The sequence below is a fragment of the Streptomyces sp. NPDC029138 genome (genome assembly GCF_055564375.1).
Window position 1 is genome coordinate 57672 of record NZ_JBVHWM010000025.1, and the last position, 50187, is coordinate 107858.

The window sequence follows — 50187 nt, forward strand, 5'->3', positions numbered from 1 at the left end:
AGATACCCAGGGCGTCCAAGAGGGCGGAAGGGTCCGGTTCCGGGGCGCCCTCCAGCGTCTGCTCCGCCCAGATGACCTTGCCCCGTGCCGCATAGCGCGTGCCCCAGATGTCCGCGAACTGGGAGACCAGGAAGAGACCGCGGCCGCCTTCGTCGGTGGTGGCGGCGCGCCGCAGCCGGGGTGAGGTGTTGCTGCCGTCCGCCACCTCGCACACCAGGGTGCGGCCCAGCAGCAGCCTGACCCGTACGGGCGGGGCTCCGTAGCGGATCGCGTTGGTGAGGAGTTCGCTGAGGATCAGTTCCGTGCCGAACGCCGTCTCCTCCAGCCCCCAGTCGGCGAGCCGCCGGCTCACTTCGCCGCGTACCCGGGGCACGGCCTCCGCGTCGAACGGGACGTCCCAGGTCGCCACGCACGCCGGGTCGAGCAGCCGGGTCCGGGCGACCAGCAGCGCCACATCGTCACTGGGGTGCCCGGGCAGCATCGTCTCGACGAGGGTGCGGCAGGTCTCCTCCGGTGTCCTGTCCGGTTCGGCGATGGCCGAGGAGAGCATCTCCAGGCCCTCGTCGATGTCCCGTCCGCGGTTCTCGATCAGCCCGTCGGTGAACAGGACGAGACGGCTGCCCTCGGGCAGCTCCAGCTCCCCGGCCTCGAAGGGGTGACCGCCCACACCCAGAGGCGGCGACAGCGGAAGGTCGGGAAAGGACACCCTGCCCTGCGGATCCACCACGGCGGGCGCGACGTGCCCGGCGCGGGAGAGGGTGCAGTGCCCGCCGACCGGGTCGTAGATGGCGTAGAGGAGGGTGGCACCGGTGAGCGGCACCTGGTCGTCGTCGGCGGCGGTCGCGGTCTGGGTGTCCAGCCGGGTCACCATCTCGTCGAGATGCCCGAGCAGTTCGTCCGGGGCCAGGTCCAGCGAGGAGAAGTTCAGCACGGCCGTGCGCAGCCGTCCCATGGTCACCGCGGCCTGGAGCCCGTGGCCCACGATGTCCCCGACGACCAGCGCCACCCGGAAGCCGGGCAGCGGGATGACGTCGAACCAGTCACCGCCCACCCCGGACTCCGCCGGCAGATAGCGTGAGGCGATCTCCAGCGCGTCCTGCTCCGGCAGGCCCAGCGGCAGCAGGTTGCGTTGCAGCGTCACCGCCAGCGCGTGCTCGCGGGAGTAGCGGCGCGCGTTGTCGATCGCGACGGCGGCCCGGGCCACCAGCTCCTCGGCCACGGCGACGTCCTCCTCGTCGAACCGGGAGGAGCCCGTGCCACGCCAGAAGTTGACCATGCCGAGGACAACGCCGCGCGCCCGGAGCGGCACCGTGATCAGCGAGTGGATGCCGTAGTCCAGGGCCCGCCGCGCCCCCTCGGGGTCCTGCGCCCGCCAGTCCTCGGCGGTGTGCAGGTCCTGGACCAGGACGGCCTTGCCCCGCCGCAGCGCCGCCGCCATCGGCGTGTCGGCCACCATGAAACGGATCACCTCACCCACCGCCTGCAAGGGGTATCCGTCCCGGGAGGCACGCAGCGCGGTACGGCGCATCTCGCGGACCGCGCTCGTGGGCTCCTCGCCGCGCAGCACGGAGTCGAGGAGTTCCACGGTGACGCAGTCGGCCATGCGGGGGACCGCCACCTCGGACAGCTCCTCCGCCGTACGCCGTACGTCGAGTGTCGTGCCGATCCGCACGCCCGCCTCGTACAGGAACGACAGCCTGCCCCGCGCCATTTCGGCCTGCCCGGAGAGCGCCCTCAGTTCCGTGGTGTCACGGAAGGTGGCGACCAGCCCCTGGGCGCCGCCGTACGGGGCGGTGGGCCGGGTGTTCACCGCCAGCAGCCGGTCCCCGGCCGGGACGACCTCGTCGGACGCGGTCTCGTCCGACAGCAGCAGCCGCGCCAGCCCCGGCCCCAGCCCCAGCTCCCGCACATGCCGTTGGTCGGCGTTCTCGGGCAGGTCCAGCAGCCGGTGGGCCTCGTCATTGGCGAGCAGGACGCGCCCGTCGCCGCCGACGATCAGCACCCCCTCGCGGACAGCGTGCAGCACGGCGTCGTGGTGCTCGTACATCCGGGTCATCTCGGCCGGGCCGAGTCCGTGGGTCTGCCGCAGCAGCCGGCGGCTGACCAGCGCCGCGCCGCCGGTCGCCAGCAGCAGCGCACCCCCCGCCATGCCGAACAGCATCGGCAGCTGCCGGTTCAGCAGCTGGCCCACGTTGCCGTACTGGATCCCGGCGGTGACCATCCCGACCACGCGCCTGCTGGAGTCCATCACCGGTACGACCGCCCGCACGGCGTCGGTGGGCGCGCCGTGGAACGCCTCGGTGAACGTCTCGCCCGCGGCGGCCCTGCCGACGCCCTCTGTCTTCGTGCCGATCAGGGCGGGGTCGGAGTCGGTGAGCCGGATTCCGCGCCGGTCGAGGACGCTGACGAAGTCGACGCCGGACCCCTTCTGCGTCTGCTCCGCCGCCGGCTGCAACCGGGCGGTCGGGTCCGGCGACCGCAGCGCGAGCGCCGTTCCGGGCGCGTGCGCGAACGCCTCCGCCACGGCAAGGGAACGCTGCTCGGCGCTGCGCTCGGCGTCGTACCGCCCCTGCACCACCAGGGCGGCGGCCCCCGCCGCGACCAGCATCAGCATGATCAGCGCTTGCAGCAGAAAGACCTGCGCGGCGAGCGTGCGGACGCTCAGGGACGGCGAAAAACGGCGTCCGCGTGGCGGCCAGAGCCTGCGGCGACGGGACGGATCGGATGACCCCCGTGCGCCGGGCGGCGGCGCCGCGCTCGCCCATGGCCAGCGGGAACGTCCGCTCATCTCCCTTTTCTAGCACTGCGGCCGCGTGATCGGCGACCGGTGTGTGCGCCGATGGGTGGAAGGGCGTGTCAGGCGGTGTGTGCGCCGATGGGTGGAGGTGGGGGCATGTCAGGGGCGGCGTCCGGCGCGGCGGCGGAGGTGCCGGCCAGTTTCACAGCCTGCCGGGCCTGGTCAGGCAGGTCCTGCGGACACCGGGGACTCGCGCGTCGGACGCCTCCCGTCTGCCGTGGACCGTCACCCGGCCCGTGTCACGTGACGCCGGGTGACGGCCAGGGCCGCGGCCATGATGCTCAGCTGGGGGTTCACCTCCGGACAGCTCGGCAGGACGGAGCCGTCGGCGATCAGGACGCCGTGTACGCCGCGCAACCGCCCCTCCGGGTCGGCCGGTGACCGCTCGGGGTCGGCGCCGGCCGCCGCCGTACCGGTGGGGTGGAACGCGGAGAGGTGCAGGTCGCGCGCGCTCACCGGGGCGAGCAGGGCCTCTAGCTGGGCACGGGTGCGGGCGCGCGGGGCCCGGGGGACGCCCGTCAGCACCTCCTCGGCGCCGGCGGCGAACAGCAGACGCCCCATGGCCCGTTGGGCCCGCAGCAACCGGCCCGCGTCGCGCGCCGCGAGGTCGTAGCGCGGCAGGGGGCGGTCGCGGCCGAGGACACGGCCCGAGGGACGGTCGGCGATCATGGCGCCGAGCGTGGCCAGCCGTTCCGTCTGTTCGAGTTCCTGTCGCAGTTCGCGGCCGATCCCCGGCAGCACGAAGGAACTCATGCCCGGGGGCGCCGCGGTCGCCTCGATCAGGATGCCGTCGGCCCGCAGCTGGTCCACGCCGACGCTCTGGAGGACGCCCTGCCAGGCGGTGACCGGATGGTCGAAGCGGCCCGCGACGCTGATCGCGGGGTGCACGCTGAGGTTGCGGCCCAGCCGGGGGTGCCCGCCCAGGCCGGAGCGGCGCAGCAGCGGCGGGGTGTGGAGGGCCCCGGCTGCGACCACGACCAAGGGGCTGAGGATCTCCAGCTCGCTGCCGTCGGGGCGGTGGACCAGCACCCCGGCGGCCCGTGGACCGTCCGGCCCGTCGCGGTCGGTGAGGATGCGCCGTACCCGCGCGCCCGTCACGATGCGGGCGCCGGCCGCGCACGCCTCGGGGAGCACGGACAGCTGGACGCTCTGCTTGGCACCGGTGGGGCAGCCGACGACACACTGGCAGGAGCCCCGGCAGCCCGGGGCGTTGCGCCGCAGGGGCGCGGCGGTCCAGCCGAGTTCCCCGGCCCCGGCCAGGGCGAGCCGCCCGTTGGCGCCGATGACGTCCAGCGGCTGCGGCGCCACGCGCAGAACGCGTTCGACCTCGTCCAGACGCGTGTCGAAGCCCTCGGCGGCGGCGAACCCGTGGTTGCTCAGCCAACGGGCGACGACCTGTTCCGGCGTGCGGTAGCACGTGCCGGAGTTGACGACGGTGGTACCGCCGACCGCCCGCCCCACGGGCAGGACCAGTGGCGGATTCCCCACGGCGACGGTCGCGCCGCCGTCCCGGTACAGGCTCATGAAGCGGTCGAGCGGCGCCCGCCGGCCGAACGACGCGGTGGAGTGGTGCTCGCCCTCTTCCAGGACGACCACGCGCATCCCGGCCGCGGCGAGCGTCCGCGCGGCCATCGCGCCGCCCGCGCCCGATCCCACGACGACCGCGTCGGCAGTGGACCGCGCGGGCCAGTCGGAGGAGGGCGTGCAGTCGAGCGGGGGGTCTTCGGGGGCGGATATTGAAGCTGTGGGGACGGTGGGCGTGGGGGGCGTGGGCGGAGGGTTCGAGGGCGTGGGCGTGGGGTCTGAAGCTGTGGGGCGCGTGGGCGTGGGGGCTGTGGGCGTGGGGTCTGAAGCTGTGGGGCGCGTGGGCGTGGGGGGCGTGGGCGTGGGGTCCGAAGGTGTGGGGCCGGAGGGTGCGGGGCCCGTGGGTGTGGGGTCCGAAGCCGTGGGGTCCGCGGGTGTGGGGCCAGAGGGCGTGGGACCCGAAGCCGTGGGGTCCGAGGGCGTTGGGCCAGAGGGCGTGGGACCCGAAGCCGTGGGACCCGAAGCCGTGGGACCCGAAGCCGTCGGGCCCGAAGGCGTGGGGACCGAGGGCCTGGGGCTCGAAGCCGTGGAGCCGCGCGGCGGTTCCTCGGGTGCGGGCACCGCAGGCGTGCCGCCGTGGTGCAGCATCCGTTCGGTGCCGGCGGCCAGCAGGAGCGGTACCTTGACCGCGTCCAGCAGCGGCAGCAGGGCCGGGCGTGCGGCGAGCGACGCGATGACGTGCTCTCGTTCCTCCGCGTCGAGCGCGGACAGCCGCCGGCCCGTGCGGGCGACGGCGTAGGCGTCGATCGCCAGGGCCGCGCCGCGCACCGCCGCACGTACCGGTGCCGGCATGACGTCGAGCAGGGCCGCGACGCGCCGGGGCACGGCCCTGGTCCACTCGGCCGTGCCGTCGTCGGCGAGAACCGCGGCCACGAGTCCCGTCAGAGCCGGAGAAGTTCCACTCATCGGCTCCCGACCTCCGCGTGCGCGGTGCCCGTCAGCCGCCATGCCGCCTCCGGCCGCCAGCGGCCCCACCAGCGCTCCACGCGCACCTCCGCGTCCGCCCGTTCGCTGTTGCGGCACAGCGCGGCGGAACCGTCCGGGTCGGTGTAGTCGAGGGCGAGCGTTGCCTCCGGCGGCTGGGTCACCGTCACCCGGATGCGCCGCAGGCCCGCTCGGCCCTCGACCCGCCAGCGCGGCAGACCGATGTCCGCGCGGAACCGGCCGATGCCCGCCCACCCCACGGCGGTCCGCTCGACCCGCCGGGGCCAGGTGCGGCCGTTCCGGTACAGGCGCAGGAACACGAGAGGCGGCAGCCGGTCGAGCCCGCGCCGCATCGACACGGCGGCGACGATCTCCAGGACGTCACCGCCTCCGAGGTCGGCGTGGAGCCAGGCCCAGCGGCGGGCGTTGCCGTGGCCGAAGATGCGGGCGCTCGCGCCGGGCGCGTCGGTGAGCCGTAGCTCGTGGGTGCCCCGGCGGACGGTTCCGCTGTAGCGGGCACGGGCGGCGGGCAGCAGGTGCGTGGCCGGCAGCCAGGGGTGCCGCCAGGACCAGCGCGGAAAGGTGTGCAGCGGCGGGCCCTCGAATTCCTCGGTGAGCGCCCAGGCGAACGGCCCGGCCGAGCCGGTAAGACGGCCGGGTACGGCACCGACGTCCCCGGCGGTGAATCCGTCCGCCCGGCCCGCCCAGTCGTCGTTCCACCCCGTCCGGCCGTCCGTCTGGCCCACCCGGCTGCCCTTCTGGCCCACCCGGCCGTCCCTCCGCCCCGTCCGACCGTCCTTCTCGCCCGTTCTGCCGTCCTTCCACCCCGTCCGGTCATCCCTCCGCCCCATCCGGTCATCCCTCCGCCCCGTCCAGGGCACCGGTCCGAAACGGGCGTGCTCCGCCGGGCCCTCCTTGGGGAACACGGCGACCCAGCCGTGGGCGTAGGCGGGGCCGCCGTCGCGTGGCGCGACGAGTTCGTGATGCAGCCAGACACCACTGCCGGTCGCCGGATCGGTCAGCGTCGTGTACCAGACCTCCGTCCGCCCCGGTGCGCCGTCCCAGCGCGGTTCCAGGTACCGGTCGGCGGCGGGCTCGGCCGCCCGGGGGAACCGGAAGCCGGCGAGGAAGGGCAGCAGACCGGTGGCGAGGGGGAAGCGCAGGGTGCCCTCGCCGACGCGTGCGCCGTCCTCGTAGAGCGTGTACGGCAGGACGGTCATCGAGGACAGGGGACGCCTGAACGAGACCGACTTCCAGCCGTCCAGCAGCAGCCGCCGGCCCTCCAGGTCGAAACCGAGCCGGTAGCGGATTCTGCGGCGCGCCAGCGGCGAGATCTCCAACTCGCCCTCGGCGGCCGGGTCGTCGGTCCGCCCCGCTATCCGGATCCGTCCGGTCAGCCGTGCCGGGGTCGTGCGGTGGGGCAGCATCAGGCTGTCGGCACGGGCCAGCAGGTCCAGCCGCACCGGGCGGTCGGCCGCGTCGTCGGCCAGGCGGACCCGGCCCAGCATCGTCTCCCGGAACGTCGTTCCGCGCGGGGTCACGAGGCATCCCCTCGGTGCCCGCCGGAGCGCGCGAGCCCTTCGAGCATGATGCGCTCCGTCGCCGACAGGTAGTGTCCGGCGGCGATGCGCGCCGCTTCCGGGTCGCCGGCCGCCACGGCGTCGACGACCGGCGCCAGGCGGTCGTGCGCGGCCCGCGCGTCCTCGAACGGTCCGGCCAGCGCGGCGCGCACCGGCAGGTACGCGTTGAACAGGGTGTTGGTCAGCAGCACGTACACGCGGTTGCCGGTGGCCCGGGCCAGTGCCCGGTGCACCTCGGCGTCCGCCAGCTGCGCCGGGTCGCCACCGCCCGCGTCCGCGACGGCCGCCAGCAGCCGGCGCAGCTCGGTGACGTCCGCCGCCGTGGCGCGGGCCCCGGCACGTTCCGCGATCAACGCGCCGATACTGCGGCGGACCTCGAAGATCTCACCGATCCAGTCGGAGTTGTGGCGCACGAGCATGGGCAGCAGATCGGCTCCGCCCAGGCGCAGGAAGTCCCGTACGCGCGTCCCCACCCCATGGCGCGTCTCCAGGAGCCCGGTCTGCACCAGCCGGCCGAAGGCGTGCTTGAGGGTGGTGCGGGTGACTCCGAACCCGTCGGCGAGTTCCCGCTCGGGCGGCAGATAGCTCCCGGCCGGGTGGCGCCCGGCGAGGATGTCCTCGCGCAGCTTCCTCTCCAGTACGTCGACGATCGTCTCGCGTGGCAGTGCTTCCACTCCGGCCTCCAACGACACAGTGGTGATGCGGTGAGTGGTTCAGTGGCTGAGCCACTGAACCAACGCATGCCCATGGAGTCAATCCCCCTGACGGAACATGCCGTTGAGTGGAGCAATCACGGCGCGCCGCGCCCCCGCGCACCAGGCTGGAAGTCTTGTCGAGTTCCTGTGACAGGAGTCCGTGTGCGCAGACCACGTATGCCGAAGGCTGGACATACCGGTCGGGAGCCGGAGGACGGAGCCGGTGCGCGGACGCGGTTGCCGGCCCCTCCGGCATGGATGCGATGGCTACCGGCCCTGTACGTCGCGGCCCTTCTGCTGCTGGAACCCGCGACACCGGTGGAGTGGCCGGTGAGCTTCGTACTGATCGCCCTGCCGCTCGTGGCGGCCTTCGCCCACGGCCCGGTCGTCGTCGGCGGCGCCACCGTGTTCGCCGTCGTGCTGGAAGGAGTGCTGGCCGGCACCCCGTGCTGCGCGGGCCGCGAGGTCGGCTACCTGTGGGACCGCCACTACGTGGCCTCCTACATCTGCACCGGCCTGGTCGGCGTCCTCGGCATGATCCTGGCCGCGCACCGCGTCCGCCGTGAACGCACGCTGGCCGACGTACGCTTCGTGGCCGACATCGCCCAGCGGGTCCTGCTCCGACCGGTTCCGCACCGGATCGGCAGCCTCCACCTGGAGAGTCTCTACCGGTCCGCCGCCGCGGAGGCACGCATCGGCGGCGATCTGTACGAGGCCGTCCCCACCCGGTACGGCGTCCGGCTGCTCATCGGCGACGTCCGGGGCAAGGGGCTGCTCGCGGTGGAGACCGCCGGGGCCCTGCTCGGCGCGTTCCGCGAGGCGGCACATGACGAACCCGCTCTGCCCGCGCTGGCCGACCGGGTGGAGACGAGCATGAACCGCAGGGCCGTGCTGCTGGGCGGCAGCGAGGTGGGCGAACGGTTCGTCACCGCCGTCTTCGCAGAGATCCCTCTCGGCGAGCCGCTGATCCGGGTCGTCAACTGCGGCCATCCGCCCCCGGTCCGCATCCGCTCCGGCGAGGTGTGCGAACTGGACCGGGGACGGTCGGCGCCGCCCCTGAACCTCGGTGTGCTGCTGGGGGAGCCGTACCACGTCGACGCCTACTCCTTCCGGCCCGGTGACCAGCTCCTGCTGTACACGGACGGCATCACGGAGACGCGCGACGGGGCCGGCTCCTTCTACCCCCTGCTCGAGCGCCTTCGTTCCTGGTCCTCCCTGCCGCCCCGGGAGCTTCTGGAACGGCTCCGCCACGACCTGCTGGCCTACAGCGGCGACCGTCTTCAGGACGACATCGCGGCGCTCGCCGTCTGTCTCCCGGCCGACGCACCGCTCGTAGCGCTTCCGTCACCGCCCGGATGAGTACGGCGCGCAGTGCCCCGCCCCGCCACCGGATCAGAAGGCCGTGTGCGCGGACCAGCGATCGAGGACCGTGACGTCTCCCGAGACGTCGAGGACGGGCTCCTGGTACGACCGCCGCCCGTAGAGCAGCAGCAGAAGGTCCGCCGCCTCCCCGCGCACCGCCACCGTGTCCGGCTCGGACTCCGCGTCGCCGCCGGTGAGCGGCAGCAGCCGGAAGCCGTCCGCGTCCAGCCGCACCCGCCACTCCTCGCCGGCCGCGCCGCCGGAGCCGGTGCACCGGAACGCGATGATCTCGCCGTCGCCGCGCAGCTTCGTGACACCGGGAGCGAAGAGCCCCGCGTAGGGCAGGTTGACGAGGAACTCGTCCACGCCGTCCGCCGCCAGCACGGGGTCGAGGTCCGGCTCCCGGCCGACGGCGCGTTCCGCGTCCACGCGGTGCACCAGCGTCTCGCAGAGCATCCGTCGGGCCCAGAACCGCGCGTGCTGGTCCTCGCCCCACGCCCACATCGGCGCGTCGGGGTCCGTGTCCCGCAGTACAGCCGCCACCTCGGGCACCCCGGCCGCCACCCAGTCGGCGTAGTCCCGCGGGTCCTCCGGCAGCCCCAGCTCCACGTCACGGCTGCGCGGAGGCTCCTGCACCCGCTGGGTCAACAGCGTGCCGAACCAGCGCTGCAACGCTCCCACGTGCCGGGTGAGATCGGCCAGCGTCCAGTCGGGGCAGGAGGGCACCGCGCTCGCGGGGTCGGCGCCCCGCACCGCCTCGGCGAACCGACGGGTCTCCCGCTCGATCGCCTCACGGTAGGTGTCGTACGGCAGGGGATGCCCCGTCCCGCGCGTCGTTGCCATCTGCTGCCGCCGTTCTTTCCTGGCACGGATGCCGGTCTTCTCGTCGCGATCAGTGTGGCGGCCGGAGCGCACTCGAAGGCAAATCGACGCGGCGGGGTGGCGCCGCCGGAGACGAAGCGGGGTTACGGAACGCGGGCCACCGCCGCGTAGATCCCGCTGCCCTCGGGCGCCGTGCCCGTAGCCGACACGCCCCACTCCGTGGCGGTCACCAGGCCGGGCGGCACGAGGTCCAGGCCGTCGAAGAAGCGCTCCACCTCCGGACGCGACCGGAAACCGAGCTGGATGCCGCCCTTGGCGTACTCGGCGGTGACCTGCGCGGCGAGTTCCGGGTAGAGGTCGGACGCGGCGTGCGACAGCACGAGGTAACTGCCCGAGGGCAGCGTGGCGACCAGGTTGCGGACGATTCCGTGGGCGTCCTGCTCATCGGTGACGAAGTGCATCAGCGCGATCAGCGACAGCGCGATCGGCCGGTCGAAGTCGAGGACACGGCGGGCGTGCAGGACGATGGAGTCCGGCTGGCGCACATCGGCCTGTATGTAGTCGGTGACGCCCTCGTCGCTGCTGATCAGCAGGGCCTCGGCGTGGCGCAGGACGATCGGGTCGTAGTCGGTGTAGACGACCTTCGCCGACGGCACGATCTCCTGGACGATCTGATGGAGGTTGGGCGGGGTGGGGATGCCCGTGCCGACGTCCAGGAACTGGTCGATCCCCTGCGCGGCGAGCCACGCGGCGGCTCGGTGCATGAACTGACGGTTCTGCCGTGCCGCGTCCCGCGCCTCCGCCGGCAGCCGCTCTCCCACGGCCTCGTCGACCGGGTAGTTGTCCTTGCCGCCCAACAGCCAGTCGTAGACCCGCGCGGGATGCGCCTTGCTGGTGTCGATCTCCAGGGGCGCCGGTGAGTCGGTCGTCATAGCAGCTCCGTTGCGCGGGTGAGCGGTTCAGGCCAGGTGTTCGATCATCCTACTCGGGCGCCTGACGTGCCTCGCGCCGGACGGAGAACGGCAGTTGGAGCGGACACCCGACACGGTCACGTGTCACGCCGACCGGCCTCCACGCGCCGCCCTCGCCCGCTGCGACTCCGGCGTCGTCAGATGCCGCACGGATGCCCCTGCCGCCCCGGTGCCGTGTGCGCGGCTGCGCGGCGGACCCGGCACCGGGGCGGCGGCTTCCGGCCAAGGGGGCAGGACCGGGCGGCCAGAAGGTCAAGGGGTCAGGGCTGGGCGGCGAGTTGGAAGCTCTGGGCGCCGGAGCCGTCACACGTCCGCTGCGTGAGCTGGACGCTGTCGGTTGCCGTGCTGGACGCGGTCAGGCACTTTCCGCTGTGCCGGGCGGTGAAGTGGTACCGCCCGGCGGCCTCTTTCACCGGCAGCCACTGCTGGTTGGTGCCGCCTCCGTAGGACCACAGCTGCAAGGGTGCGTTGTCGGCGGTGGAGCGGTCGACGACGTCGATGACCTGCTGCGGATTGCCGCGAGCGGCGATGCGTGTGTATCCGCTGTCGGTGGACCGGAACTGGAACTGCTGTGCCGTGGTGGAGTTGCAGGTGTACTGCTGAACGGCCGTCCCGTTGGCGGTGGCGGCGGCACGGGCGTCGACACACGTCCCGTTTCCGACGTTGCGCAGCGCGTACCAGGCGGTCTCGGAGATGCCGTCCGCGGGCGGCTGGGACGATGCCGCTCCGCCCAGCCACTTCAGCCCGTCCAGGACGAACTGGTTCTGCGTGGCGCTGGCGAAGGTGGAGGACAGGGCCGTGTTGGTGTCGTAGTTCATCGCGTTGTGGCCGAAGTTCGCGTACAGCATCTTGTACTTGGTGTTCGTCCACAGAATCGGGTAATAGCCGCTGTACCAGGTCTGGTTGGGATCGGTGCCGAGCGGGAAGCTGCTGGGGTCGACGGAGGCCAGGATCTTGATGTCGGGATTCTGGCGCAGGTCGTTGGACCAGCTGTACCACTCACTCACGGACGAGGTGAAGGTGGCGGGCAGGTTCTGCGTCGAGGGGTGCGTACGGTCCTCCACGCGCAGGACGGCCGTGGTCGGACCCCAGGTGTTCGAGCGGAAGTTCCCGCTGCCCAGGAACTGGTTGTGGTACCACGGCCAGCTCTGCGCGTCGGTGGTGAAGGCGGAGACGTGGAAGCCCATCCAGGCGCCGCCGTTGCGCATGTACTGCTCGAAGCCTGCCCGTTGGGCGGCCGACTGCGGCAGGTCGTCGAGGAAGAGGACCACCTGGTAGTTGTTGACGCCGCCGTTCGCGAGGAGATCCCAGTTGTTGCTGGCGGTGTAGGTGAAGCCGTTCGCGGCCGCCTGCTGGGGGAACCATTGGTTGGCTTCGCGGACGAAGCTGATGTGTGCGGCGTCCCACGTGCCGTTGTACAACGCGAGTACGCGGAACGGCTCCGCGGCTGCCGCGGCCTGGGCGGGTGGCTGCGCTGTCAGGCTGACCAGCGCCGCGAGGAGGAATGCCAGCCACATGGGGAGGCGCGCCGCGCCAGTTCTCACCTGTTGCATCCGATGCTCCCTTCTCGGCCGGGCCCGGGAAGGGCCGGGCATGAACGAAGGTGTTCATGTACGTGCATGCTGGTCGTATGCCTAGATGCTGCTGGCCGGTGAACCTAAAGGTCTGGACCAGTCCCGTCAAGAGGTGACGTCAAGAAAGTCCCTTACTGCCCCGGCGAGTTAAGCACTTGTAGGAACCGTCGCCGCGCAGGACTGGATAGGCTTCAGCAACTCCACTACAGGGGGGTCATGTGACGGAGCGTAAGGACCGCTCGGAGTCGATCGAATCGATGGAGCAGCTCGCCGTGGTCTGGCGCGCCATGGTGCTCGACCGCGCCACGGATGCCGATGTGCGGGACCTGCCGGGCATCGCCGTCCGCTGGGCGGACTGCCGGTTCTCCTTCTGGAACTGCGTCACCTTGACGGACGTGGACGCGGACACGGCACTGGTCGAGGAACGCCTGAGCCAGGCGGCGGACATCATGCGCGCGAAGCGGCAGCCCGGATTCCTGTGGCTCTTCGAGGACCTTCTCAGCGAGGAGGCGCGCGCGGGAGTGCGGACAGCGGCCGAGCGGGCGGGCCTCGAGTACGCCTTCCCCGGCACCGGAATGGCGGGCGACCTCCTCCCGATCCCCGAGCCCTCCCACCCGGACCTGACGTTCGTACGCGTGACCACCGACGCACACCTGGAGGCGTACGCGGACCTGAACTCACACGCGTACGGCTTCCCGCTGGAGGACGGCCGCGACGGGCTCCTCGGATCGGTGCTGTGGAAGAACCAGGTGTATGCCTACCTGGCGCTGCGGGACGGTGTCCCGGTGGCGTGCGCCGGAACGGTGGAAGCGGACGGCCGTCTGTTCGTCGTGCTCGTCGCCACCTCCCCGGACTGGCAGCGCAGAGGCTACGGAGAGGCGGTGACGCGCAAGGCCCTGTACGAGGCCTCCCGGGCCACCGGCCTGACCCGCGCCACCCTGCACGCGACCGCGGCGGGAGCCCCGGTGTATCCCCGCATCGGCTTCAAACCGAACTCGCCGATGCACTTCTACACGCTGAGGCGGTGACCGGCCGCCCGGCCCCGCACCCCATGTCAGTCGCCGGGCGTCAGGCGTCGGTCCAGCGCGTCGAGGGCTGTGATGATGTCGGTCGGCTCGGCGCGGGTGGTGTAGTCGGTGTTCACGAAGGCCCAGCGGATCGTGCCCGCCCGGTCGATCACATACGTCGCCGGCAGCGGCAGGGTGCGCGGGTGGCCGTCGTTGACGCGCTGGAGGTCGAAGCCGAGCCTGTCGTACACGGCGGCGAGATCGTCGGGAAGGTCGAAGGCGAGGCCGTACTGCTTCGCGGTGTCGGAGCCGATGTCGCTGAGGACGTCGAAGGCGAGGTCGTGCTTCTCGGCGAGGCTCAGGGACTCGTCGGGGATCTGCGGGGAGACGGCGACGAGCCGGGCGCCCCGGGCGGTGATGTCGGTGTGGTGCTGCTGGAGGGCGCGGAGGGCGATGTTGCAGTACGGGCACCAGGCGCCGCGGTAGAAGGTCAGGACCACGGGGCCCGTGGCGAGCAGTTCGTCCAGGGCCACCGTCCGGCCGGTCGCGGAGGGCAGACGGAAGCGAGGGGCCCGGTCGCCGACCGTCAGGGCACGGCCGGCCTGCCCGGAGTCGGCCAGCTCCTGGCTCGCCCGGCGCATGACCTCCCGTACCTCGGCGGGGATCTGCTGCTGGCGGGCCTCGTAGAAGGCGTGTAGTTCGACGTTGAGGCTGGTCATGGTGTGTCTTCCTCCCGTTGGACGGCCTGGGGCCGACGGCGGGCACAGGGCACGGCGCCCGGCCACATTTCTCGAAACGCTCGTTCCAAGATAGTGTCACCCTTGGAACGAGCGTTTCAAGATGGCGGGGTGAGACATGCCGGACGTCAAGCACTTCGATCCGGACGGGGCTTTGGACACGGTGGTGCGGCTGTTCTGGAAGCAGGGCGTGGCCACGACCGGGATCCAGGACATCGTGACCGCGACCGGTCTGAACCGCTCCAGCCTGTACGCCACCTTCGGCGGCAAGCAGGAGCTGTATCTCGCCGCGCTGCGCCGCTATCTGGAGCGGCGCTCCCGGCCCACGTTCCGTCGGCTCGCCCAGGACGACCGTGGACTGCCCGCCGTCGCGGACTTCTTCGACGGCCTGATCAAGGCGCGGTGTTCGGGCGAGTACGCCCGCTGGGGCTGCATGGTCTCCAACGCCCATGCCGGCGCCGAGAACGGCGACCCCGACGTCCGCGCCCTCCTCGACCGGCACCACCACGAGCTGCGGGACGCGATGCACGCGGCGCTCGTCACGGCCGAGGCCGAAGGGCAGCTCGCCGCAGGCGCCGATCCGGCAGCCGCGGCCGACCTGCTGGCCTTGCTCGCCTACGGCGTGAACCTGCGCTCCCGCGCGGGCGCCGACGCCCAGGCGCTGAAGAAGACGGTGACGGCGGCACTGGAGTCGATCGGCCGGCCACCCACGGCGTGAAGAAGGGCGCCGCAACTTCCGTTGGCCTACGGCGGTTCCGGGCGCGCGTCCAGACGGTGACCCGAATGGCGTACCGAGGAAATGATTCGGCAGGTGAATTCGGGAGGCAGCCGGCGTATCCGGCCGCCGCGATCCGTGACCATGGGCGCGTGCCCGACCGAGCGGCCCAGCCGTCCCGGGCGGCACACCTTCCGCCCTCCCGCATCCCACGAGGAGTTCGTCGTGCGTGTCCGTCGTCTGCTGACCAGTACCCTCGGTTCCTTCACCCTCGCGTTCGCCTTCCTGGGCGCCGGCACCGCCACCGCGACCCAGGCGGCCGCCGATCCGTGCGGCTTCTACGAGACCGGCTCCGACGCCTACTACAACCACTGCACCTCCGACGGCTCCCACGTGGTGATCAAGGTCGAGGTGGCCTTGGCGCCCGACTACGAGCGGTGCGTGGCCCCGGGCAGGACCTGGCTTGGCTCCGCCACCAAGATCCAGGGCGCCCACTACGTGGGCCGCACCTGCTGACCAGAGCGCATCACTCCCGCAGCCGACCGGGGCCGCCCCTTCGTTCGGGGTCGTCCCGGTTGTCCGCGCCGTCCCTGGATCGCGGTGCCCGGACGGCCTTCGACGCGTGCGACCCGGTGTTCTCCGAGTGCACCGGCATTGTGCTGTGAGTGCACTCCTGCGCGGGTACCGGCAGACGCGCCACAGCAAGAGCGGCAGCCCTTCTGTGCGCCCAGGGACCAGCGGCGGTGCGCTGTGAGGCAATCGCCCGGCGTTTTCCCGCCCCGGCGGGCCGCCGACGGGGTTGTCCGCCGCCGTACTACCTCGATCTGACAGGTTTTACGGCGTCCGGCAGGGCCGTCCGCACCTTGTCGAAGATTTGTACCGCCCCTTTCACGGCTTGTAGAAAGGCCGCGTCAGAGGGAGGGAGACGCCATGGCCGAGCGGCGACAGCGAGTGCGGGTGGGCAGTGACGCGCTGCAAGAACTGATCGAGGAACTCGCGGAACGGCTGCAACGCTCTGTGGTCGTCGACGACCCCCTGGTACGGCTGATCTGCTCCAGCCAGCACTTCGGCGACGAGGACCCGGTCCGCATACGCAGCCTGCTGCGGGGCCGGGCCGACGACGAGATCATCCGGTACGTCCTCGACCAGGGCGTGGCCGGCTGGCAGAAGCCCGGCTTCGTCGAGGGTCGGGACGATCTGGGGCTGCTCACCCGCTACTGCGTTCCGCTGCGCGAGCGCGGCGAACTGCTCGGCCTGCTGATGGTCGTCGCGCCGGAGGGAACGCTGACCCGCGAGGAGACCGGCACGATCGCGGGCGCGGTGCCGGCCCTCACCGCCCAGCTCCGCGCGGACCAACTCGCCGCCTCCGTAGGCGAGTCGGACCTGCACGAGACGCTGCGCTCCCTCTTCGGCACCGGTGAGGCGGCCCGCGCCGCGGCGCGTCGGCAGATCCTGGACAGCGGCGTACTGCCCGACGCCCCGCACGCGGTGGTGAGCGTCGTGCAGGTCTCGCGCTCGGTGGAGCCGCCGGGGCAGGTGGAGATCGCGCTGCGCGCGTCCCTGGAACAGTTCGTGCGCACCCGCGCGGCGGACGGCGTCATGGCCGCCACGCCGGACGGCGCGGCCCTCCTCCAGGTCTCGGCCCGGCCGCTGACGGCACAGGAACTGGGGGACCAGGCCACGGCCGTCCGGGAGGCCCTCGCCGCCTACCTGGACGCCTCCGCGGCCCCCGTACTCGGCATCGGCGGCACCCACGACGGTCTGGCCGACGCCTGGACCTCGCACGCGCAGGCCCTGGTCGCGGCCCGCGCCGCGCGCCGCCTGCCCCACCTCAAGGGCGTCGGCGCCTGGGAATCGCTGGGCGAACTCGCCGTACTCCTCCAGGTACCCGAGCACGCCCTGGCCCCGTCACTGCTGCCCACGCCGCTGCGCCTGTTGCTGGACAGCCCCGGCGGCCAGCGCCTGGAGGAGACACTGCGCTGTTTCCTCGAACACGCGGGTTCCATCCCGCGCACGGCGGAAGCCCTGCGCATCCACCGCACCTCGCTCTACTACCGGCTGCGTCAGATCCAGGAGATCACCGGCCTCGACCTGGACAGCGGCGGCGACCGTCTGGTCCTGCACCTGGGCCTGCGCACCCTTGAACTGCTTCAGTCGGAGACCGACGCCCAGCTCGCCGTATGACCGGGTCGCCGCCCGGCGCATGAGGGCGTGGGACGGCGGCGGTGCCGGTGGGCGGAATCGGGCCCGCCCTACAGAGTGACGAAATACGCGCCGGCCGATTACTACGCGGCGCCGGGGTGCGGCACCAGCCCCCTACAGAATGACGAAGATTTCGCCGGTCGATCACTACGGAGCGCGGTGGTGCGCGAGGTGTCGGGTGGCACAGAATTTCGGTATGCCGCAGCGGCGGAGTGCGAGGAGGAATCGACGTGGGGGCCGTGGGCCAGCTGACGACCAGCGACGGAGTACGTCTGGTGTACCGGGACAGCGGGGGAGAGGGATTCCCCCTTGTCATGCTGCACGGCTGGGGACAGACGCAGGAGATGTTCCGTCATCAGGTGACGGGGCTTTCGCCCACCCGCCGCGTCGTCACCCTGGATTTCCGGGGGCACGGGGTGTCCGACAAGCCGTACCAAGGTTATCGCATCGCGCGTTTCGCGGCCGATGTGACGAACCTCGTGGACCACTTGGGCTTCGACCGGTTCGACGCGCTGGGCTGGTCGATGGGGGCCTCGGTGTGGTGGAGCTTCATCGACCAGTACGGCACCGGTCGTATCCGGCGGCTCGTCGCCGTGGACCAGCCCGCGGCCGTCGCCGCGGTCCCGTGGATGTCGGTCGAGGAGCAACAGCAGTCGGGTGCCATCTTCGATGTGGCCGGTCTTGTCGCGCTCGGCGCGGAGCTTGCCGGTCCGGACGGTGAGCAGGCGCGATACGCGTTCGTTCGCGGCATGTTCTCCGGCGACCCCGACCCCGGGATTCTCTCCTTCGTGGCCGAGCAGATCAGCGCCACCCCCGCTCACGCGGGAGTGCCCCTGCTCTTCGACCACTGTGCCCAGGACTGGCGGGACGTGCTGCCCCGTATCGATGTGCCGACGCTGGTCATCGGATGCGACGGCAGCCATGTCCAGCCGCGGTCGCAGCAGTTCGTCGCCCAGCGGATCCCGGGCGCGCGGCTCCATGTCTTCCCGACCACGGTGGCCGCCTCGCACTTTCCCTTCCTGGAGAATCCGCCGGCCTTCAACGACGTCGTCGGCGCATTCCTCTCCGAGCAGCCGGATCCAGTGGATCACGCGGACGTGAACGTCTGAATCCGCCTTCTTCTCCGAAGAACTGAACAATGATAAGGAAACGACGGGAGCCCGATGTGACCCGGTCGATCACCCCTGCCATGCCCGAAACCCCCGAGAAAGAGCCGTCCAGTGCGGCTCCGGGAAATGATTCAGGCCCTTTCATCAACCTGCCCTGGCCGACCGTCGGCGACGACGACCACCTTTATCTGGCCGTCAACGTCTCCGACGAGACGGTGTTGTTCCACCACGATTCCCTTCTGCGGTTGGAGCCCGGTGACCTCGTCATCGGCGCCGCCTTCCGCCCCGACCTCCTTTCCCACGGCGAGAACCTGGCCCTCTTCCGGATTCCCCTGTGCCTGCTGGACGCGTCGGCGGCCGACCTGCGCGGGGTCTCGCACACCCGTCTCAGCGGCCAGAGCGGTCTGGCGTCGCTGGTGTCGCAGTTCCTGACCGCCCTGGCCAGAACGCCACGCCACCAGCGCCTGACCGGCGGCCGGCGCCTCGCACTCAACACGGCCGATCTCGTGGCCCTCCTCGTCGGGGAGGTCCTTCAGACGCACGGGCCCCGCTCGGCCCCCGCGAGCCACGACATGCTGACGCGGATTCAGCGGCACATCCAGGACAACCTCATGGACCCGGACCTGGCACCCGAGTCGATCGCCCGGGCACATCACATCTCGGTGCGCTACCTGCACAAGCTCTTCCAGTCCGGCGGCACCACCGTGAGCGCCTGGATACGGCAGCGCAGACTCGACGCCTGCCGTGCCGAGCTGCGCGGGCGGCGCCGTACCGTGGCAGCCGTCGCCCACAGCTGGGGCTTCGCGAGCCCCTCCCACTTCAGCCGCCTCTTCCGGCAGACCTACGGCATCACGCCCAAGGAGTGGCAGGCCACCGCGTCCTCCGACGCCTGAGCGCCCCGGAAGCCGACCACTGCCCCGAGGCCACCCGTGCGAAGCCGTCGAGGCCGCCGGGCACACCAGCGCCCGCCCCCCTCGCCGACACACCCGTGAACCGGGAAGGAACCCCCCCGCCATGCCCACCCCCACCGTCGTCCTGGTCCACGGAGCGTTCACTGACACGGCGATCTGGTTCGGCGTGGTAGCCGAGCTGCACAGCCACGGCATCCCGGTCGTCGCTCCGCCGAACCCGCTGCGCGGCCTCACCGCCGACGCCGCGCACATCGCGTCGGTGGCGGCGCAGATCGACGGCCCTGTCGTTCTGGTCGGGCATTCCTACGGCGGCGCTGTGATCACCGTGGCCGGCACCACCGACAACGTCGTCGCCCTGGTCTACGTCGCCGCCTACGTGCTGGAGGAGGGGGAGAGCCTGGGCGAGTTGCAGGGCCGTTTCCCGGCCACCGGACCGGCGGGCGACCTCCGGCGCCGGAGCTACCCCGCCCCCGGTGGCGGTGAGGCCGTCGAGGTCACCCTCAGCGCAGAGGCGTTCGTGACGGTGTTCGCCGCCGATGTCTCCGCCCCGGTCGCCCAGGTGCTCGCCTCCTGTCAACATCCGCTGGCCGTCACCGCGTTCGAGGAGAAGGCCACCGCCGCCGCGTGGCGGACCAAGCCCTCGTGGGCCTTGGTGGCCGGTGCGGACCGGGTGATCGCACCGGATGCGGAGCGCTTCGGCGCCGCGCGGGCCGGGGCGCGGGTGGTCGAGATCGACGGCGCCTCGCACGCCGTCACCCTCTCGCGGCCCACGGCCGTGGCCCGGCTCATCCGCGACGCCGTCCACGCGGTGAGCTGACCCCCGCAAGAACCCCGGGCACGGCCTACCCGAACGAATCCGCACGGACGAATCCGCACGCACGAATCCGGCCCCCACGAACCTGCCGCACGCCCCCCCCGCATGAGACCGCAGCCGAAAGGAAGGACCAGCCGATGACGACGCAACTCAAGCCGCTTCTGCGGACGTGGGAATGGCAGGCCGAGGCCGCCTGCCGGGGCATGGACAGCTCGGTGTTCTTCTCACCGCCCGGTGAGCGGGGCTCCGCGCGGCGGCGGCGCGAGCAGAAAGCGCAGGAGATCTGCCGGTACTGCCCGGTGCGCGTTCCGTGCGCCGGCTTCGCCGCCGCGTCCGACCAGCGGTACGGCGTGTGGGGCGGCCGCACGGAGGCCGAACGCCGCACCGCCCCCGGGACCTCGAATGCCCCGAACTCCTGAACCTCTCAGCCTCAGGCGCGAGTCGTCAGGATCATGTACGGCGCGATCCGCGTCTCCGCCGGGGCCTCTTCGGAGGGGCCGTCGAAAGGCACCGTGGGCAGGTCCACGGTGGGGGAGGGAAAACCGGCACCGGTGAGCAAGGACCGGTACCCGTCGAGGCAGCGGTAGTACGTCGTGCTGGTCATCACGCTGCCGTCGCGCAGGCGCAGCAGGGTGGGGACGGTGTCGCCGTCGCCGTACACGGCTCCCGGCTCGCCGTGGCGCAGGGTGGAGAAGGCCGCGCCGGTCGCCGCCGGGTTGAGGTCGGCCAGGAGATAGGGGGCGCCGGGGCGCAGGACGCGCCGGACCTCCGCGGTGAGGCCGGCCAGCCGGCTGTCGTCGGGATCGGTGCAGTACACCAGGCAGCACACGGCGGCGTCCACGCTGTCGTCGGCGAGCCAGTCGAGGCTGCGGCCGTCGAACTGCCGGTAGGAGATACGAGGGTGTGGGCGGTCGGCCCGGGCGATGGCCAGCATGTCCGCCGAGGGGTCGAGCCCCTGGACCGCCCACTCGCCGGCATCCGCGAGCCGCGCGGCGACCGCGCCGGTGCCGCAGCCGATGTCCAGGGCCAGCCCGCCGGGGCGTGCTCTGCCGGCGAGCCGCCGCAGCACGGCGGGAAAGACCAGTTCCTCGGCCAGCCGCATGTCACGGTCCCGGTAGGCGCCGGCCGCGGCCATCGTGTCCCAGCCGAGAGGGCCTTCGTCGCCGATCAAGATCGCTGCCTCCCGCGCTGAAGCCGGCTCGGACGAAACGAGGGCATGCGCCCACGCGGCAGCCTGGCACACGGTACGACCCGTCAGGGTCCCCGCAGCCAGAAGATCCCCCGACAGCGCACCCGCGCCTGCGGACGGTTGACGGTGGAGGCGGACCCGCGCCGCCTGCGCCGGTGTCCCGGAGGGCGTACGCCGCGCCTCGGGACTGGCGCGACCGGGGTGCCCAGAACGCCCGGGCACCCCAGCCGTGGGTCACGTCACCGGACGACGACCTCGGTGCCACCCGTGACACCGCCGGCGGTCACCGAGACGGTGACGGTGCCGGGGCGGTGGGCGGTCAGGGCGCCGGTGGCGGGATCCACCGTGGCGACCTTGGGATCGCTCGACGTCCAGACATGGGAGGCCGGGTCCGCGATCGGGATCGTGAGCGGTGCGATGTTGTCGCCTCCGACCTGCTCGCCCGTCGCGGTCAGGGCGATGTGGTCGCCCTTGGCGACAGGGTCCTTAGGGCCATGGACCGTGATCGAGGCGAGCGCGGGCTCGACGGTGTACTGAAGGTCACCGTCGTCACCGATGCGGATCAGACCGAAGTGGTAGATGCCGCCCTGGTCGGCCGGGGCGTAGGCCGGCATGCCGAGGTCGGCGAAGGTGAACTGCGGGATGCCGCCCTCGGCGGTGGTCACGCTCCGGCCCTCGGGATCGAGGATCTGCTCGGCGAAGCCCCGGGCGTGACCGTACATCGTGATCACGTGCTGCTCGGGGTGCGTCTGCTGGTAGCGCTGCACCAGCCGCAGATACATGCGGGCCTCCCAGCGGTCCGTGAACTGGCTGTTCGCGGCCGGGTGCGGGTCGTAGGCGGGCATGTGCGTGATGACCAGGACGTCCTTGGCGGTGGTGTCCGTCAACTGCCGTACCAGCCACGGGTACTGGGCACCCTCCGGGTCCTGGAACGGGTCCGAGGACTCGAGGCTTCCGTGCGAGTTGTCGGTGACGATCAGCCGCGCCGCGCCCTGCGTGTAGGCGTAGTGGGTGTCGCCGAAGGTGTCACTGTAGTTGCCGTTCTCGGCGTCGGCGCCCTGGGTGATCTCGTGGTTGCCGACGATGTCACGCTCGGGAATGCCGAGGGCGTCCATCTTGGCCTTGGCGAACCGCAGGTCCGCGAGCTTGCCGTCGTCGGCCATGTCGCCGAGGAACTGGGCGGCGTCCGGCCGGGCCTGCGGGGTGAGCGTGGGCAGCCGCTTGGCGATGGAGTCCATCACGTTGCTGCTCACCGATCCGGGGTCGGCGGCGAGCAGGTGGGCGTCGTCGCCGGTGAGGAGGGTGGTGCCGCGTCTCGCGAAGTCCGCGGAGTCCTCCTCGAACGACAGCCACTCGGGGTTCTTCGGAACGGCGTGGTAGGCGGGCGCTGTGGCGGGCCGCGGCGAGTACAGCGCCTGGAGGCCCGCGACGTTGAGCGAGCCGCTGTAGGGGGTGCTCGGGCTGATCGCCAGGAAGTCGATGAAGCTGATGGTCAGCGGGAACTGCATACCGGCGGGGAGCTGAGCGACCGCCAGGTGCCAGTCCTTCCAGGTGACATACGTCGGGTACAGCGTGGTCGAGGAACCGTTGACGCCGATGTACTTCTCGGCGAGTTCGATGCCGTTGCCGTCACCCTTGATCCACACACCGATGCCGGTGGGGACCTGGCCGTTGTTCGTGTCGGTCTTCAGGGTGGTCTTGGGGGAGAGCACCAGCTGCTTGACGCCGGACCCGGCCGGCATCGAGTAGTCCAGCCTCAGCGATCCCGACTCGCCGGAGCCCGGCGGGACGACTCCCGGGTCGGCGGCCAGGGTGGCCGGCTTGCCGGTGGTGTTGTTGCTGAGCCGCCAGACGTCCAGGCTGGTCATCGGATCGATGACCTTGCGGACGCTGCCGACGGCGATCGACGCGGTGCCGGTGGCGCCCGCGACCGTCGCGGTCACCTCGGCGAGCCCACCATTGTCGGCGTCGGCGGTGAACAGGCCGTGGGAGTCGACGCCGCCGAGGCCCGCCGGGCTCACCTTCCAGGTGGCCGCCTCGGCGGGGATGCGTACCTGGTCGCCGTCCTTGTCGGTGGCCGACAGAGTCAGCTGCTGGGTGGCGCCGTTGTCGAGGTCGGCCTTGCCGGGCGAGACGGTGAGGGTCTTGAGCTTGCCGACGACCTCCAGCTTCTCGGAGGTGGAGGCCGTACCGTCGGAGGCGATGATCCGGCCCGTGCCGGTGCGACGCGGGGTCAGCTCGCCGTCCTCGTACGTGGCGAGATCGGAGGGCTCGACGCGGACCCGGACGTGGCCGGCCGCCGGGTTGGCGAACCGGTCGACGGCGTACACCGGCAGCGGGACGGCGCCTCCGGCGACGGTGGTGAGCGTCTTCCCGCCGTTGACGACGACCTTGGCGGCCGGTCCGGGGTCCTTGGCGGTGGAGTAGAAGAAGATGCCGTTGGCGACCGGGCGTTCGGTGTTGCCGGGCAGGTCGGACGGCGTGTTGACGACGTCGGCCCGGTCGGCGCCGGGAGCACGGCTGACCATGGTGGTGGAGCCGCCGCCGTCGAACAGCATCGCGGTCCAGGCGCCGTGGGCGACCATGTAGCCGGCCACCTGATCGCGCGTCACGCCGAAGGCCGTGTCGGCGCCGCCGTGGCCGTCGACGGCGACGACGACGGTGTGCTTGCCGTCCTTGGTGATGCCGACGGCCGTCTCCGGGTTGGCGCCGCTCGGTGGGGTGCCGGTCGGGTCCTGGTAGACCTTGCCGTCCTTGACCAGGGTGTCGACACCGCTGATCAGCTGGGTGACATCGTTGTCGGGGGAGAGGCGGGTGGCGATGCCCACCGTGTCCCCGGTGTGCAGGCTGTCGACGAGCCACTGCCCGCCGTCGCCGGCGCCGAGGAGGCCGAGCCGGCCGGCGGTCAGCCTGGGCACGGTGGTCACGCCGGTCTGCACACTGTCGACGACGAAGCCGCCGTCCGTGGCCCGGCCGAGCACCAGCGTGGACGGCTTGGCCAGGCCCGGGGTCTCGCCGAGATCGGGAGTGACCTCGGTGATACCGCCGGTCGTCACGTCGTTCACCGTGTTCACCGAGGTGAGCGAGCGGGTCGCGGAGCCGGCGGTGAGGGTGCCGGAGAACGTCTCCGGGCCCATCACCATGGCCCCGTCGGGCTTGACGCCCAGCTGGGAGGCGAAGCCCGGCTTGGGGCTCTTCAGCAGGTGCCCGTTGGAGACGATGCCGCCGAGCGGGCGTCCACTGGCGTGGATCTCGAAGTAGTCGCCGTTGACCCCGGCCACCGCGCCGGTGCGACGGGCCATCGAGGACGGCGTCTCGTCCGCCGGATCGGTGAGGGTGTCGCCGGCCTCCACCATGCCGACCCGGAGGTTCGGATCGGTCAGGTCCGCCGTGAGCACCTGCATGTGCTGGCGACCGCCGACGGTGTCATAGGTCTCGCTGTAGTGCCGCAGACCACGGGTGACCGTCTCGGCCGGCGTACGGGTGTGGTCCACCACCACCGGCCAGTTCTGCGGTGTGTCCGGCAGCCAGTCGCGGTGCGCCGTGTGCCCGGCCGTGGCCGTGGCCGGGCCGTCGGCGGAGCCGAAGGCGGTTCCCGCTCCGCTCACGGCACCGGTGAGCGCCAGCGCCACCGCCATCGCCACCGCGGCACGGCGTGAGCCGGCCGCCAGGGGTCTCTTGTTACGAAGTGTCATCACGTGTTCCTCGAAGACGTGCGCGCCGATGGTCACCGACGCGCACGACCACCGCACACCGGCTCGGCGGAGCACAGGTGTCCGGCCCCGGTGGCGAAGATGACCATCAGGAGAGCGTCTACGGGGGCACCGGTCACGCGGCGTTCACCATCAACGTGCGACCGGCGCCGGCCGACGCGCGGGGGCCGTCACCACTTCGGCCACGGCAGCCGACGGCAATCCCCGATCGCCTCCCGGCCGCGGGCCGTGATCAGGCACCCGGACGGGAAGCGGCACAGGAAGCCCCGCTCGACGGCCCGGCGTGCTCTGCGTGCTCTGGAGAGCGGTCTCCACCGACTGGCGCACCGACGCCGCCGCCAACCGCCCCGCCGGCATACTCAGCGCTCCCCGGTACGGTGCCGGTCTGCGCTGCGGCGGCCCAGATCGGCGGCGGCCCAGATCGGTCTGCCTCCCGCTGAGAGCGCGAGCCAGGCCCACCGGAACGCGGCGGCCCAGATCGGTCTGCCTCCCGCTGAGCGCGCGGGCCAGGCCCACCGGAACGCTCAGTCGCGCCCCCCAGCGGCGAGCCGCCCCAGATGCGCAACGCGGTCCGCACCGGAAGGATCGCTTGTGAGGCGTGTGTGCCCTGCGATGCCGAGTGGCGCGCGCTCACACGTCACCGGTTGCTCGGCATCCGCCCGAGCTGGGGAAACGCCCGTTTCGGCGCTCCGACCGGAGCATTGCCATGCTGATCAAACGCATCCTGAACCGTTCTCCTCATTCCACACAACCGGGGGCGCAGCCCAGCGCCACGGCGCCCACGGCGACCGCCACCGGGCCGATGGTGACCGCGGCCGACTGCGGCCTGCTGATCCTCCGGCTGACCTTCGGCCTGTTCATGGCCGCGCACGGCGCACAGAAAGTCTTCGGTCTCTTCGGAGGCGGTGGCCTTAACGCGACCGGCAAGGCCTTCGAATCTCTGGGCTATCGCCCGGGAAAGCTGTTCGCCGTGATCGGGGGCCTGTCGGAGTTGCTCGGCGGTCTCGGCCTGGCCCTGGGACTCCTGACGCCGCTCGCGGCTGCCGCGCTGATCGGCGTCATGATCAATGCGATGGTCACGGTCACCGCCGCGCACGGCCTGTGGGACGCGGACGGCGGTGTGGAGTACAACGTAGCGATCGCCGTGGCGGCCCTGGCCGTCGCTGCCATCGGCCCGGGCCGACTGGCCGCTGACCGCTTCTTCCGCTGGGGCAGGGGCGGCTGGGCTGAGGCCGCCATCGCTCTTGGCCTGGGTGGGGTGGGCGCTGCGATCTCACTCAGCGTCTAGTACTCCAGTGCGACTTCGTGATCTATCCGGTTGAGGGGCTGGCGAGTCGCCGCCGGTAGTGGCTGCGGCGGGCCGCGGCCTGGTGGCGTCTGCGCCAGTTTGACCAGTGCAGCAGCCTGCGTGGGGAGATGTTCGTCGGGTTCAGCAGGGCGCCGAGCAGGTGGCGGATCTCCGGGACGGTCAGGTCGATCGGGTCGGTGCTGCGGGCGGGTCGGTCCGGCTGTGCGGTTTTCACCGGCGCCGCGTCGGCGACTGGCGCCGCGTCGGCGGCGAGGGCGGCCAGAAAGGCCAGCGCGAGCATGGCCAGGGTGATGTGGCGGTGCCAGGCGGTCCAGTGGCGGACCTGGTGGTGATCCAGTCCGACCTGGCCTTTCGCGGCCTGGAAACACTCCTCAATGCACCACCTGGTCCCGGCCACCCGGACCAGCTCGGAAAGTGGCACCCGGCTCGGGGACCAGCACAGCTAGAAGGCGAGCTCGCCGCTGCTCGGGTTGGGGCGATCCGCAGGTACCGGTGGCCGTCTTCACCGATCTCGATCCAGGACCAGTCGTAGTAGCGCGGCCCCTTCGCCCCGGCTCCGGCGCTCTGCCGGTGCCAGGCCGAGGCGGGCAGGCTGCCGGCCACGGCATCCGCGCGGGCAGCGGTCCGCCCCTGGTTGATCCGCACCCGCGTGCTGCAGGCAACGGCCAGGACGTAGCCGATCCCGCGGGACTCCAACAGGGCGCGCAGGACGGGATCTTGGCCGTAGGCCTCGTCGCCGGTCGCCCAAGATGCGCCGATCCCGGCGTCCAGTGCCGCGGCGATCATCTGCCCGGCCAGCGTGGGCTTGGTCGCAAACTGGGCCTGATCAGGCACCCCGGTGCGGGTTCGACGCTGTCCTGGCACCACGAGGCGTCGGGCAGGTAGAGCCGGCGGTCGATCAACGCCCGCCCTCTGCCGGAGGCGTAGGCGAGGAAGACGCCGACCTGAGAGTTCTCGATCCGGCCGGCGGTGCCGGTGTACTGCCGCTGCACCCCCGCCGAGGCGGCGCCCTTCTTAAGGCAGCCTGTCTCGTCCACGATCAGGACGCCGTCATCGGCACCGAGGTGTTCGAGGACGTAGGCCCAAACATCGTCGCGGACCGCGTCGGCGTCCCAGCGGGTGCTTCGCAGCAGCCGCTGCATCGGCCCGGGGCGGAGGTGGCCGGCCTGCTCAGTCAACCGCCAGCAGTTCTTCCGGTCGACGCTGGACAGCAGTCCGAACAGGTAGGCGCGGGCCGTGGCCCGCGGCTCAACCCGCTTGAACCGGACCGCGATCCGGGCCATGGCCTGGTCGAACATCTCCCGCCAACGGGCGGCGTCTATGCTGTGACCCGCGGCCACCACACGATCTTCAGGAGTCCACACAACCCTTGATGATCACGCGGCGGCCGTTGCCGCTCTCACCGCCGAAGTCGACGTCGCCTTCCAGTGGCTGGACGCATAATGCGCCCTCACAGCCAGCCTGTTCGAAAATCTCTTGAATGTCGTCCGTCATAGCGTCGATTTTGTCAGCACCGAGGCGCAAGATCACGAAGTCGCACTGGAGTACTAGGCGGAACGCGCCTACCTGGGCAGTCCCTGCCGGGGATGAGCGAGCAGGCCCTGTCGGCGTGGAGGGGTCCTCATTGCGGTCCCTTTTCCGGTCCCGTTTCCGGTCCCGATCCGGGCAAGGCAAACCCGGACCGGCAGCCGGACGCCCCGAGGGCCAGGGCGCCCAAGGCCGCCGTGCGTCCCTGCACTGCCGTGCAACAGCTCAACGGGGCCACGCCTCGGCGAAGCCGCTTTCCGTGACCCGGAGCGCATCCAGCCGGCCACCATCACGGTGACCAACAGGCAGACCCGTGGCCGCACGTATCCTGCGGACGTGACGACGACATACGTGCTGGAAGGCACGCAGATCACGACGCTGGAGGACTTCTGGCGGGTCATCGGCGAGGCGATCAACGGCCAAGGCGGCTACTTCGGTCGGAATCTCGATGCCTTCGCCGACTGCCTCAGCGGCGGTTTCGGGACACCCGACGATGACGACTGGACCGTGGTGTGGCAGAACCACGAGACATCCCGCAAGCACCTGGGCCATGCGGAGACCGCTCGCCAACTGGAGATCCGCCTCTCCCGCTGCCACCCCACGAACCGTCCGTCCGTCAGCGCGGACCTGGCCGCGGCCCGGGAAGGCCGGGGGACAACCGTCTTCGACTGGCTGCTTGAGATCTTCGAGGACCGAGCACCCGGCACCCTGCGGCTCCAGTAACGGCCGACGCCCGGCGGCCCCATACCGCATCCGTCCCAGGATGCCCGGCACAGCAGGTGCTGCATCGCGTGCGGGGTGGCATCCCCGGCCCACTCAGCAATCGTCCAGCAGTTCTCGCGCGGCAGGTCGGCCAGTAGACCGAGCACCAACTTCCCTCTCCGGCACCGGGGTTCGACCCGGGCGAAGCGGCCCGCGATCCGGCCCATCAAGGCCTCGAACATGTCGCGTCAAGGGGCGGCCCAACTACTCCAGCCACGCTCCCTCGCGCATGAGGACCCTACCGCGCAGTTCCGGCTCGCCGCGCCAGGCGAGCACAGTCTTCGGCACCACGCGTATATACAGAAAGGGGCCTTCCTCCGCACGTGGGTCCCACCCGAATTTTTCGGCGAACGCATCCGCGGCGTCCTCCGGCACGCCCAGGTCCGAGAAGCATTCCGCCTCCCCTTGCAGGAGCACCACATCGAAGGTGTCCGGCAGTGCCAGGCGCACACGGGGCTGCCTTCGCACATTACGCGCAGTCGCGGAGGTCTCGCCGGTGCACATCCACACGGCCTGCCCGTCCCACCAGAACCACAGCGGCACTTGATGAGGGCCGTGATCCGGATGAGCCGTCGATACCCATATATCCCGTTCTCCAGCGAGCCGTTCAAGAGTGTCGCGCCTGCGCTCCGGCACGTCACGACGAGCGATTTCCGCGGTTTCCATGAACGCCGACACTAACCAGCGATTCCGAAGCGCGCATGAGGCGTCGGTCCTACTCCCAGCGACCGACAGGCCACTCAGCCCGCATCTCGAGGGACTCGCCGCGGAGGGTCGCACACCAGCAGTTCAGGAAAGCCGGCAGGGAAATGGGGACTGTTGGCTTGCCATTGTGGTGCCCCGGCGGCTCCTGAGGGGCAGCAGCAATGTAAGCTCGCACAAGTGGCGGGGAAGATCGAAAACTTGTGGACACCGGCGCATCAAGCCGTTGAGGACGGCGACGGCTACGCTCTCGCTCGACTGCTCGATTCGGGGATAAATCCGAATGAAGTGTGCTGCGGGCTGACATTGTTGGCCCATGCGGTTGATTACGAAGCTGATGTTGCGGTACAGAGCGGCGCCGAAATGGGTGTCGCGAGCATTGCAATCCTTCTCGCCTATGAGGCGTCGCCGAACGCGCGAGGCCAACTAGGGAAAAGTGCACTCGATCTGGCGCGGGAGTACGGTCACTCCCTAGCTCAACGACTACTTCAATGCTTCGGCTGAGCCCGTTTCTCTTAGCGCCGTTGCTGCCGCCGTTCGTTCCGGGCCGTCGAGGCGGCGGCAGTGCTCCGTTGGACGATCGGGCGGTGCTCACGGCGGTGGTATATGTGCCGGCCAGGGTGTCACGCTTCTTTGCGCATCGTGTACGCGAATGCGACGCGCAGGGGTCGTTGGGGCGCCCGGTCGCCAGCATTCGGGCGACATAGGCGCCGGATTCGGCCTGCCAGCGGCTCTCGTCGCGTCCCATCTCGCGGCGGATCGCGCCGGTGACGTAGGCGCTCACCGCCTCGGCGGCCCGTGCCACGGCGTCCATGTCGGGCAGGCCTGCGGACAGGGCGGCGAGGGTGGCCTCCATGCGGGCGAGCGCGTGCGGCCCGAGGTGGGGTCGGCCGCCGAGCAGGTCGGCGAACCACGGGTGGTGGAGCGCCGCGGCCCGGGTGCCCCGCGCGGATGTCCTCGATGGTGGCCCGCCAGTCCGGTCAGGCCGCGATGGGGATCTCGCCGTGCACCTCGTCGACCATCAGGTCGAGCAGTTCGTCCTTGGTGGCTAGGAGGTCGCGCGGGTAGGCACGGTGGGGCACCGATACAGAGAGGCCAGCACGGGGTTCCGGTGATCACGGGTTGTGACGCCACGTGATCATAGATGTGAGTGTTCTTGTGGGCACCTCCTCACTCGGCGGCCACCGTCGCCTGCCACGCGCCCGGGCGTTTGCCTGTGGCCTTGTGGAAGAACACCGAGAAGTTGGATGCGTCGGGGAAGCCGAGTATGTCGGCGCAGCGGGCGGCGGTGAGGCGGTCGTGTGCGAGGAGCCGTTTGGCTTCCAGGGTGATCCGTTCGACGATGTACGCCTTCGCGGTGCGGCCGGTGGCCTGCTGCACCGCTCGTGAGAGGGTGCGGGGCGCGTATCCCAGCGCACGGGCGTAGTAGCCGGCGTCGTGGTGTTGCCGGAAGTGCGCTTCGACGCTGGAGCGGAACAACCGGAACACCGGATGGGTGAGCCGTGCTTCGGCGTGCGGCGGGTGCAGCCGGGTGATGAGCGCGGAGAGCAGGATTTCGGGCAGCTCCGTCCGGGAGTCACTGGGTGGGGCGGATGCTTCGAGGAGGAGATGGCTGCGCGCCGTGTCGGCGAAGGGCCAGTCGGCGTCGGGGATGCTCCAGTGCGCGGCCGGGTCCGGGGAGGCGACCAGTTCCCGGGTGGCGTGAGTGACCGGCGCGGTCGGCACGAACAGCACGAGGTGCCCTGCCACGTCGGCGATGTCGTCCCACCGGTGCACCGCGCCGGGTGGAATCCACACCGCGGACTGATCTTGGAGCGGGTGGCGGCGGAAATCGACGGTGACTGAGCCGGGTCCGGCGTCGATGACGGCAAGGACGTGGAAGTCGGCGCGCTGCGTGCCGCCGTCGTTCAGCTCGCGAAGGCGGCCGAACGTCATCGTCTCGACCGAGGCGGCGCGGCGTCCCGCGGGCTGGTAGGTCATTTGCCGGATCACGCTCACGTGTCCAGTTTTCACCATCGGGCGACCAGTCACGCCGATGCCCCGTCCGGGTGCAGAAGTTTCAATGAATACACAGGGCAATCGCCCAGAGCATCGACCGGAAGAGCCATCATGGACACGACGCAGCAGACGCTACTGCCCACTTACGACCATCGGCCGGGGACCGGACCGACTCTGGTGTTCCTGCACTATTGGGGTGGTTCCGCCCGCACCTGGGACCTCGTCGTCGACCGTCTGGCGGGCCGTGACGTGCTCACGGTCGACTTCCGCGGGTGGAGCCGGTCGAGCGCTCTGCCCGGTCCCTACACGCTCGGTCAGCTCGCCGACGACACGCTCGCCGTGCTCGCGGATGCGGGGGTCACCGACTACGTCCTGGTGGGGCATTCGATGGGCGGCAAGGTCGCACAGCTGCTCGCGGCCACCCGGCCCGCCGGCCTGCGCGGCATTGTTCTCGTCGGTTCCGGCCCGGCGAAGCCCGCCGCACAGGTCACTCCCGAGTACCAGGAAGCCCTGTCGCACGCCTACGACTCCGCCGAGTCCGTGGCCGGGGCGCGGGATCACGTCCTCACCGCGACCGAGCTGCCCGCGTCGGTGAAGGCGCAGATCGTGACCGACTCGCGGACCGTCACCGACGCCGCCCGCACCGAGTGGCCGCTGCACGGCATCGCGCAGGACATCACCGCGCACACGCGCATGGTCAGCGTGCCCGCTCTCGTCGTCGCCGGAGAACACGACCAGGTGGAGCCCGTCGGCGTGCTCCGCAACAACCTGGTGCCCTACCTCTCCCACCCCGACTTCGTGGTGGTCCCCCACACCGGTCACCTGATCCCGCTGGAAGCCCCGGCCGACCTCGTCGACGCCATCACCGCATTCGCGCCGGCAGCCTGACCGTCCCCGCGGCCCGACGACGGGCTGCGCCCCTGATCACCCGCCCACGGGGCCGGGACAGGCCCTGCCGCGTTGCACCGCACCCGACAGATCTGCTTGTACGTCGGCCGCACAGCGGCCGGCACCGCATCGTGGACGACCCGAGCCGGCCGCCCGGGGCAACGCGGTGAGCGGCGCCCGTCACGCACCAGTCGCCTCCCCGTCTCACGCCCCCAACAGGCCCAGCGACCCCCTTCTTGTGACTTCTCGCAGGAAGCCCTCACCTCAATGTTCCAGACCAAAGTCATCGCGATTCCCGTGCTCGGCAAGCATTCCGTCAACGCCTACCTGCTGCTGGGCAGCAACCGATCGTCGTCGACGCCGGAACACCCGGCAGCGCCCAGCTGATCTACGACCAGATCGCCTCCCACGGCGTGAACCCCCAAGAAATCCGCCTGATCGTTGTCACCCACGGGCACGTCGACCACTTCGGCTCCGCCGCGGAACTCAGCCGGCTCACCGGCTCACCGATCGCGGGCCACATCGCCGATTTCAGCATCTACCGAGCGGGCGGGGCCAGTGCCCCCGCACCTGCCGATCGGGCTGTTCGGACGTCTCTTCGTCCGCTCCGCGAGGGTGCGCGAGACCACCGAGCCGTTCGAGCCGGACCTCCTCATCAGGGGTGCGACACGCCTGTCAGATCTCGGTGTCGAGGCCCGCATCATGCAGACCCCGGGTCACACCGCCGGCTCCGTCTCTGTCCTCACCGACCACGGCGATCTGGTCGCCGGAGACCTCGTGGCCACCCCATTCCTGGGCTTCGGCAAGCGACCCGCCAACCCGCCCTTCCACGACGACCGGCTCGGCAACCTCGCCAGCCTGCGCGAGATGCTGGCCCTGGCCCCCACCAAGCTCCACGTCGGCCATGGCGCACCCCTCAACCCCGAGCAGGTAGGTCGCTGGGCTGCCGCAGAGCGCGATGCCGGAGGCGATCTCGAGGAGTGGGCCCAAGGGGTGACCGAGCGGGCAGCCTGGACAGCGATCCACAGGCTGAAGCCGGCCGAGATCAGGGTGTACCAAGAGCGGGTGTAGCAGAGAGCGGGTTTGCACAGTGTGGTTGGGTTGCTGGGAGCTGGGGAGGGTGAACTGCCGTAGCGGTCCGACGTGTGCTTCGACGGGGCTGGCCCAGGACGCGTAGGCCGGGGCCGCCCAGGTGTGGTCGATGCCCTTGCGGCGTCGGTTGACGCCCCACATCTGGTCGTCGCCGACCGAGTCGTCCGGACCCCGGTGGCCGATCTGCACGATGAGCTACGTGAAGTCACCGCCGCACGCGGGCGCATGCATGCCGTACGCGCCCTGCGCCAGAGGCTGCCGGTGCTGTCCCCGGCGCAGGCGCTCGAGTACGTGAGCGCGTTGTTGCACGGCGACGCCCCGGTGCGCTTGGTGTCGGTCGCCGTCAAGGAACTCGTTGAACACCTCAACCCGGTGCTCGCCGCGCGGACCATCCGTCGGGGAGAGGAAGCCGCCGCCGGGGCCCACCGCGCTTGACGCAGCCGTGGCCCGGCACCGCAGGCGGGCCGCCAGAGCTTGAGGCCATGCCCTGCGGACCGGCCCAGCCGGGGTTCTCGCAGGGCAGGCGGCGCCGGAGCGGGGTGCGGCGGCAGGCACCGCAGGCGGGCCGCCAGAGCTTGAGGCCATGCCCTGCGGACCGGCCCCGCCGGGGTTCCGCAAGGCAGGCGGCGGGGGAGCGGGGTGCGGCGGCGGGCCGTTGCCGTGTGATCCTCAGCGTTCCGGCGGCTGTTCCTCGGTCCGAGGCCGGCCGAGGGTCTCCGCCGCGGCCTGCGCGAAATCCTGGATGAGGGGGGAGCGGCGGGACGCCACCCAGGCCAGGGCCACCTCGTTGGGGCCGATGTCCTCCACGGGCAGCGGAATCACATCCGGGCGGGTGTAGAAGCCGGCCGTGGACAACGGGAGCACGCAGATCCCCGCACCGGAAGCCACCAGCTCCAGTTTCTCCTCCACCTGGTGGATCACGGGCACCTCGGTGCGTCGCCGCTCACGCAACTCCAGGGCCACGTCGCGCCATTCGGGTACGGCGTCCGGGTCCTGGAGCAGATGCTCGCCGGCCAGGTCGGCGACGGTCACCGACGCCCTGTCCGCCAGCCGGTGCCCCACCGGCAGCATGACGACCCGCGGCTCCCGGAAGAGCGGCCGTACCTGAAGGCCCTGCTGGTCGATGGGCAGCCGTACGACGCCGATGTCCGCGCGGCCGTCCAGCAGCACCTCCACCTGGTTGCCCCAACTGGTGCGCAGCAGACGCACGTTGACGCCAGGGTGGCGGGCGGTGAAGGCGGTCATGGCCGGGGTGACCGTGATGCCGGGCATGAAGCCGATGGTCAGCGTCGGGCTGCCCTGCGCCGCCGCCTTCACCCGCCGGAGCAGCGCCTCGGCCGAGGCGAGCAGCGGGACTGCGTCCTCCAGCAACTGCTCCCCGGCCGGAGTGAGCAGCGTGCCGCGCCGGTCGCGTGCGAAGACCTCGGCGCCCAGCTCGTCCTCCAGGCTCCGGATCTGCCGGGACAGCACCGGCTGCGCGATGTGCAGCCGCTCGGCCGCGCGTCCGAAGTGGAGTTCCTCGGCCACTGCCACGAAATACCGGAGCTTCCGCAGGTCAAGATCCACCCGGACTCACCGCTCACTCTCTCCGAGGCGACGGCCCGTCCGGGCAGTCGGCTGTCCTGGAACGGCCCCTCGACCGCCCCGTGGGACGACCGAGGAACCTGGTCACGAATTTACCGTCCTGGCCACGGCGAGCCGTCACAGACGGTGCCGCCTCGTTCACAGGAGGTGCCCGACTCGGATCACTCCCCGCGGGCGAGGACGGCCAGCGGGTCGGTGTGCGCGGGCGTCCAGCCCAGCTCGGCCTCGGCGCGTGCCGGGGTGAACTGCTGGTCCAGGGCGAAGGCGTCCGCGACCGGGCCCATCTGCTCGCGGGCCTGCTCCAGCGTGATGGAGGCGACCTTGCCGTCGAGGCCGACGGAGCGGGCGACGGCCAGCGAGCACTCCTTGGCGGTGGGGTTCACACCGCCCACGCCGACGTACACCGAACCGGGCTTCGCCTTCAGGGCGGCGACGTACAGCTCCGCGATGTCGTCGACGTGCACCAGCGCCCAGCGGTTCGCACCGTCACCGATGTAGGGAACCGCGCCCGATTCCTTGCCCGGGACGGTGTAGAAGATGTCGATCAGGCGGTTCTCGCCGCCGTACAGCAGGCCGGGCTGCACCACGACGGGGCGGCCGCCCTGCCGCGCGCGCCGCAGAACGGCGTACTCCACCGGCTTGCGCCAGGCGACCAGGGACGGCGGGTTCCAGGGGGCGGACTCGTCCGCGATGCCGTTCGTGTCGCCGTAGACCCAGGTGCCCCCGGTGTGCACATAGGTGCCGGTGCCGATGCCGTCCTGCATGGCGGTGGCGGCGGCGAGGTCCTCCTCCCCGGTCTCGGCCTGCGCCAGGTGGACGACCGCCTCGGCGCGGGCCGCCGCGGCGTTCAGCACACCGAGATCCCCCAGCCCGCCGCGCACCGGCGTCGCCCCGACGGAGGCGACGGTCCGGGCGGCGTGGTCGTTGCGGGTCAGCGCCTCGACGGTGTGTCCGTGGCGGACCAGCGCGCTGATCGTGGCCTTGCCGATGTATCCGGATCCGCCGGTGAGGAAGATCTTCATGGTCATGGCTCCTGTCTTCGTAAGACCGGTCCGCGTAGGCCGGTGACTTCGCTGACCAGCCTGCGCTCGCAGACGAATCCGCGTCCAAGACCTCTTCTGCCGCCTGTGATACCCGAAGGGCATCAGGTATCGAGGGGTGCCGGTGGTCGCGAAAACGCTCATGCCCGTCAGGCATCACGGAAGCCGAAAGAGGTCTTGGACACGCGTCCGGCCCGCCCGGACCTTGGAACGCGGACCACCGCCATGCCTCACGAGGAGGATGCCCCATGTCCCAGACCGCCGCGTCGCGGCCCGCCACCCCGCCGGCTGCCGCGCACCCCGGCATATCGCGCGCCCTGACCCTGCTGCTGGCGGTGGCCACTGGTGCGATCGCCGCCAACCTGTACTACGCGCAGCCGCTCCTCGCTGTGATCGCCCGCTCCCTGGGCACCTCCACCGGCGCCACCGGTGTCATCGTCACCGTCACCCAACTCGGCTTCGCCGTGGGCCTGGTGTTCGTGCTTCCGCTGGCGGACATCGTCAAGCGCCGGTCCCTGATCAGCGTTCTGCTGCTGCTCGACGTCGCCGCGCTCGCCGCGGTCGGCTTGGCGCCCCAACTGACCGCCGCCGTCGTCGCCTTCGCCGCGCTCGGCCTCGCGAACGTCGCGGCCCAGGTCCTCGTGCCCGCGGCGGCCCACCTCGCCGACGACGCGCAGCGCGGGCGCACCGTGGCGACCGTCATCAGTGGTCTGCTCACCGGCATGCTCCTCGCGCGGACCGTCGCGGGCATCGTGACCGAACTCGTCGGCTGGCGCCCGCTGTTCCTGGGCGCGGCGGTGTTGATGCTTCTCGTCAACGCGGGCCTGCGCCGCGCTCTGCACGGCATCGACGCCGTCCCGGGCCGGCCCGTCGGCTCTGGGGAAGTACTGCGCTCCACCGTCCGCATCTACCGCACCGAACCCGCGGTTCGCGTCCGCTCCGCCTACGGCGCCCTGGGCTTCGCCGCGTTCAGCATCTTCTGGTCCACCGCCGCCCTACAGCTCAGCCGGGCCCCGTTCGGCTACTCGCCCGCCGTGATCGGCCTGTTCGGACTGCTCGGCGCCGCCGGCGCGATGGCCGCCAACCTCACCGGCCGCGTCCAGCGGCACACCCACCCCATGCCCACCGGCGCCGCGATCGCTCTCATCGCCGTCGCCTACGCCGTACTGCTGGTCGCGGGCCACACACTGGGCGGCGTCATCGCGGGCGTGCTGATCCTGGACATCGGTGTCCAGGGGCTGCACGTGCTCAACCAGCGTGTCATCTACGACGTCGACGCGACGGCCCGCAACCGGGCCAACAGCATCTACATGACGTGCTACTTCGTGGGCGGCGCTCTCGGCTCAGCAGCGGCGTCCTTCATGTGGTCGAGGGCCGGCTGGACCGGTATCTGCCTGACCGGCCTCGGCGTCACCGCACTCGCGACCGCGCTGTGGGCCCGCACCTCCGCCCGAGCACGCCGCGCCCACCCGTCACGCGCAGTAGCACAGCGTGACGGGGATCGGACGTCGAGCGACAGCGGGAAGTCCCGTCACCGCTCGGGGGCACGGTCAGTCACATGACTGATGTGCGCGAAGGAGCAGGTTGCCGCGTGACGCCGTATCCGCATGAGCCGGGACGACACTTGGCCGCCCTGCCCGGTCCCGGTGCTCGCCGGGACCGGGACCGGGCGGCCCGGAGCACGATGTGTCTCAGCCGCGCAGTGTCGCGACCGGGCTGTTGTACGCCTCCGCCGTCAGCACCGGGTGCCGTGACGAGCAGGCCCCCGTCGGCCAGGACAGCCGGACCGTCCGGGACTCACCGGGCAGCAGCCACAGATAGTTGTCGCTGTACAGCGTCGGCAGCACCCGGCGGCCGTGCGCGTCCTCCAGCAGCGACAACCGGACCATGGCGGCGACCGCCGAGCCCTGGTTGCGGATCACCGCCGTCAGTTCCTGGCGGTCACCGGAGCGCGACCACCGGGTGATCGCACCCGTGAGCTTCACCTGCTTCGCCTTGTTCAGCCCCCGCAGCGCGGCGGCCTCGCGGTAGCGCCAGTAGGTGTTCCGCGACAGCTCCCGGCCCCGGGAGTCCTCCAGGGTCAGCCGCAGCAGGTGCAGGTCCGGAAGGTCGTCCGTCCACGCGGCGGTGAACGCCTCGGCGGTGGCCGCCCGTTCCACGTCCACCCGGGCCGTCCTGCTCGTGCCGAGCTGGCGGCCGGACAGGTCGTACAGCCGGGCGGTGACGGTGGCGCCCCGCAGGTCGGCCGAGGTGTGGTTCACCGCGATGACCCGCCACTTCACCGGATCGGCCTGCACATGCAGCGGCTCGCAGGCCGAACGGGCGCCGTAGTAGGTGCCGTTGACGTCGAAGTCGTAGTCGTACGTCTGCCAGACCGTGCTGTGCCAGGCCGGGTGGGACATCCACAGCATCAGACCCGAGGCGTTGTCCCACAGGTTGGCGTTCCACGCCTCGAACATGGCGCGGGTGTTCTCGTAGTTGACGAACTGCGCCTTGCGGGCGAAGTCGTCCAGGTCGCCGGACTCGCCCAGGCGGGCCCCGATGGCCGCCTTGTAGTTCTGCGGCGCCTGGTTCCCGTGCTCGCTCCAGTCGTGGTAGTACCAGGCGCCCCGGATCGGCCACTCCGGTTCGTCACCCGTCATGCTGCGGGTGCTCGCCGCGGTGGAGACGACGGGCATGCCGATCTCGGTGTGGAAGCCGAAGTCACGGCTGCCGTACGTCATCGGGTCGAAGTACTTCTCCGGCTCCACCCAGCCGTAGGGGCCGCCGCCCGTGATGATGCCGCCCGCGGAGTTGTTCTGGTAGAGCAGGCCGGGCACCTGCCGCTCCACCGCCTCGCGCATCCCCCTGTCGATGGCGGCCGGGGGGTTGCCCTCGTTCGCGCCGCACCAGACCACCACGCACGGGTGGATGCGGTAGCGCAGCACGGTGTCGCGGGCTAGCGAGTTGAACGCCTCGTGGTCCGGCGGGTCCATGCCCCACGCGTTGGGGAAGTCGTTCCACACCAGGATGCCGTGCCGGTCGCAGGCGGCGAAGAACTCCTCCCGGTCGCTGCTGCCGACCCAGTTGCGGATCATGGTGAAGTTCATGTCCCGGTGCATCCGCACGGCCGCGTCCATGCGTTCCGCCGGCATCCGGCGCAGCAGCTCGTCCCAGCCCCAGTTTCCGCCGCGCGCCAGCACGCGCACGCCGTTGACGCTGATCTTCAGCGGGTCGGGCGTGTTCGACACGGACTTGACGTCGGTCCACTGCTCGCCGTCGTCGGACACCTGGATCGTGTACGACTTCGGATACGCCGTCTCCCAGACGACGGCGACGCGGTCGAACGTCCGCGAGGAGCCGAGGTCCACCTGGATCCACTGGTGGTCCTCGTAGGCGGAGGACCAGCGGGTGTTCGGGTCTCCGTCCGTGGCGTGCGACGCCGGGTGGTCGGACTCCTCCGTGGAGGCGGTGGCCGTCTGGTGCAGGGCGAGGTCGGTGCCCGGGTCACCGCGGTCGACGACCCCGAACGACCACAGCGAGTTGCCCCAACTCGTGTTGCGCAGGCCGCAGTCGAGACGGACGTAGCGTGCGGTCCGCCGGTCGAAGTCCTCGACCTGCAAGCTGGCGTTGCCGTTGTTGAACGGCAGCGGCACCGCCCCGTTGTCCACCGACCTCACGTCGGTCCAGTCGGAGCCGTTCGCGGAGACCTGGACGACGAAGGTCTTCGCGTACGCCTGCTCCCAGGTGAGGTCGACCCGGTCGAAGGACTGGGTGGAGCCGAGGTCGACGCTGATCCACTGGTCGTCCTCATAGGAGGAGGACCAACGGGTGCCGGCGTCACCGTCGGTGGCATTGGCCGCGCCGTTGCTGTCCTGGTCGGTGCTGGACGCCTCGGCGTGGGCGTGCAGCGCGAGGTCGGTGCCGGGCCGGGTGCTGTCCCGGACGGACAGGGTCCACAGGGAGCTGCCCCAGGAGGTCGCCCGCGTCAGGCATCGGACGCGGACGTGCTGGGCCTGCTGCCGGTCGAAGGTCACGGTCTGCGTGTAGGCGTCGCCGGACGCGGTGAACGCGAGCGGTACGTCGTACTCGTAGCCGAACTGGCGGATGCCGAAGCGGGTGGTGCGCCGGTCGCTCTCCTGGCCGCCCACCGACGCGGTGAGCGTGAGGTCGTGCAGGTGGGCCTCGCCCAGACCGTTCGGCCACCACAGCCGGGGCTCGCGCAGCCTCAACTGGCCGAAGGCGTCCGGCGCGAAGACGACGTCCAGGCTCTCGCCCGCCTTCACGGTGACGGTCTTCGACACCCGCACCCCGTCGAAGGCGGCCGTGACCGTCGCCTGGTGGTCGGCGGTGTCCGCGTTGCGCACGGGCACGACGATGGTCAGCTCGGCCACCGACACATCCGGCAGCGCGGGCAGCGCGGTGTCCACGCGCGGGTCGCCGATGACGACGTGCCCGGTCGATCTCAGCCGGACGTGGTTCCAGATGCCCGCCGCGCGGTCGCGTACGGCCGGCATCCAGTCCCAGCCCGAGGACGCCAGGTACGTCGGGGAGTTGAGGTTCATCTGCTGCGCGCCGGCGTCCACCCAGGACTCGCCCAGCGGTCCCTTGTCGCCGGGGCTGCCGGGGACCGGCATCGGCGTGATCTTCACCGCGAGCGCGTTCTCGCCGCTCTCGGTGAGCTGCCGGGTGACGTCGAAAGCGGCTCGGGCGAACGGGTACGTCAGGTCGCCCGCCTGCTTGCCGTTGAGCCACACATCGGCCTTGTGGTTGACGCCGTCGAACTCCAGCCAGATGTGCCGGCCGGCGCCGGTGCGCAGACCGCGCGGCAGCGTGAAGTCCCGCTTGTACCACCAGGAGTGGCGCGACAGCGCCTCCGGTATGTGCAGGTTGTTCAGGCCCGCCACCGGGTCGGGCAGCTTGCCCTGCTCCACGAGCGATCCCAGCACCGTGCCCGGAACGGTCGCGGGCAGCCAGGCGCTGGTGTCCACGGACGTCCTCGACAGGCCGGCGCCGTCCGCTCCGGCCCAGTCGTCCATGGTCAGCCGCCAGCCCGACTCCACGGGCACGGTCCCGTCGTCGGCGACCGTGAGCGCCGGCGCCTCGCCGTGCCGGGTGCCCCAGTCGGTCCAACCGGTGACCGAGGGACGGTGGCCCTCGGCGGTGCCGTACACCTCGAAGCCGTTGAGGCCGAGGGGCAGCGGACTGGAGCGCTTCTGCGAGGTCATGCGCACCCACCGCGCGGACACCGGGCGGGGAAGCTGGATGTCCACGACGCCACCGGTTCCGGCCGTGGTGCTGTACACCGTGGTCCACGACGTGTGGTCCACGGACGTCTCGACCACGAAGACCAGCGAGAAGCTCGACTGGATCTCCTCGCCGGTGGTGCCGCTGTGCACATTGCCGCTGGTGGGCGGCGTGTACACCGGGTCGGAGGCGTCGGCTTCAAAGGTCAGGCGGACCCGCGTGACCTCGCAGACCGCTTGCAGGTCGACGGTTGTCCACTGGGGATCGCCGCCCTCGGCACGCCAGCCGCTGCCCTTGACACCGGGGGAGGAGAGGCGGTCGACCAGGAAGGAGCCGGGGGTGGCGGCGTAGGCCGTCGAAGAGACCGAGACCGGCCGGTAGAGCGCCAGCTCACCGGGGACGGCGGAGGAGTTGACCGGCGCGCCGTCGGGCGCGGCGACGGCGGTCGCCGCAGGAAGCACGGAACCGAGGCCGAATCCGGCCAGCAGGGTGCTGCCCGTGGTGACGATGGCCCGTCGCGACGGATGGCGCGACGAATCCGACTGATCTGTCATGAGCGTGACGTCCCATCAAAAACCGGTGCGGGCCGGACCGCTCCGGGCCTGCCGCAGTAGGAATGACAACGTTGCCAAAGGCTGGGTCGCGCAGCGGCTCATGTCAACCCCCGGTACGAGGATCGGCGTGTGACCGCCTCCGTCGCCTTCTGGCGGGTTGCGATGGATCGTGGCCTTAGCGAACGAGGGAAGCGTGCGGTCGTCGGTCCGTGTGCATGTGGGTGACTCGGGACGTGCTGGGCGGGAATCGGTGCGGGGTCCGGGTATTTGGACGGCCGCCTACGGCGTCGAATTCCCGCCGTGCCCCCTTGTGCGCCGTGGAGCCATCGCGTCGGCCGACCGCGACGAGGTTGGGGCGGCCACCCGCCTTGAATCCGCCGGGCAGTTGCAGATGTGATCGGTGACGAACGGCGACGGTACGGACGTGACGCACCCGCGCCAGGAAGAGCGCTGCCGGACGAGGCCGGTCGGACCTGAGCCACAGGACGGTCGTCTGCTCCGCCCAGTCAGCCGATGCGCGGGTGCTGCCCTGAACGAGGCACTCCTCAGCGGTGTCCGCTGAAGCTGCCTACCGGCCGCCGCGGTGATCCCGGTCCAGCGGGAGAAGGGGGCCTTGTCATCTGCCGGTGAGGCGGCAAGGGGCGTCGGTCTGGGTGGGGCGGGCCTTGGTCGAGAGGCGAAGGGTACGTAGACGGGGCGGTCGTCAGCGGGGACAGGGACGAGGTAGCGGTGTCCGGTCATGTGGCACCAGGCGGGCAGGTCGAGCGGGGCCGCCGCGTCGGTGGCGACGACGTGGACCACGGTTCCCGGCTCGGCACCGTCGATCTCCTTGCGCAGGCGCATCAGGAGGGTGACACAGAGCAGGCCGGTGCCGTCGACCGTGATGTCCGGCGCTGCAATCTCGTGGTTCATGGAGGTCATCGACGGTAGGCGGTGGCGGCGACGGCGGGCAGGAGAGCGAGGGAGAGGAAGCCGCCGGTGAGGGCGAGGGCGGGGTAGCTGGTGGCCGCGACCATGATGCCGGAGGCCATGCCGCCGGTGGCGCCGGCGATCGCGATGGAGACGTCGACCACGCCCTGGGTCCTGGCACGGGTGGCCAGCGGCACGGTGTCCGTGATGATCGCCGTGCCGGAGACGAGGCCGAAGTTCCAGCCCAGCCCCAGCAGGGCCAGGGCGAGCGCCAGGAGGGCGACGGAGTCACCGGGCGCCGCGGCGGCGAGGATGCCGGCGGCCAGCAGGGTGATCCCGGAGGCGGCGGCGATCTTCATGCCGCCGTAGCCGTCGACGAGCCAGCCGGTCAGCGGCGACGGCAGGTACATGGCGCCGATGTGGATGGCGATGACGACGCCCGAGGCGGCGGTGCCGTTCCCGTGGTCGTGCAGGTGGACCGGCGTCATGGTCATGATCGCGACCATGACGAGCTGGGTGAGGACCATGACCAGCGCGCCGAGAACGACGCCTCCGCGGCCCTCGTCCGCGCCGGCGACTTCGGAGGCGGCCGGGTGCGCGGCGGCGTCGGCGTCCTTGCCCCGGGCGACGGTGCGGGCCAGGAGCAGCGGGTCGGGTCGCAGGCAGAGGGCGAGAACGAGCGAGGCCAGCGCGTAGGCGGCGCCGGAGAGCATGAAGGGGCCGGCGAGGTCCGGTATGCCGAGGTGTTCGGCGAAGCTGCCGGTCGGGGCGGCGAGGTTGGGGCCGGCGACACCGCCGAGCGTGGTCGCGACCAGCACCGTGGAGACGGCCCGGGCCCGGTGACCGGGGCGGGCGAGATCGGCCCCGGCATAGCGGGCCTGGAGGTTGGTGGCGCTGCCCGCGCCGTACACGAAGAGGGCGATGAACAACAGGACGGGGTTGTCCAGGACGGCCGCGGTGATGACGCCGGCCGAGCCGATGGCACCGGTGAGGTATCCGGCGGCCAGGCCGGAACGGCGGCCGCGTCCCTGGGAGATGCGGCCGACGGCCACGGCGGTCAGCGCGGACCCGGCGGTGACCAGGGCACTGGGCAGGCCGGCGAGGCTGGTCGAGCCGAGCATGTCCTGGGCGAGGAGCGCGCCGACGGTGACGCCGGCGGCGAGGCCCGCGCCGCTGAGGATCTGGGAGGCGACCAGCACGCGCAGGATACGGCGCTGGGCCTGCGCGGGGTCGGATATGTGGGCCGTCGTACCGGCGGGTGCGGTGCTGGTCATGTGTCTCCCGGGGCGGGGTGTCGCCATGCGCGAGGAGCCGGGCACGGCCGAACGGGCTTCGTTCTGTGCGTCGTACACGTTGCGCGTCGTTACGCGTCCGGGTGCCGGCCCACAACCTTCGTTACGGGCCGGCGCACGAGACGGGGACAGGTACCTACCCGCTGGCGGTGGTGACGCCGATGCCGGGCCGATTCACCGCCGCGAGGACGGCCATGGCTGCACGCTCCCCGGCGGCGAGGGCGCCTTGGATGTGTCCGGCGTACTCGGTCGCCGTCTCTGTCTCCGGTTCCGAAAGGGCCGCTCTCCCGAGCAGGCATCCGTGGTTCAGTAGCCATGCCCGGGCCGACCGGATGCGCTCGGAGGTCTACGGGTTCGCGCCCGGCAGGCTTCCGGGCGCCGGGTGGCCGATCCGCGCGATGTCCTCGGCCAGACCGGCAAGGTCGGCGTTCGGGTTGAGCACGGCGACGATCTCCGGCGTCACCGGGCGCCCCGTCAGGACATGGCGGACCGCCTCGACGTCGACAGGGGTCTCGTAGTGCTCGGAGGCCCACTGTGCGTAGGCCTCCGGTGAACGGTCGACCAGGAGCTCGAAGAGGACGTCGGCACCGTCCGGGTCGCCGTCGGCCTTCTCGGGGAAGACGATGACCCCGCTCCGCCAGCCGGGGTCGGTCGCCCGGCGCCACAGGCAGCAGGTGACGGCGGGGACCCCGCGCTCGTCGCGGAACGCGGGCTCCGCGACGTACTGGCGGAAGACCTCGGGCACGTCATCGAGCACGCCGGGCCACACCGCGGGGACGTCCATGCGGGCCCAGGGGCTCATGGGCGACTCGTGGTCGAAGCCCCGGACGTACGCCCCGACGCCCGAGAACACGATCGCGAACTCGCTCCCGATCCCGTCCCGCATGGACGCCATCTGCTCGCCCTCGCCCCAGTGGGCGTCGAAGGAGTAGAACCGTGCGTCCCACTCCGGGCTGAGCACGGCGTCCAGCAGCGCGAGCCCACGGCAGTGGTCACGCAGTTCCTTGATGCCCGGCAGCGCCCGGGCCACATCGTGTACGGTCACGCGCCCATTCCATCGCACGCGTACGGCGTCGTCGTGCGAATCGAGGGCGTTGCCCGACTCGGCGACGAGACCGAGGAGCACGGCGAGCTGAGGGAGCGAATCGGCGGCCGGTCCCTCCCAACCGGCTCGGTGGTCCCACCCGTTGGTCCCCAACCCAGTCCGTGATACGGAACCGGAGGTGCCACCACGCCACCGGCAAAAAGGTGCCTGTGGGAGCCGTCTTCCCGAAGGTCGGACCGGTCCCACAGGCACCGGGGGAGGGTGTTCCCGGGCGAACGGCACATGCCCAGCGCGCCGCCGCCCGGGACCCTTGCTCAGACGTCGTAGTCGAGTGTCCATTCGGCCGGCTTGCCCATGTGCATGACGAAGCTGCCGCTGCCGGTCAGACCGGCCAACTCGCCACTGGCCGAGCCGGGTACCACGGTCAGGTCGGCCTTGACCGTGCCGTTGGCGAATTCGCCCTCGTGGCGGAGCACGAAGCTGCCGCTGCGTCCGCCGAGCGTCGTGGTGACGTGCTCGAAACCGAGGAAGGTGACCGCGGCGTTCTCCTGCTCGGGGTAGACCAGCAGGTACTCGACCGTGCTCGCTTCGGTCTCCATGTCGCCACGGTAGGCGTTGCCCACCTCGGCCCGACTCAGCTTGGGAGCGACGCCCTCCGCCGTCAGCTGCTTCTCGTCCCAGCTCTTGTTGTCGAACTGACCGCTTGCTTGAGCCATTTCCTACTCCCTGACTTCGGTTCTTCACTGTTCTTCACTGTGCGTTCCGCCTCCCCGGTGGGGGAAGCAGCGATCGGTGAGGTCAGTCCGTGGCGCCCGCCGGCCGAGCCGCGCCGGCGTCGTCGGAGGGTTTCGGCGCCTGAGGTGCTCCGCGCAACGGCACCTCGCGCAGTGCCAGGGAGACCGGCACGGCGAGCGCCATCACCGCGGCGGCGATCCAGAACACCGGGTGCATCGCGTCGGCCAGTGCGTCCGGTCGCAGCCTGCTCGTCGAGCTCCCTCCCAACTGGGCCGTCATCACCGCGCCGAGCACGGCGAGCGCCACCGGGCCGCCGAGCATCCGCCAGAACTGGATCTGGCTGGTGCCCACGCCCATCTGCTCCATCGGCAGAGCGCTCTGCATCACCAACGTGGTCAGCGGCAGCACTGTACCCAGGCCGGCGCCGACCAACACGATGGACACCACGGGCAGCCACACGCCCGTGCCGGGCTTCACCAGGGTCAGCAGCACCAGCGCGAGCGCCGCGACACCCAGCGGAATCGCGAACAGGTAGCGGTAGCGCGGGACCCGGTGGATCACCCGGCCGGCCAGCATGCTGGTCACCACGATCGCCAGCATCATCGGGGCGAGCAGGTTGCCCGAGGACGTCGCGGACGAGCCGAGCACCCCCTGGTAGAGCAGCGGCACCAGATAGACCGCGCCCATCATGGCGAACGCCGACAGGAACGCGGTGCCGATCATCACGGTGAACGTACGGTTGCGGAAGAGCCCGAACGGCACGATCGGATGGGCGGCACGGGACTCCACACGGCCGAACGCGGCCAGCATGACGACCCCGGCCAGCAGCGGAGCCCATACGAGCGGCTCGCCCCAGCCGTGCCCCTCGCCGGCCCAGGACAGTCCCAGCAACAGGGGCACCACTCCGGTGGCCAGGACCACCGCACCCGGGAAGTCGATGTCCCGCCAGGCCGCGTCCGTACGGATGACGGGCAGGGCCGAGGCCACGAGGACGAGAGCGACGAGACCGACCGGCACGTTGATGTAGAAGATCCAGCGCCAGTCCAGACCGTCGGTGATCCAGCCGCCCAGCGGGGGACCCAGCACGGAACTCAGTCCGAACAGCGAACCCGCCATGCCCTGGACCTTGCCCCGGCTCTCCGGCGGGTGAATCTCACCCAGGGTGGTGAGGCAGTTGGACAGCAGAAGTCCGCCGAACAGACCCTGCACACCGCGCAGGGCGACCAGCTCCGGCATGTTCTGGGACAACCCGCACAGCCAGGACGCTGCCATGAAGCCGGCGATACCGCACAGCAGGAACAGCTTGCGGCCGAACATGTCGCCGAGCTTTCCGCCGATCGGGATCAGTACGGCGCCGGCCACCATGTATGACGTGCCCACCCAGGTGTACAGCGACAGCCCGTCGAGATCCCGTGCGATCGCAGGCATCGCGGCGCCGACCACCGACTGGTCGAGCGAGGACAGCACCAGGGCGAGCAGCACGCCGACCGTGGCGGTGGTCCGCTGCCCCGGGGTCAGCAACGCCGCCCTGTCGGTCGGCGCGGTGGGCTTCGCGGACGCGGTCGTCCGGTCGGCTTTCCGGAAGGCCGCGTCGGACGCCTCCCCGGCGGGGGGCGATGCGGTGGGCACGGACGCCTCCGGGGTGGACACAGAGGGAGTGGGGTCTTCCGTTTCTTCGTTCACGTTGACTTCCTGAGGCGATCGAGTGATTCCATCGGATCGTGTGCTGCGTCCCGCACTGCACGGCCCCTTTGCGCGACGCACCGGAGTGTGCCCCACCTCCCGGTACCGTCCGGCGACTTCCGGCCACATCGCCCCCGACTCAGTGGCCCTTGGCGAGTACGGTCAGTTCCACCCGCCACACCTGCTGCCGGGCGGCCTCCGGCGCGGGCAGCGCTCGCAGAGCTGCCACCACCGGAGCGACCCGCGTGGCGAACTCCTCGTCCGACAGGCGCAGGACGAATGACGGCTCCCGTCGCTCCAGACTGCTCGCGAAGGCCGACGGTGACATGGCCCGTGGATGCGCGGCCGCCGGAGCACGGGTGACCTGTTCCAGCCCCACGGCCCGGCCCGCCTCCACGATCGCCTCCCACGAGTCATGACGGGCCTGTTGGAGATCGTCCAGCGCCGCCATGGCCGTCACCACATCGTCACGTGTCTCGGGCTCGGGACTGCCGTGCAGTGCCAGCAGCCGACCGCCGGGCAGCAGCACCCGGGCCGCTTCGGCCACAGCCCGGCCCATGTCGTCCACCAGGTGCAGGACGTGGGCGAAGAGCACGTTGGCGACCGACCTCGACGCGAACGGCAGCGCCGCGGCGTCGGCGCACACCACGGTGGGGCCCAGCCGGTCCACGGCCCGGCGCAGCATCGGGAGCGACAGATCGGCTCCCACCACCCGGCGGTCCGCCGCGCGCAGTGCCGCGGCCACCGCACCGGTGCCCACGCCCACGTCCAGCACCGTGCCCGCGGCCAGGTGCGGCAGCAGGTCCCCGGCGGCCTGCCGTCCCCGCTCCAGACCGCCGCGAGCCGCGTCGTACCCCGCCGCCTGACGGTCGAAGGCACCGCTCATCGGTCAGCGGGGCAGCAGTTCGAAGGCGATCGCGGGGCGGCCCCCGAACCGCTCCCCGGTGAACTTCGCGAACTGGGTGAGGGGAGTGCGCACATCGGCCATGCGCGGGCCCAGCGCGGCCAGATAGGCACTGTGCGCCTCAAGGGATTCCACGGCGCGGTCCAGCGTGTCCGTGATGTCGACGGCATGGGTGGGCCGGGGGGAACTGGCGATCGCCACGTACTTCACACCGTTCCACGGCTCCAACCCCAGCTCGGGGAAGATCCAGCGGTTGCCCGCGTCACCCACCGCGTCCAGGAGAGCCCGTCCGGCGTTTCGATGGTCCGGCGTGTTCCACTTGCCGTTGCCGAAGGCGTCGTGATGGTTGAAGCCGACGACCAGCTCCGGCTGGAACCTGCGTATGGCCGCCGCCAGGTCACGGCGCAGCGGCAGGCCGTACTCCAGGGTCCCGTCCGGGTGGTCGAGGAACTCCACCTGCCCGACGCCCACGATCCCGGCCGCGGCGATCTGCTCTTCGGTGCGGGCGGCGGCAGCGGCCTCCGGTTCCATCGAGTCGATACCCGCCTCCCCCCGCGTCATCAGCAGGTACGCGACGTCCTTGCCCTTGTCGGTCCAGGCCGCCACGGCTCCGGCCGCACCGAACTCGACGTCGTCGGGGTGCGCGACCGCCACGAGGGCGCGTTCCCAGTCGTCGGGCAGGGGGACAAGCTGGTTGTCGCTCATGACCGGCTTCTCGATTCTCTCGAGGGACGTGGATCGAACGCCACTGAACCACGGGCCGGCTCGCGTCTCGTGCTCAATGTTGCACAATCCGCAACGCTGATTGGCCCATCCATGGCCGGACGCTCCGTACGCGCAGATTTGAGCAGCCGATCGCGATCCGTGTCCCTAAGTTCGAAGCCCGAGCGCGCCCCTCTCGAAGGAGATCTCTCGTGCACGACTACGACGTCATCGTCGTGGGCGCCCGCTGCGGCGGAGCCCCCACGGCGATGCTCTTCGCCCGCGCCGGATACCGGGTGCTGCTGCTGGATCGTGCCACCTTCCCGTCGGACACCCTGTCCACCAACTACATCCACCAGCCCGGCGTCGCACGCCTCGCCCGGTGGGGACTGCTCGACCAGGTCGTCACCTCCGGGTGCCCGCCCCTGGAGCGGATGCGTTACCGGCTCGGAGACGTCGAACTCTCCGGCTGCGCCAGCGGCGTCGACGGACACCGTGCGGCCTACGCGCCTCGTCGACACGTCCTGGACAAGATCCTCGTCGACGCCGCCGTGGCCTCCGGTGTCGACCTGCGCGAAGGCGCCTCGGTGGGCGGTGTGCGCCGCCAGGGCGACCGGGTGACCGGTGTGGAGTACACCGCCTCCGGCCGGCGCCGCACCGCGGACGCCGCCCTCGTGGTCGGCGCCGACGGCATGCGGTCCACCGTCGCCCGCCTCGTGGGGGCCCGCCGCCGCGTCTCCGACGCGCGGATGACGTGCGCGTACTACACCCTCTGGGAGGACGTGACAGCGGACTTCGAACTCTACGAGAGCCCGGGGCGCTGGGTCGGCGCGGTGCCCACCCACGACAACGCCACGCTGGTCGCCGCCTACTTCCCGCAGGAAGAGTTCGCCGCGGTCCGTTCCCGCGCGAAGGACGCGTATCTGGAGACCGTCCGCACCACGGCGCCCGAGCTGTGGGCACGCATGGAGGGCCGGAGGCAGACCGAGCGGCTGCGCGGCACCGGCGACCAGCAGAACTACTTCCGCACCGCCCACGGCCCCGGCTGGGTCCTGGTCGGCGACGCCGGCCACCACAAGGACTCCATCAGCGCCCGGGGCATCACTGACGCCTTCCTCCAGGCCGAGCTGCTCACCGAGGCCGTCGGCGCCGAACTGCACGACGAGGAACTCCTCGACAAAGCCCTGCGCACCTTCGCCGAAAGGCGGGACGAGGAACTCACGGACAGCTACCGGGCCACGCTCACCGTCGCCCAGCTCGACGCACGGGAGCAGCGCACCGCCCTGCTGCGCGTGATCCAGGCCGACCCCGAGCTGACGGTCAGGTACTTCGACACCGTCGCCGGGATCAGGCCGATCCGCGAGCTGTATACCCCGGAACTGATGGCGCGCATCCAGCCGGCCGGATGAACGGTACGGAAGGGGGGGGGGGGGGGGGGGGGGGGGGGGGGGGGGGGGGGGGGGGGGGGGGGGGGGGGGGTGGGGGGGGGTTGTTTGTTCTGTCCCTCATGCTCCCGTCTCCTTCTTTTT

The 50187-nt window shown here is 71.3% G+C and carries 40 protein-coding genes and 5 pseudogenes (1 of these 45 cut by a window edge); 18 read left to right on the forward strand and 27 right to left on the reverse strand.

The annotated features are described in order from the left end of the window. From ACZ4WH_RS20750 to ACZ4WH_RS20765, 4 genes are all read right to left on the reverse strand, one after another. Nucleotides 1–2788: the 5' portion of a SpoIIE family protein phosphatase gene (locus ACZ4WH_RS20750; protein WP_468182433.1), read on the reverse strand. It extends 2 nt beyond the left edge of the window; only the first 2788 of its 2790 coding nucleotides appear in the window; it begins with the start codon at nt 2786–2788; the stop codon is cut by the window's left edge — 1 of its three bases falls inside, at nt 1. 234 nt (nt 2789–3022) lie between these two features. Further along, nucleotides 3023–5329 carry a GMC family oxidoreductase gene (locus tag ACZ4WH_RS20755; protein ID WP_468182435.1) on the reverse strand — a complete coding sequence of 769 codons (2307 nt, stop codon included), beginning with the start codon at nt 5327–5329 and terminating at the stop codon, nt 3023–3025. Further along, the gene (locus ACZ4WH_RS20760) at nt 5284–6846 is read right to left on the reverse strand and encodes a hypothetical protein (protein ID WP_468182437.1); all 1563 of its coding nucleotides are present in this window, start codon (nt 6844–6846) and stop codon (nt 5284–5286) included. Before ACZ4WH_RS20760 ends, ACZ4WH_RS20755 begins: the two co-directional genes overlap by 46 nt. Beyond that, a complete protein-coding gene (locus ACZ4WH_RS20765) occupies nt 6843–7559 on the reverse strand; it encodes a FadR/GntR family transcriptional regulator (RefSeq protein WP_468182439.1) in 717 nt (238 codons plus the stop codon). The genes ACZ4WH_RS20760 and ACZ4WH_RS20765 overlap by 4 nt, the downstream gene beginning before the upstream one ends. 279 nt (nt 7560–7838) lie before the next feature. Between ACZ4WH_RS20765 and ACZ4WH_RS20770 the strand changes: the two genes are divergently transcribed. Beyond that, entirely contained in the window at nt 7839–8939 is a 1101-nt protein-coding gene (locus ACZ4WH_RS20770; protein WP_468182441.1) for a PP2C family protein-serine/threonine phosphatase, read from the forward strand. A 33-nt stretch (nt 8940–8972) separates the two neighbouring features. On the opposite strand, the gene ACZ4WH_RS20775 is transcribed toward ACZ4WH_RS20770, so the two are convergent. The 3 genes from ACZ4WH_RS20775 to ACZ4WH_RS20785 form a co-directional block, all read right to left on the reverse strand. Then, nucleotides 8973–9785, reverse strand: coding sequence for a maleylpyruvate isomerase family mycothiol-dependent enzyme (locus ACZ4WH_RS20775; RefSeq protein WP_468182443.1), 813 nt, complete (start codon nt 9783–9785; stop codon nt 8973–8975). Between the two features lie 122 nt (nt 9786–9907). Next, the gene (locus ACZ4WH_RS20780; protein WP_468182445.1) at nt 9908–10696 is read right to left on the reverse strand and encodes an SAM-dependent methyltransferase; all 789 of its coding nucleotides are present in this window, start codon (nt 10694–10696) and stop codon (nt 9908–9910) included. A gap of 299 nt (nt 10697–10995) precedes the next feature. Then, nucleotides 10996–12288, reverse strand: coding sequence for a ThuA domain-containing protein (locus ACZ4WH_RS20785; protein WP_468182447.1), 1293 nt, complete (start codon nt 12286–12288; stop codon nt 10996–10998). A gap of 278 nt (nt 12289–12566) precedes the next feature. On the opposite strand from ACZ4WH_RS20785, the gene ACZ4WH_RS20790 reads away from it, so the two are divergent. Further along, the gene (locus ACZ4WH_RS20790; protein ID WP_468182513.1) at nt 12567–13337 is read left to right on the forward strand and encodes a GNAT family N-acetyltransferase; all 771 of its coding nucleotides are present in this window, start codon (nt 12567–12569) and stop codon (nt 13335–13337) included. Between the two features lie 26 nt (nt 13338–13363). Here the strand turns inward: ACZ4WH_RS20790 and ACZ4WH_RS20795 are convergent, their stop codons facing one another. Beyond that, nucleotides 13364–14035, reverse strand: a complete 672-nt coding sequence (locus ACZ4WH_RS20795; RefSeq protein WP_468182449.1) for a peroxiredoxin-like family protein — start codon at nt 14033–14035, stop codon at nt 13364–13366. Nucleotides 14036–14171: 136 nt separating this feature from the next. Between ACZ4WH_RS20795 and ACZ4WH_RS20800 the strand changes: the two genes are divergently transcribed. The 7 genes from ACZ4WH_RS20800 to ACZ4WH_RS20830 all read left to right on the forward strand — a co-directional run bounded on the left by ACZ4WH_RS20800 (nt 14172) and on the right by ACZ4WH_RS20830 (nt 20223). Beyond that, on the forward strand, nt 14172–14771 hold the full coding sequence (locus ACZ4WH_RS20800) for a TetR/AcrR family transcriptional regulator (protein WP_468182451.1): 600 nt from the start codon (nt 14172–14174) through the stop codon (nt 14769–14771). Between the two features lie 222 nt (nt 14772–14993). After that, nucleotides 14994–15284 carry a DUF6355 family natural product biosynthesis protein gene (locus ACZ4WH_RS20805; protein ID WP_468182453.1) on the forward strand — a complete coding sequence of 97 codons (291 nt, stop codon included), beginning with the start codon at nt 14994–14996 and terminating at the stop codon, nt 15282–15284. A 414-nt stretch (nt 15285–15698) separates the two neighbouring features. Beyond that, a complete protein-coding gene (locus ACZ4WH_RS20810) occupies nt 15699–16952 on the forward strand; it encodes a PucR family transcriptional regulator (RefSeq protein ID WP_468182455.1) in 1254 nt (417 codons plus the stop codon). 332 nt (nt 16953–17284) lie between these two features. Beyond that, the gene (locus tag ACZ4WH_RS20815) at nt 17285–18079 is read left to right on the forward strand and encodes an alpha/beta fold hydrolase (RefSeq protein ID WP_468182457.1); all 795 of its coding nucleotides are present in this window, start codon (nt 17285–17287) and stop codon (nt 18077–18079) included. Between the two features lie 80 nt (nt 18080–18159). Next, the gene (locus ACZ4WH_RS20820) at nt 18160–18972 is read left to right on the forward strand and encodes a helix-turn-helix domain-containing protein (RefSeq protein ID WP_468182459.1); all 813 of its coding nucleotides are present in this window, start codon (nt 18160–18162) and stop codon (nt 18970–18972) included. Nucleotides 18973–19093: 121 nt separating this feature from the next. Then, the gene (locus ACZ4WH_RS20825; RefSeq protein ID WP_468182461.1) at nt 19094–19807 is read left to right on the forward strand and encodes an alpha/beta fold hydrolase; all 714 of its coding nucleotides are present in this window, start codon (nt 19094–19096) and stop codon (nt 19805–19807) included. A 134-nt stretch (nt 19808–19941) separates the two neighbouring features. Beyond that, complete coding sequence (locus ACZ4WH_RS20830) at nt 19942–20223, forward strand: WhiB family transcriptional regulator (protein ID WP_468182463.1); 282 nt, start codon at nt 19942–19944, stop codon at nt 20221–20223. 11 nt (nt 20224–20234) lie between these two features. Here the strand turns inward: ACZ4WH_RS20830 and ACZ4WH_RS20835 are convergent, their stop codons facing one another. Beyond that, entirely contained in the window at nt 20235–20975 is a 741-nt protein-coding gene (locus ACZ4WH_RS20835; protein WP_468182465.1) for a class I SAM-dependent methyltransferase, read from the reverse strand. Between the two features lie 257 nt (nt 20976–21232). Next, the gene (locus tag ACZ4WH_RS20840) at nt 21233–24688 is read right to left on the reverse strand and encodes a phosphodiester glycosidase family protein (RefSeq protein ID WP_468182467.1); all 3456 of its coding nucleotides are present in this window, start codon (nt 24686–24688) and stop codon (nt 21233–21235) included. An 820-nt stretch (nt 24689–25508) separates the two neighbouring features. Between ACZ4WH_RS20840 and ACZ4WH_RS20845 the strand changes: the two genes are divergently transcribed. Next, nucleotides 25509–25994 (forward strand): DoxX family membrane protein, encoded by a 486-nt coding sequence (locus tag ACZ4WH_RS20845; protein ID WP_468182515.1) that lies wholly within the window; start codon nt 25509–25511, stop codon nt 25992–25994. 259 nt (nt 25995–26253) lie between these two features. Here ACZ4WH_RS20845 and ACZ4WH_RS20850 read toward each other — a convergent pair. Both ACZ4WH_RS20850 and ACZ4WH_RS20855 read right to left on the reverse strand, forming a co-directional pair. Continuing rightward, nucleotides 26254–27313 (reverse strand): annotated as a pseudogene (locus ACZ4WH_RS20850) (IS701 family transposase); the annotation flags it as partial. A gap of 52 nt (nt 27314–27365) precedes the next feature. Further along, nucleotides 27366–27509, reverse strand: coding sequence for a hypothetical protein (locus ACZ4WH_RS20855; protein WP_468182469.1), 144 nt, complete (start codon nt 27507–27509; stop codon nt 27366–27368). A 369-nt stretch (nt 27510–27878) separates the two neighbouring features. Here ACZ4WH_RS20855 and ACZ4WH_RS20860 point away from each other — a divergent pair, with 369 nt between their 5' ends. Beyond that, nucleotides 27879–28265 (forward strand): barstar family protein, encoded by a 387-nt coding sequence (locus tag ACZ4WH_RS20860; protein ID WP_468182471.1) that lies wholly within the window; start codon nt 27879–27881, stop codon nt 28263–28265. 32 nt (nt 28266–28297) lie between these two features. Here ACZ4WH_RS20860 and ACZ4WH_RS20865 read toward each other — a convergent pair. Beyond that, nucleotides 28298–28471 (reverse strand): annotated as a pseudogene (locus ACZ4WH_RS20865) (IS701 family transposase); the annotation flags it as partial. Between the two features lie 37 nt (nt 28472–28508). Continuing rightward, nucleotides 28509–28970 (reverse strand): pyridoxamine 5'-phosphate oxidase family protein, encoded by a 462-nt coding sequence (locus ACZ4WH_RS20870; RefSeq protein ID WP_468182473.1) that lies wholly within the window; start codon nt 28968–28970, stop codon nt 28509–28511. Nucleotides 28971–29186: 216 nt separating this feature from the next. Here ACZ4WH_RS20870 and ACZ4WH_RS20875 point away from each other — a divergent pair, with 216 nt between their 5' ends. Further along, nucleotides 29187–29510 carry an ankyrin repeat domain-containing protein gene (locus tag ACZ4WH_RS20875; protein WP_468182475.1) on the forward strand — a complete coding sequence of 108 codons (324 nt, stop codon included), beginning with the start codon at nt 29187–29189 and terminating at the stop codon, nt 29508–29510. Nucleotides 29511–29697: 187 nt separating this feature from the next. On the opposite strand, the pseudogene ACZ4WH_RS20880 reads toward ACZ4WH_RS20875, so the two are convergent. Both ACZ4WH_RS20880 and ACZ4WH_RS20885 read right to left on the reverse strand, forming a co-directional pair. Next, nucleotides 29698–29949: pseudogene (locus ACZ4WH_RS20880) on the reverse strand (TetR/AcrR family transcriptional regulator C-terminal domain-containing protein); the annotation flags it as partial. Nucleotides 29950–30176: 227 nt separating this feature from the next. Continuing rightward, nucleotides 30177–31004 carry a helix-turn-helix domain-containing protein gene (locus ACZ4WH_RS20885; RefSeq protein ID WP_468182477.1) on the reverse strand — a complete coding sequence of 276 codons (828 nt, stop codon included), beginning with the start codon at nt 31002–31004 and terminating at the stop codon, nt 30177–30179. A 111-nt stretch (nt 31005–31115) separates the two neighbouring features. Here ACZ4WH_RS20885 and ACZ4WH_RS20890 point away from each other — a divergent pair, with 111 nt between their 5' ends. The 3 genes and pseudogenes from ACZ4WH_RS20890 to ACZ4WH_RS20900 all read left to right on the forward strand — a co-directional run bounded on the left by ACZ4WH_RS20890 (nt 31116) and on the right by ACZ4WH_RS20900 (nt 32963). Further along, nucleotides 31116–31892, forward strand: a complete 777-nt coding sequence (locus ACZ4WH_RS20890; RefSeq protein ID WP_468182479.1) for an alpha/beta fold hydrolase — start codon at nt 31116–31118, stop codon at nt 31890–31892. A gap of 398 nt (nt 31893–32290) precedes the next feature. Further along, nucleotides 32291–32410: pseudogene (locus ACZ4WH_RS20895) on the forward strand (MBL fold metallo-hydrolase); the annotation flags it as partial. A 97-nt stretch (nt 32411–32507) separates the two neighbouring features. After that, nucleotides 32508–32963 (forward strand): MBL fold metallo-hydrolase, encoded by a 456-nt coding sequence (locus ACZ4WH_RS20900; protein WP_468182481.1) that lies wholly within the window; start codon nt 32508–32510, stop codon nt 32961–32963. Here ACZ4WH_RS20900 and ACZ4WH_RS20905 read toward each other — a convergent pair. Then, nucleotides 32964–33143, reverse strand: a pseudogene (locus ACZ4WH_RS20905) (IS630 family transposase); the annotation flags it as partial. 15 nt (nt 33144–33158) lie between these two features. Here ACZ4WH_RS20905 and ACZ4WH_RS20910 point away from each other — a divergent pair. Continuing rightward, entirely contained in the window at nt 33159–33419 is a 261-nt protein-coding gene (locus ACZ4WH_RS20910; RefSeq protein ID WP_468182483.1) for a hypothetical protein, read from the forward strand. A gap of 234 nt (nt 33420–33653) precedes the next feature. Here ACZ4WH_RS20910 and ACZ4WH_RS20915 read toward each other — a convergent pair whose 3' ends face one another. Continuing rightward, the gene (locus ACZ4WH_RS20915; RefSeq protein WP_468182485.1) at nt 33654–34550 is read right to left on the reverse strand and encodes a LysR family transcriptional regulator; all 897 of its coding nucleotides are present in this window, start codon (nt 34548–34550) and stop codon (nt 33654–33656) included. Nucleotides 34551–34729: 179 nt separating this feature from the next. Beyond that, nucleotides 34730–35590 (reverse strand): NAD-dependent epimerase/dehydratase family protein, encoded by an 861-nt coding sequence (locus ACZ4WH_RS20920; protein WP_468182517.1) that lies wholly within the window; start codon nt 35588–35590, stop codon nt 34730–34732. Nucleotides 35591–35856: 266 nt separating this feature from the next. Between ACZ4WH_RS20920 and ACZ4WH_RS20925 the strand changes: the two genes are divergently transcribed. Further along, on the forward strand, nt 35857–37170 hold the full coding sequence (locus tag ACZ4WH_RS20925) for an MFS transporter (protein ID WP_468182487.1): 1314 nt from the start codon (nt 35857–35859) through the stop codon (nt 37168–37170). 129 nt (nt 37171–37299) lie between these two features. Here ACZ4WH_RS20925 and ACZ4WH_RS20930 read toward each other — a convergent pair whose 3' ends face one another. The 8 genes from ACZ4WH_RS20930 to ACZ4WH_RS20965 form a co-directional block, all read right to left on the reverse strand. Further along, nucleotides 37300–41388, reverse strand: a complete 4089-nt coding sequence (locus tag ACZ4WH_RS20930; protein WP_468182489.1) for a discoidin domain-containing protein — start codon at nt 41386–41388, stop codon at nt 37300–37302. 279 nt (nt 41389–41667) lie between these two features. After that, the gene (locus tag ACZ4WH_RS20935) at nt 41668–42309 is read right to left on the reverse strand and encodes a sulfurtransferase TusA family protein (RefSeq protein ID WP_468182491.1); all 642 of its coding nucleotides are present in this window, start codon (nt 42307–42309) and stop codon (nt 41668–41670) included. Next, nucleotides 42306–43571, reverse strand: a complete 1266-nt coding sequence (locus ACZ4WH_RS20940) for an MFS transporter (RefSeq protein ID WP_468182493.1) — start codon at nt 43569–43571, stop codon at nt 42306–42308. Before ACZ4WH_RS20940 ends, ACZ4WH_RS20935 begins: the two co-directional genes overlap by 4 nt. A 364-nt stretch (nt 43572–43935) precedes the next feature. Further along, complete coding sequence (locus tag ACZ4WH_RS20945; RefSeq protein WP_468182495.1) at nt 43936–44634, reverse strand: hypothetical protein; 699 nt, start codon at nt 44632–44634, stop codon at nt 43936–43938. Nucleotides 44635–44948: 314 nt separating this feature from the next. Next, on the reverse strand, nt 44949–45350 hold the full coding sequence (locus ACZ4WH_RS20950) for a DUF3224 domain-containing protein (protein ID WP_468182497.1): 402 nt from the start codon (nt 45348–45350) through the stop codon (nt 44949–44951). An 82-nt stretch (nt 45351–45432) separates the two neighbouring features. Beyond that, nucleotides 45433–47052, reverse strand: a complete 1620-nt coding sequence (locus ACZ4WH_RS20955; RefSeq protein WP_468182499.1) for an MDR family MFS transporter — start codon at nt 47050–47052, stop codon at nt 45433–45435. Between the two features lie 139 nt (nt 47053–47191). After that, nucleotides 47192–47938 (reverse strand): class I SAM-dependent methyltransferase, encoded by a 747-nt coding sequence (locus ACZ4WH_RS20960; protein ID WP_468182501.1) that lies wholly within the window; start codon nt 47936–47938, stop codon nt 47192–47194. 3 nt (nt 47939–47941) lie between these two features. Further along, on the reverse strand, nt 47942–48661 hold the full coding sequence (locus ACZ4WH_RS20965) for a PIG-L deacetylase family protein (protein WP_468182503.1): 720 nt from the start codon (nt 48659–48661) through the stop codon (nt 47942–47944). Between the two features lie 209 nt (nt 48662–48870). Here ACZ4WH_RS20965 and ACZ4WH_RS20970 point away from each other — a divergent pair, with 209 nt between their 5' ends. Beyond that, nucleotides 48871–50067 (forward strand): NAD(P)/FAD-dependent oxidoreductase, encoded by a 1197-nt coding sequence (locus ACZ4WH_RS20970; protein WP_468182505.1) that lies wholly within the window; start codon nt 48871–48873, stop codon nt 50065–50067. Nucleotides 50068–50187 lie beyond the last annotated feature (120 nt).

Bases quoted from the DNA above. Each gene is read 5' to 3' on its own strand.
- ACZ4WH_RS20780 (WP_468182445.1), bottom strand. From the start codon at position 10,696: ATGACGACCGACTCACCGGCGCCCCTGGAGATCGACACCAGCAAGGCG.
- ACZ4WH_RS20770 (WP_468182441.1), top strand. From the start codon at position 7,839: ATGCGATGGCTACCGGCCCTGTACGTCGCGGCCCTTCTGCTGCTGGAA.
- ACZ4WH_RS20920 (WP_468182517.1), bottom strand. From the start codon at position 35,590: ATGAAGATCTTCCTCACCGGCGGATCCGGATACATCGGCAAGGCCACG.
- ACZ4WH_RS20950 (WP_468182497.1), bottom strand. From the start codon at position 45,350: ATGGCTCAAGCAAGCGGTCAGTTCGACAACAAGAGCTGGGACGAGAAG.
- ACZ4WH_RS20840 (WP_468182467.1), bottom strand. From the start codon at position 24,688: ATGACACTTCGTAACAAGAGACCCCTGGCGGCCGGCTCACGCCGTGCC.
- ACZ4WH_RS20820 (WP_468182459.1), top strand. From the start codon at position 18,160: ATGCCCGAAACCCCCGAGAAAGAGCCGTCCAGTGCGGCTCCGGGAAAT.
- ACZ4WH_RS20890 (WP_468182479.1), top strand. From the start codon at position 31,116: ATGGACACGACGCAGCAGACGCTACTGCCCACTTACGACCATCGGCCG.
- ACZ4WH_RS20830 (WP_468182463.1), top strand. From the start codon at position 19,942: ATGACGACGCAACTCAAGCCGCTTCTGCGGACGTGGGAATGGCAGGCC.
- ACZ4WH_RS20775 (WP_468182443.1), bottom strand. From the start codon at position 9,785: ATGGCAACGACGCGCGGGACGGGGCATCCCCTGCCGTACGACACCTAC.
- ACZ4WH_RS20825 (WP_468182461.1), top strand. From the start codon at position 19,094: ATGCCCACCCCCACCGTCGTCCTGGTCCACGGAGCGTTCACTGACACG.
- ACZ4WH_RS20755 (WP_468182435.1), bottom strand. From the start codon at position 5,329: ATGGCGGCTGACGGGCACCGCGCACGCGGAGGTCGGGAGCCGATGAGT.
- ACZ4WH_RS20965 (WP_468182503.1), bottom strand. From the start codon at position 48,661: ATGAGCGACAACCAGCTTGTCCCCCTGCCCGACGACTGGGAACGCGCC.
- ACZ4WH_RS20800 (WP_468182451.1), top strand. From the start codon at position 14,172: ATGCCGGACGTCAAGCACTTCGATCCGGACGGGGCTTTGGACACGGTG.
- ACZ4WH_RS20930 (WP_468182489.1), bottom strand. From the start codon at position 41,388: ATGACAGATCAGTCGGATTCGTCGCGCCATCCGTCGCGACGGGCCATC.
- ACZ4WH_RS20785 (WP_468182447.1), bottom strand. From the start codon at position 12,288: ATGCAACAGGTGAGAACTGGCGCGGCGCGCCTCCCCATGTGGCTGGCA.
- ACZ4WH_RS20810 (WP_468182455.1), top strand. From the start codon at position 15,699: ATGGCCGAGCGGCGACAGCGAGTGCGGGTGGGCAGTGACGCGCTGCAA.
- ACZ4WH_RS20790 (WP_468182513.1), top strand. From the start codon at position 12,567: ATGGAGCAGCTCGCCGTGGTCTGGCGCGCCATGGTGCTCGACCGCGCC.
- ACZ4WH_RS20815 (WP_468182457.1), top strand. From the start codon at position 17,285: ATGCTGCACGGCTGGGGACAGACGCAGGAGATGTTCCGTCATCAGGTG.
- ACZ4WH_RS20935 (WP_468182491.1), bottom strand. From the start codon at position 42,309: ATGACCTCCATGAACCACGAGATTGCAGCGCCGGACATCACGGTCGAC.
- ACZ4WH_RS20870 (WP_468182473.1), bottom strand. From the start codon at position 28,970: ATGGAAACCGCGGAAATCGCTCGTCGTGACGTGCCGGAGCGCAGGCGC.
- ACZ4WH_RS20795 (WP_468182449.1), bottom strand. From the start codon at position 14,035: ATGACCAGCCTCAACGTCGAACTACACGCCTTCTACGAGGCCCGCCAG.
- ACZ4WH_RS20925 (WP_468182487.1), top strand. From the start codon at position 35,857: ATGTCCCAGACCGCCGCGTCGCGGCCCGCCACCCCGCCGGCTGCCGCG.
- ACZ4WH_RS20940 (WP_468182493.1), bottom strand. From the start codon at position 43,571: ATGACCAGCACCGCACCCGCCGGTACGACGGCCCACATATCCGACCCC.
- ACZ4WH_RS20845 (WP_468182515.1), top strand. From the start codon at position 25,509: ATGGTGACCGCGGCCGACTGCGGCCTGCTGATCCTCCGGCTGACCTTC.
- ACZ4WH_RS20855 (WP_468182469.1), bottom strand. From the start codon at position 27,509: ATGACGGACGACATTCAAGAGATTTTCGAACAGGCTGGCTGTGAGGGC.
- ACZ4WH_RS20960 (WP_468182501.1), bottom strand. From the start codon at position 47,938: ATGAGCGGTGCCTTCGACCGTCAGGCGGCGGGGTACGACGCGGCTCGC.